Origin of the sequence: Streptosporangium sp. NBC_01639, from assembly GCF_045209755.1 — a bacterium.
GTDB lineage: Bacteria > Actinomycetota > Actinomycetes > Streptosporangiales > Streptosporangiaceae > Streptosporangium.
This window is the reverse complement of record NZ_CP109272.1, coordinates 8,251,276-8,308,946: the sequence shown is the minus strand read 5'-3', so window position 1 is coordinate 8,308,946 and position 57,671 is coordinate 8,251,276. Positions and strand designations below refer to the sequence as shown.

At 70.2% G+C, this 57,671-nt stretch carries 49 protein-coding genes (2 of these 49 only partly in view); 16 read left to right on the top strand and 33 right to left on the bottom strand.

Annotated elements, in window-relative coordinates; translation table 11 throughout:
• The 3 genes in view from OHA77_RS37770 to OHA77_RS37760 are tightly spaced (each overlapping or abutting the next) and all read left to right on the top strand, a layout consistent with a single transcriptional unit that may run on beyond the window.
• Positions 1–673: the 3' portion of a CehA/McbA family metallohydrolase gene (locus OHA77_RS37770; protein WP_326823415.1), read on the top strand. It extends 533 nt beyond the left edge of the window; only the last 673 of its 1,206 coding nucleotides appear in the window; the start codon falls outside the window, past its left edge; its stop codon occupies positions 671–673.
• Positions 670–1,731, top strand: a complete 1,062-nt coding sequence (locus OHA77_RS37765; RefSeq protein ID WP_406313953.1) for a Gfo/Idh/MocA family protein — start codon at positions 670–672, stop codon at positions 1,729–1,731. Before OHA77_RS37770 ends, OHA77_RS37765 begins: the two co-directional genes overlap by 4 nt.
• Positions 1,721–4,507 (top strand): alpha-mannosidase, encoded by a 2,787-nt coding sequence (locus OHA77_RS37760; protein WP_406313952.1) that lies wholly within the window; start codon positions 1,721–1,723, stop codon positions 4,505–4,507. The genes OHA77_RS37765 and OHA77_RS37760 overlap by 11 nt, the downstream gene beginning before the upstream one ends.
• A 90-nt stretch (positions 4,508–4,597) precedes the next feature.
• Here OHA77_RS37760 and OHA77_RS37755 read toward each other — a convergent pair whose 3' ends face one another.
• Complete coding sequence (locus tag OHA77_RS37755; protein WP_184758106.1) at positions 4,598–4,807, bottom strand: ubiquitin-like protein Pup; 210 nt, start codon at positions 4,805–4,807, stop codon at positions 4,598–4,600.
• Between the two features lie 229 nt (positions 4,808–5,036).
• On the opposite strand from OHA77_RS37755, the gene OHA77_RS37750 reads away from it, so the two are divergent.
• Together OHA77_RS37750 and OHA77_RS37745 are read left to right on the top strand one after the other, a co-directional pair.
• Positions 5,037–5,441, top strand: a complete 405-nt coding sequence (locus OHA77_RS37750; protein ID WP_326823418.1) for a hypothetical protein — start codon at positions 5,037–5,039, stop codon at positions 5,439–5,441.
• 101 nt (positions 5,442–5,542) lie between these two features.
• Positions 5,543–6,337, top strand: coding sequence for a serine/threonine-protein kinase (locus OHA77_RS37745; protein WP_326823419.1), 795 nt, complete (start codon positions 5,543–5,545; stop codon positions 6,335–6,337).
• Positions 6,338–6,610: 273 nt separating this feature from the next.
• Here the strand turns inward: OHA77_RS37745 and OHA77_RS37740 are convergent, their stop codons facing one another.
• Positions 6,611–7,045, bottom strand: coding sequence for an organic hydroperoxide resistance protein (locus OHA77_RS37740; RefSeq protein WP_406313951.1), 435 nt, complete (start codon positions 7,043–7,045; stop codon positions 6,611–6,613).
• Positions 7,046–7,147: 102 nt separating this feature from the next.
• Between OHA77_RS37740 and OHA77_RS37735 the strand changes: the two genes are divergently transcribed.
• From OHA77_RS37735 to OHA77_RS37725, 3 genes are read left to right on the top strand one after another with little or no spacing between them, the layout of a single operon-like run.
• Positions 7,148–8,092, top strand: a complete 945-nt coding sequence (locus OHA77_RS37735) for an LLM class flavin-dependent oxidoreductase (RefSeq protein WP_406313950.1) — start codon at positions 7,148–7,150, stop codon at positions 8,090–8,092.
• Positions 8,089–8,811, top strand: coding sequence for an alpha/beta fold hydrolase (locus tag OHA77_RS37730; protein ID WP_406313949.1), 723 nt, complete (start codon positions 8,089–8,091; stop codon positions 8,809–8,811). Before OHA77_RS37735 ends, OHA77_RS37730 begins: the two co-directional genes overlap by 4 nt.
• A gap of 9 nt (positions 8,812–8,820) precedes the next feature.
• Positions 8,821–9,498, top strand: coding sequence for a winged helix-turn-helix transcriptional regulator (locus OHA77_RS37725; RefSeq protein WP_406313948.1), 678 nt, complete (start codon positions 8,821–8,823; stop codon positions 9,496–9,498).
• Positions 9,499–9,601: 103 nt separating this feature from the next.
• Here the strand turns inward: OHA77_RS37725 and dop are convergent, their stop codons facing one another.
• The 4 genes from dop to OHA77_RS37705 all read right to left on the bottom strand — a co-directional run bounded on the left by dop (position 9,602) and on the right by OHA77_RS37705 (position 15,345).
• Positions 9,602–11,116: a depupylase/deamidase Dop gene (gene dop, locus OHA77_RS37720; protein ID WP_326823424.1), complete on the bottom strand. Its 1,515-nt coding sequence runs from the start codon at positions 11,114–11,116 to the stop codon at positions 9,602–9,604.
• Between the two features lie 85 nt (positions 11,117–11,201).
• Complete coding sequence (locus OHA77_RS37715) at positions 11,202–12,344, bottom strand: acyltransferase family protein (RefSeq protein ID WP_406313947.1); 1,143 nt, start codon at positions 12,342–12,344, stop codon at positions 11,202–11,204.
• 162 nt (positions 12,345–12,506) lie between these two features.
• Positions 12,507–14,270 (bottom strand): proteasome ATPase, encoded by a 1,764-nt coding sequence (gene arc / locus OHA77_RS37710; protein WP_326823426.1) that lies wholly within the window; start codon positions 14,268–14,270, stop codon positions 12,507–12,509.
• A gap of 205 nt (positions 14,271–14,475) precedes the next feature.
• On the bottom strand, positions 14,476–15,345 hold the full coding sequence (locus OHA77_RS37705) for a tRNA (adenine-N1)-methyltransferase (RefSeq protein WP_326823427.1): 870 nt from the start codon (positions 15,343–15,345) through the stop codon (positions 14,476–14,478).
• Between the two features lie 222 nt (positions 15,346–15,567).
• Between OHA77_RS37705 and OHA77_RS37700 the strand changes: the two genes are divergently transcribed.
• A complete protein-coding gene (locus OHA77_RS37700; RefSeq protein WP_406313946.1) occupies positions 15,568–16,671 on the top strand; it encodes a GNAT family N-acetyltransferase in 1,104 nt (367 codons plus the stop codon).
• Positions 16,672–16,704: 33 nt separating this feature from the next.
• Here OHA77_RS37700 and OHA77_RS37695 read toward each other — a convergent pair whose 3' ends face one another.
• Positions 16,705–17,928 carry an aminotransferase class III-fold pyridoxal phosphate-dependent enzyme gene (locus tag OHA77_RS37695; protein ID WP_406313945.1) on the bottom strand — a complete coding sequence of 408 codons (1,224 nt, stop codon included), beginning with the start codon at positions 17,926–17,928 and terminating at the stop codon, positions 16,705–16,707.
• Positions 17,929–18,106: 178 nt separating this feature from the next.
• On the bottom strand, positions 18,107–19,021 hold the full coding sequence (locus OHA77_RS37690; RefSeq protein ID WP_406313944.1) for a carbohydrate kinase family protein: 915 nt from the start codon (positions 19,019–19,021) through the stop codon (positions 18,107–18,109).
• Between the two features lie 80 nt (positions 19,022–19,101).
• Between OHA77_RS37690 and OHA77_RS37685 the strand changes: the two genes are divergently transcribed.
• A complete protein-coding gene (locus OHA77_RS37685) occupies positions 19,102–19,701 on the top strand; it encodes a TetR/AcrR family transcriptional regulator (RefSeq protein WP_406313943.1) in 600 nt (199 codons plus the stop codon).
• Here OHA77_RS37685 and OHA77_RS37680 read toward each other — a convergent pair.
• The 5 genes from OHA77_RS37680 to OHA77_RS37660 form a co-directional block, all read right to left on the bottom strand.
• Positions 19,683–19,838, bottom strand: a complete 156-nt coding sequence (locus OHA77_RS37680; protein WP_406313942.1) for a hypothetical protein — start codon at positions 19,836–19,838, stop codon at positions 19,683–19,685. The genes OHA77_RS37685 and OHA77_RS37680 overlap by 19 nt on opposite strands.
• A 49-nt stretch (positions 19,839–19,887) precedes the next feature.
• Positions 19,888–21,267 carry an FHA domain-containing protein gene (locus tag OHA77_RS37675; protein WP_406313941.1) on the bottom strand — a complete coding sequence of 460 codons (1,380 nt, stop codon included), beginning with the start codon at positions 21,265–21,267 and terminating at the stop codon, positions 19,888–19,890.
• 64 nt (positions 21,268–21,331) lie between these two features.
• A complete protein-coding gene (locus OHA77_RS37670) occupies positions 21,332–21,778 on the bottom strand; it encodes a hypothetical protein (protein ID WP_406313940.1) in 447 nt (148 codons plus the stop codon).
• Positions 21,779–21,790: 12 nt separating this feature from the next.
• Positions 21,791–23,326: a hypothetical protein gene (locus OHA77_RS37665; RefSeq protein WP_406313939.1), complete on the bottom strand. Its 1,536-nt coding sequence runs from the start codon at positions 23,324–23,326 to the stop codon at positions 21,791–21,793.
• Between the two features lie 164 nt (positions 23,327–23,490).
• Positions 23,491–24,579: a site-2 protease family protein gene (locus tag OHA77_RS37660; RefSeq protein WP_326827111.1), complete on the bottom strand. Its 1,089-nt coding sequence runs from the start codon at positions 24,577–24,579 to the stop codon at positions 23,491–23,493.
• Positions 24,580–24,747: 168 nt separating this feature from the next.
• Here OHA77_RS37660 and OHA77_RS37655 point away from each other — a divergent pair, with 168 nt between their 5' ends.
• The 3 genes from OHA77_RS37655 (at position 24,748) to OHA77_RS37645 (ending at position 27,774) form a co-directional block, all read left to right on the top strand.
• Entirely contained in the window at positions 24,748–25,617 is an 870-nt protein-coding gene (locus tag OHA77_RS37655) for a RecB family exonuclease (RefSeq protein ID WP_406313938.1), read from the top strand.
• Positions 25,618–25,879: 262 nt separating this feature from the next.
• Entirely contained in the window at positions 25,880–27,094 is a 1,215-nt protein-coding gene (locus tag OHA77_RS37650) for a sensor histidine kinase (RefSeq protein WP_406313937.1), read from the top strand.
• Positions 27,091–27,774, top strand: coding sequence for a response regulator (locus OHA77_RS37645; protein WP_406313936.1), 684 nt, complete (start codon positions 27,091–27,093; stop codon positions 27,772–27,774). Before OHA77_RS37650 ends, OHA77_RS37645 begins: the two co-directional genes overlap by 4 nt.
• A gap of 201 nt (positions 27,775–27,975) precedes the next feature.
• Here the strand turns inward: OHA77_RS37645 and OHA77_RS37640 are convergent, their stop codons facing one another.
• The 13 genes from OHA77_RS37640 to metH form a co-directional block, all read right to left on the bottom strand.
• Positions 27,976–29,043 carry an ABC transporter ATP-binding protein gene (locus OHA77_RS37640; RefSeq protein ID WP_406313935.1) on the bottom strand — a complete coding sequence of 356 codons (1,068 nt, stop codon included), beginning with the start codon at positions 29,041–29,043 and terminating at the stop codon, positions 27,976–27,978.
• A complete protein-coding gene (locus tag OHA77_RS37635; RefSeq protein WP_406313934.1) occupies positions 29,040–30,020 on the bottom strand; it encodes an ABC transporter ATP-binding protein in 981 nt (326 codons plus the stop codon). Before OHA77_RS37635 ends, OHA77_RS37640 begins: the two co-directional genes overlap by 4 nt.
• Before the next feature lie 3 nt (positions 30,021–30,023).
• Complete coding sequence (locus OHA77_RS37630) at positions 30,024–30,926, bottom strand: ABC transporter permease (RefSeq protein ID WP_406313933.1); 903 nt, start codon at positions 30,924–30,926, stop codon at positions 30,024–30,026.
• Positions 30,927–30,954: 28 nt separating this feature from the next.
• Positions 30,955–31,959, bottom strand: coding sequence for an ABC transporter permease (locus tag OHA77_RS37625; RefSeq protein WP_406313932.1), 1,005 nt, complete (start codon positions 31,957–31,959; stop codon positions 30,955–30,957).
• A gap of 3 nt (positions 31,960–31,962) precedes the next feature.
• Positions 31,963–33,621 (bottom strand): ABC transporter substrate-binding protein, encoded by a 1,659-nt coding sequence (locus OHA77_RS37620; protein WP_406313931.1) that lies wholly within the window; start codon positions 33,619–33,621, stop codon positions 31,963–31,965.
• A 236-nt stretch (positions 33,622–33,857) separates the two neighbouring features.
• Complete coding sequence (locus OHA77_RS37615; protein WP_406313930.1) at positions 33,858–34,913, bottom strand: ABC transporter ATP-binding protein; 1,056 nt, start codon at positions 34,911–34,913, stop codon at positions 33,858–33,860.
• Positions 34,910–35,950 (bottom strand): ABC transporter ATP-binding protein, encoded by a 1,041-nt coding sequence (locus OHA77_RS37610; protein ID WP_406313929.1) that lies wholly within the window; start codon positions 35,948–35,950, stop codon positions 34,910–34,912. The genes OHA77_RS37615 and OHA77_RS37610 overlap by 4 nt, the downstream gene beginning before the upstream one ends.
• Complete coding sequence (locus OHA77_RS37605) at positions 35,947–36,960, bottom strand: ABC transporter permease (protein ID WP_406313928.1); 1,014 nt, start codon at positions 36,958–36,960, stop codon at positions 35,947–35,949. Before OHA77_RS37605 ends, OHA77_RS37610 begins: the two co-directional genes overlap by 4 nt.
• Before the next feature lie 81 nt (positions 36,961–37,041).
• Positions 37,042–38,820, bottom strand: coding sequence for an ABC transporter substrate-binding protein (locus OHA77_RS37600; RefSeq protein ID WP_406313927.1), 1,779 nt, complete (start codon positions 38,818–38,820; stop codon positions 37,042–37,044).
• A gap of 57 nt (positions 38,821–38,877) precedes the next feature.
• Positions 38,878–39,888, bottom strand: coding sequence for an ABC transporter permease (locus tag OHA77_RS37595; RefSeq protein ID WP_326823448.1), 1,011 nt, complete (start codon positions 39,886–39,888; stop codon positions 38,878–38,880).
• Between the two features lie 263 nt (positions 39,889–40,151).
• Positions 40,152–40,697 carry a cellulose synthase gene (locus tag OHA77_RS37590; protein ID WP_406313926.1) on the bottom strand — a complete coding sequence of 182 codons (546 nt, stop codon included), beginning with the start codon at positions 40,695–40,697 and terminating at the stop codon, positions 40,152–40,154.
• Between the two features lie 143 nt (positions 40,698–40,840).
• Positions 40,841–41,491, bottom strand: a complete 651-nt coding sequence (locus tag OHA77_RS37585) for an HAD family hydrolase (protein ID WP_406313925.1) — start codon at positions 41,489–41,491, stop codon at positions 40,841–40,843.
• A 20-nt stretch (positions 41,492–41,511) separates the two neighbouring features.
• Positions 41,512–44,976 (bottom strand): methionine synthase, encoded by a 3,465-nt coding sequence (metH, locus tag OHA77_RS37580; RefSeq protein ID WP_406313924.1) that lies wholly within the window; start codon positions 44,974–44,976, stop codon positions 41,512–41,514.
• A 210-nt stretch (positions 44,977–45,186) separates the two neighbouring features.
• Between metH and OHA77_RS37575 the strand changes: the two genes are divergently transcribed.
• Positions 45,187–46,041, top strand: a complete 855-nt coding sequence (locus OHA77_RS37575; RefSeq protein ID WP_326823452.1) for a PAC2 family protein — start codon at positions 45,187–45,189, stop codon at positions 46,039–46,041.
• A gap of 86 nt (positions 46,042–46,127) precedes the next feature.
• Here OHA77_RS37575 and OHA77_RS37570 read toward each other — a convergent pair whose 3' ends face one another.
• The 6 genes from OHA77_RS37570 to OHA77_RS37545 all read right to left on the bottom strand — a co-directional run bounded on the left by OHA77_RS37570 (position 46,128) and on the right by OHA77_RS37545 (position 55,380).
• Positions 46,128–47,297 (bottom strand): uroporphyrinogen-III synthase, encoded by a 1,170-nt coding sequence (locus OHA77_RS37570; RefSeq protein ID WP_406313923.1) that lies wholly within the window; start codon positions 47,295–47,297, stop codon positions 46,128–46,130.
• Positions 47,298–47,343: 46 nt separating this feature from the next.
• On the bottom strand, positions 47,344–47,703 hold the full coding sequence (nirD, locus tag OHA77_RS37565) for a nitrite reductase small subunit NirD (RefSeq protein ID WP_406313922.1): 360 nt from the start codon (positions 47,701–47,703) through the stop codon (positions 47,344–47,346).
• Positions 47,704–47,760: 57 nt separating this feature from the next.
• A complete protein-coding gene (gene nirB / locus OHA77_RS37560) occupies positions 47,761–50,241 on the bottom strand; it encodes a nitrite reductase large subunit NirB (protein ID WP_406313921.1) in 2,481 nt (826 codons plus the stop codon).
• Positions 50,242–50,473: 232 nt separating this feature from the next.
• Positions 50,474–51,877, bottom strand: coding sequence for an FAD-dependent oxidoreductase (locus tag OHA77_RS37555; protein ID WP_326823456.1), 1,404 nt, complete (start codon positions 51,875–51,877; stop codon positions 50,474–50,476).
• Positions 51,874–53,949: a molybdopterin oxidoreductase family protein gene (locus OHA77_RS37550; protein ID WP_406313920.1), complete on the bottom strand. Its 2,076-nt coding sequence runs from the start codon at positions 53,947–53,949 to the stop codon at positions 51,874–51,876. Before OHA77_RS37550 ends, OHA77_RS37555 begins: the two co-directional genes overlap by 4 nt.
• A 108-nt stretch (positions 53,950–54,057) precedes the next feature.
• Positions 54,058–55,380, bottom strand: a complete 1,323-nt coding sequence (locus OHA77_RS37545) for an MFS transporter (RefSeq protein WP_406313919.1) — start codon at positions 55,378–55,380, stop codon at positions 54,058–54,060.
• 296 nt (positions 55,381–55,676) lie between these two features.
• Between OHA77_RS37545 and OHA77_RS37540 the strand changes: the two genes are divergently transcribed.
• Entirely contained in the window at positions 55,677–56,096 is a 420-nt protein-coding gene (locus OHA77_RS37540; protein ID WP_406313918.1) for a peptide deformylase, read from the top strand.
• Positions 56,097–56,495: 399 nt separating this feature from the next.
• Positions 56,496–56,699: a cold-shock protein gene (locus OHA77_RS37535; protein ID WP_326823460.1), complete on the top strand. Its 204-nt coding sequence runs from the start codon at positions 56,496–56,498 to the stop codon at positions 56,697–56,699.
• 302 nt (positions 56,700–57,001) lie between these two features.
• Here the strand turns inward: OHA77_RS37535 and mshC are convergent, their stop codons facing one another.
• Positions 57,002–57,671, bottom strand: the 3' portion of a protein-coding gene (gene mshC, locus OHA77_RS37530; RefSeq protein WP_326823461.1) for a cysteine--1-D-myo-inosityl 2-amino-2-deoxy-alpha-D-glucopyranoside ligase. Its footprint extends 557 nt past the window's final position; only the last 670 of its 1,227 coding nucleotides appear in the window; its start codon lies off the right edge, out of view; its stop codon occupies positions 57,002–57,004.

Genomic DNA, 57,671 nt, shown 5'->3' with positions numbered 1-57,671 from the left:
TCTGGACTTCCTGGCCGTCACCGACCACAACACCGTCAGCCACCACGCCGAACTGGCCGCCGCGGCCACCTTCGCCGCCATCACCCTGATCCCCGGCCAGGAGGTCACCACCGATCTCGGCCACGCCAACGCCTTCGGCGACATCGGCTGGATCGACTTCCGGCAGGGCCCCGACAGCTGGGCCCGCACCGTACGGGACAGGGGCGGGGTGCTGTCGATCAACCATCCCGTCGCCGGGGACTGCGCCTGGCGCCACCCCATGGCCGAGCGACCACCCGCGGTCGAGGTGTGGCACTGGAGCTGGTGGGACCGGACCTGGGGTGCGCCGCTGGCCTGGACGCAGACCTGGTCCGCCGGGGCGGCGATGATCGGCGGCAGCGACTACCACCGGCCCGAGGAGGGTCGTCCGCCCGGTGACCCCACCACCTGGGTGCTCGCCGCCGACCCCCTGGAAGGACTGCGCGCCGGCGCCACCGCCGTCTCCGCCACCCCCGACGGGCCGCTGCTGCTCCGCCATGGCGACGACTTCCTCATCGTCGGCGGTGACGGGCTGGTGCTGTGGGGGCCGGACACGAGGCGGGCCGTCGTCGGCGACAGGGTCACCGTCCCGGCCCGGCCGGGCCCCCACCGACTGGAAACGTACCGTAACGAGGTGATGGCGCTGTGCACGTGAAGATCGCTGTCGCGGGGCTGGGTGTCGCCGCACAGGTGATGTACCTGCCGTTGCTGGCCAGGCGGCCCGAGCTGTTCCGGGTGACCGCCGTCTGCGACCTCGACCCCGCCCAGGCCGAGGCGGTCGGGCGGCAGAGCGGGGCGCGCTGGTTCGCCGACCCCGCGGCGATGCTCGACCACGGGGGCTTCGACGCGCTCATCGTGCTCACCGCCGGAACCCACGGGGCCCTCGTCGCCGCCGCGCTGGAACGCGGCCACGCCGTCCTGTGCGAGAAACCCCTCGCCTACAGCCAGGCCGAGGTGCGCGCGCTGAAGAACGAGTCGCGGCTGATGGTGGGCTATATGAAGCAGTACGACCCGGCCGTGCGGCGGGCCGTCGCGCTCCTGGGCGGCCGTCCCGTCCGGCACCTGGACGTCACCGTGCTCCACCCCACGGGCGAGGCGCAGCTCGCCTTCGCCCGGGTCCGTCCCTCGCGGCCGTCCGCCGCCGCGCTCGAACCGTGGATCAGCGCCGACGAGGCGGCCCTGGAGACCGCGCTGGGCGCCGCGCCCCCGCCGATCAGGTCGCTCTACTCCGGGGTCGTGCTCGGCAGCCTCTGCCATGACCTGGCGCTGCTGCGCGCCTTCAGCGGCCCGCCCGCCACCGTCGAGCACACCGCCGTGTGGGACGGACCCTCCCTGGAGGTCAGCGGAGCCCTCGGCGCGGGCCGGTACGGCCTGCGCTGGCACTACCTGCCCGGCCACCCCGCCTACCGGGAGACCGTCGCCGTCCACCACGAGGAGGGCACGCTGGAGCTGGTCTTCCCCTCCCCCTACCTGCTGAACGCCCCCACGGTCCTGACCGCCACCTCCCTGGACGGGACCACGGAGGTCAGAGCCGTCCACCGGGACGTGTCCGAGGCCTTCGAGCGCCAACTGGAGGCGTTCCACGCCCTCGTCACCGAGGGCACCGCGCCGCTCACCGGACTCGCCGGCGGCCTGGCCGACATCGTGACAGCCCAGAAGATCATCAAATCGGTCGCCGGACCGTCCATCGGAGGCGAGGCACGTGACGCCTGACATAGTGATCGTCCCGCACACCCACTGGGACCGCGAGTGGTATCTGCCCTTCCAGCGGTTCCGGCTCGGCCTGGTCCGCATGCTCGACGAGGTCCTCGACACGATGGCCGCCGACCCCGGCTACCGGTTCACCATGGACGGCCAGCTCGCCGCCCTGGAGGACTATCTGGAGATCCGTCCCGAGCGGCTCGGCGAGGTGCGGGGGCTCGTCGCGGAGGGCCGCTTCGCCGCGGGGCCGTGGCTCATCCTGGCCGACGAGTTCCTCTGCGCCGGGGAGACCCTGATCCGCAACCTGGAGTACGGCATGCGCGGCGCCGCCGGACTCGGTGGCTTCATGCGGGTCGGCTACCTGCCCGACCAGTTCGGTCACTGCGCCCAGATGCCGCAGATCCTGCGCCAGGCCGGCCTCGAACACGCCTGCGTGTGGCGCGGCGTGCCCGCCTCCGTCGACCGGGACGCCTTCGCCTGGGTCGGCGCCGACGGCACCGCGATCCGCACCCAGTATCTCCCCGGCGGGTACGGCAACGCCGTCGCCCTGTTCAGCGGCCCCGCCGAAGCGCTCACCGACCGGCTGGCCGCCTTCACCGAGACGCTGCGCCCCTGGCACCCCACCGGCCCCCTGCTGGCCATGTACGGTGCCGACCACAGCGCCCCGGCCGCCGACATCACCACCGCCGGGCTGCGTGTCGCCACCCTCCACGACTACGTCACCGCCGCCGATCCCGCCGTCGCGGGGCTGCCCGCCGTCCACGGAGAGCTGCGCTCCCACGCCCGCGCGAACATCCTGCCCGGCGTGATCTCCGCCCGCATGCCCGCCAAGCAGGCCATGGCCCGCGCCGAACGGATCGTCACCCGTTACGCCGAACCCCTGTCGGCGCTCTGGACGCCCGGCAGCACCGCCGCCGCGAGGCTGCTCGACATGGCCTGGCGCCGCCTCATCGCCTGCAGCGGACACGACTCCATCACCGGCTGCGGCGCCGACGAGACCGCTCAGCAGGTCGCCGCCCGCATCGCCGAGGCCGAGCAGATCGGCCAGGCCGTCGTCGACATGGTCAGCGCCTCACTCGCCGGGCAGGCCGCCCGCGACGCCCTGGTGGTCGTCAACCCCTCGCCCTTCCCCCGCACCGCCCTGGTCCTGGCCGACCTGCCCGAGAGCCGCGCCGCCCTGCTCGCGCCGGACGGCGGGCAGGTGCCCGCACAACGGCTGGAGCTGGCCCCCACCCTGCTCGACGAGACCGTCATGGACGATCTCACCCAGCTGCTGGGGCGGATCCACGAACGCGAGCTCTTCGGCCAGGAGATCCTCTCCTGGTCCGCCGCCGAAGACGTCTTCACCGTCGTCGTCGGCCGCCACGCCACCACCGGCTACGACTACGCCGACCTCCGATCGGCGGTGCTGGGGCACGCCGCCGCCCGCCCCGGGCCGTGGCGGGTCCGCACCTGCGCCGAGCCTGTCGTCACCGTCGCCGCCCAGGTCACCGTCGCACCGCTCGGCCGGACCGTGCTGACCTCCGCGCCCGCGCCCGCCCCGGTACCGCCTTCCCCCGGCTGGGCACGGCCCGACGCCGGCACCCTCGACAACGGCCTGTTACGCGTCACCGTGGCCGCCGACGGCACCCTGTCGCTCTTCTCCGCCGGCGCCGAGGCCCACGGCGTGGGCCGCGTCGTCGACGGAGGCGACGCGGGCGACACCTACAACCACGCCCCGCCCCGCGACGACGTCCTGGTGGACGCCCCCGTCCGGGTCGAGGTCGACGGTGTCTGCACCGGGCCGCTGGTGTCGGTCCTGGAGATCCACCGCGAGTACGCCTGGCCGGTCTGCTCGACTCCGGACGCGCGTTCGGAGGCCACCGAGCGCGTCACCGTCACCACCAGGGCCGAGCTCCGGGCGGGCGAGCCCTACCTGCGGCTGGAGACGTCCTTCGACAACCACTGCCGCGACCACCGGGTCCGCTGGCACGCCCCGCTGCCCCGCCCCGCGGCGGAGTCCTTCTCCGAGGGGCAGCTGTCGGTCGTGCGGCGCGGGCTGACCGCAGAGGGCGGCTGCGGCGAACACCCGCTGCCCACCTTCCCCGCCGAGGGATTCGTCACCGCGGGGGGCCTGGCGGTCCTGCTGGACCAGGTGACCGAGTACGAGCTGACCGGCGGAGACCTGGCACTCACCCTGATCCGCTCGGTGGGACTGCTGTCCAGCAACCGCAACGCCTACCGCGACGAGCCCGCCGGACCCCAGCTCCCCACCCCCGCCGCCCAGTGCCCGGGGCCGGTCACGATGCGCTTCGCCGTACTGCCGCACCACGGCGCCTGGCATGAGGCGGCGCTGCCGCGTCTGGCCGAGGAGTATCGGCACGCGCTGCTGGCCGTACCGGGTTCGGGGCGCGGTCCTGCCGCTCCCGGCGCCGAAGGCTCTGGGGGGTCCTCCGCCGGCGCCGCGGGCCTTGGGGTGTCCTCAGCGGGCGCCGGAGGTCCTGGGGTGTCCTCGGCAGGCGCCACGGGCCCTGGGGCGTCCTCCGCGGGCGTCGGGGCGTCCGTCGAGGTCGAGGGCGCGGGCGTGGTGCTCGCCGCGCTGCGGGAACGGGACGGCGAGCTGGAGATCAGGCTCGTGGCCGAGCATCCGGCAGCCACCGAGGCCGTGATCCGCGGCCCGTTCGGTGCTGCCCGCCGCGCCGACCTGCGCGGCACGGCGGGCGAACGGCTGGAGGTCACCGGTGGAGCCGTGCGGCTACCGCTGCGTCCCTTCGAGATCGCGACCGTTCACCTGACGAGAGCGGGCTGATTGCGAGAAGGCCGTCTGCCCGCGGGACGACCGGGCCGGGGCTTCGGACCCGCGGGTGGACGGCCCCCGCCCCTGGCCCCGGGCACGGACCTACTGTCCGCCCTTTTGAATGTAGGACCTGACGAACTCCTCCGCGTTCTCCTCAAGGACCTCGTCGATCTCGTCGAGAATCGAGTCGACGTCATCCGAGAGCTTCTCGTTGCGCTCCTGGACGTCGGAGGAGTCGACCGTGGTGGTCTCCTCCGTCTCCCTGTCGGTCCGGCCGGTCTGCTTCTGCCCGCCGGTGTCCTTGCTCGCCATCTGTGGCACCTCCGCCTGGGGGACGCTTGTGATTCATATCTTCCCCGAACCGGCGGCCGTTGCGCGCGGATCGTCACGCGATCTTTGCGAGAGTACGCCGGGGCCGCTCCGGGTTGCCGTCCTGCCAGAGAACCTCCTTCTGCCTTCTTGAGGCAAATTCTTCCCACTTGACTGGATAGTAGTACTATCGAATAATTGGCCAGCATTGCTATCCAATGAAGGGCTCTCCATGTCACCGTCGTCGCTGAGCACCGCCGGGGTGCTCCTGATCACCGTCCCCGCCGTCGCCTTCGGCGGGATGTCCCTGCTGGCACACATCATGCGCACCATCCCCGGATATCTGGACAACCCGGTACGGCGGGGCCTCTGGCGGGCCGGCCACGCGCACGCGGGCATCCTGGTGCTCTTCGCCCTCGTCGCGATGCTCTACATCGACCAGGCCGACCTGTCCGAAGGGATGAGGACCCTGACCAGGGCCCTGATCGTGGCGGCGCCGATCCTGATGCCGATCGGCTTCTTCCTCTCGGTGGTGCGCCCCTCGGACACCCGGCCGAACAGGCTGATCTGGCTGGTCGCCGTGGGCGGCGTCTCCCTGGGGGCCGGGACGCTGCTGCTGGGCATCGGCCTCATCTGATCACTCCCAGCAGATAGATCCACATATTTACACGTTTCAAATGACACGCCCGGGAGCGTTCCAGTTGGCCCGCGGAGACGGAGAACTGCGATCATTGGCGGGTGAGCACCATCGTCGCCAGCCGGTACAAACTCGTCTCCCCTGTCGGCCGCGGAGCGACGGGCGTCGTCTGGCGTGCCTACGACCTGTTACTGGAGCGGGAGGTGGCGCTCAAGGAGATCGCCCTCCCACCCGGCCCGGAGGCGGCCAGACAGCGGCGACGGGTGGTCCGCGAGGCCCGGATGGCGGCACGGCTGAGCCACCGGGGCATCGTCACGGTGCACAACCTGACCGAAGAGGCCGAGCGGCTCTGGATCGTCATGGAGTTCCTGGAGGCGCTGACCCTGCACGACACGCTGATGCAGGCAGGACCGCTCCCCGCCGACCTGGTCGCCGGGATGGGCGGCCGGCTGCTGGAGGCACTGCGGCACGCACACGACGGTGGGGTGATCCACCGGGACATCAAGCCCGCCAACATCATGCTGACCGGCGACCGGGTGGTGCTGGCCGACTTCGGCTTCGCCGCGCCCGAGGGTACGGCGAGCACCTCGACGCGGGGCACACCGGCGTTCCTCGCGCCGGAGGCCCTGCACGGCCGGGGCGGCACCCGCGAGGCGGACATGTGGTCGTTCGGGGCGACGCTCTACATGGCGGTGGAGGGCAGGACCCCGTTCCGGACGGTGCATTCGATGGCCGCCCTGGTGGAGGCCCTGAGAGAGCCGGCGCGCGCTCCCCAGCGGGCGGGCGCCCTGGAGCCGGTGCTGCGCGGGCTGTTGCGCAAGGATCCGAGGGCGCGGCTGAGCGCCGAGCAGACCTCGGCCATGCTGGCCAAGGCGCGCTGCTCCAGCGCCGCCTGAGCAGGCCCGGCCGCCGCGGGGCCGCCGGCGGCAGGCCGCCACGAACCGGATGGCACCGACTCCGAGCATCGCGGCGATGGCCGCCCGCTCCCCCGGCAGCGGAAGTGGGCGGCCGTTCGAGTGAGTCAGCGCGCAGTACACCTGCGGGGGAAGGCGAACAGCCCGGACTTGCCGTTGACGTCGATCGGTCCCGGGCGATCCTTCTTGGAAGGACCTGGCGGCCGCGCGGTGGGTGCGCTTCTCGGTGAAGGCGCATCCACCGCGCGGCGGGTGTCACAGTCGCGTGCCGTTGACGACCAGCGCCACGTCGATGTTGCCGCGGGTGGCGTTGGAGTAGGGGCACACCTGATGCGCCACCCGGACCAGGTCACCGGCCTGGGTGGCGTCGGCGATCGACGGCAGCTCGATCTCGAGTTCGACGCCCAGCTTGAATCCGCCGTTGCCGGCGGGGATGAGCATGACCTTCGCGTCGATCGCCGCGTCATCCGCGTGCAACTGCTTGCGCTGCCCCACTATCGCCAGCGAGGCGGCGAAACAGGCGGCGTAGCCGATGGCGAACAGCTGCTCGGGGTTGGTCCCTTCGCCGTCCCCGCCCAACTCCTTGGGCTGTCGCAGGTCCACTTCCAGCCTGCCGTCGGCGGTGCGCCCGTGACCGTCCGCCCGGCCACCGGTCACGTGAGCCTGTGCGGTGTAAAGCGCGCTCGTCATAATGAGATCCTCTCGGTCAGTTCCTGAAAATGAATCTTAGACTTCAAAATCAGGAAGTCAACGCCTAGGATCGGGAACCTGACGACCTCGAGAGGCGACCACATGACTCCATCGAAAATCGGCTACCTGCTGCCGACCCGCGATCAGGCCGTCCGCGGCGACCACGATCCGGAGCAGCTGATCGACCTGGCACGCCGCGCCGAGGCACTGGGTTTCGACTCCGTCTGGGCCGGCGACAGCCCCGTGACCAGGCCACGTGCCGACCCGCTGCTGCTCCTGGCGGCCGTGGCCATCGCCACACGACACGTCACGCTCGGTACCGCGGTGTTGCTGCCCGCGCTGCGCCATCCGATCCTGCTGGCGCACCAGCTCGCCACCTTGGACCGGCTCGCCGACGGGCGGCTGATCGTCGGTATGGGCGGCGGATTCCCCAACGCCACCACCGAGGCCCAGTTCGCCGCGGTCGGTGTCGTCTTTTCTCGCCGTATCAGTCGCCTGGAGGAGTCGATCGAGGCGATGCGGCGGCTCTGGACCGCAGAAGAGGTCTCCTTCACCGGTCGGCACTTCGACTTCCACGACGTGCGGCTGGCTCCTGCGCCGACTCGGCCGACAGGCCCGCCGATCTGGCTGGCGGGAGGCGGCGAACCGGCGCTGCGGCGGGTGGCGCGCCTGGCCGACGGCTGGCTGCCCTATCCGCCCGCCGTACAGGACTATGCTCGCGACCTGGCTGTCATCCAGCAGTCGACGGCCCGCACGCTCACCCCCGCGCTGTACGCGACGCTGTGCCTGGACGATGACCCCGAGCGGGCGCGCAGGCGCCTGCGAACCAGCATCGAGCGCTACTACAACGCCCCGCTGGAGGCCGTCGAGACCATCCAGGCCATGTTCGCCGGTACGGCACACCAGGCCGCCGACTGGCTCAACGCCTACACCGGCGCCGGCGCGCACCACGTGGTGATCCGCCTGGCCGCCGACGACCACCCCGCGGCCCTGGAAGAGTTCGCCGGCCGCGTGCTGCCCCTGATCCGCACGAAAGGACACCCATGACCACCTTCGTCCTCGTACACGGCGCCTGGCACGGCCCCTGGGCCTGGGACCGCCTCATCCCGTTCCTTCACCAAGCGGGGGCGCGCACCATCACCCCCTCCCTCACCCTGGAGGGCGACATCGGCCTGCACACGCACGTCCAGGAGGTCCTCACCGCCCTCGACGCCGCGGCCGATGACACCCCGGCAGACGACCTGAGAGACGATCTGGTGCTGGTCGGGCACAGTTACGCGGGCCTGGTCGTCCGGCAGGCGGCCGATCTGCGACCCGGGTTGGTGGACCACGTCATCCTGGTGGACGGCTGGGCCGGCGACGACGGCGCCAGCATGTTCGGCCTGGCACCCGAGGCCTTCGTCCATGCGATCCAGGCCGCCGCCCGCACCGGCGCAGGCGACCGGGTCCCCGCCCCGGCTCCGGCGATGTTCGGCGTCACCGACCCCGACGACGCGGCCTGGCTCGCCCCGCGCCTGCGACCCCAGCCACTGCGCACCTTCACCGAGACGACCCGGCTGAGCGGAGCCGTCGACCGGATACCGGGCACCGGCATCCACTGCCGGCCGCAGACCTATGCCTTCGATCGGTTCGCCGCGGAGATCGGGTACCGGACCATTGCCCTGGACGGCCCACACGACGTGATGCTCACCCACCCGCAGGCTCTGGCCCGTCTCCTCGTGGAGGCCCACGCATTCCGATTCAATAACAAGAAGCTTCAGGATTAGAATGCTGAAGTGGAACAGCGAACCTACAACCAGTACTGCGCGACCGCGCGCACCCTCGACCTCGTCGGGGAACGCTGGACCCTGCTACTCATCCGTGAGCTGCTGACCGGCCCCAAACGCTTCGGCGACCTGCAACACGGCCTGCGCGGCCTGGGCACCGGCCTGCTGGCCGCACGGATGAAGCATCTGGAACGCGAAGGACTGGTCCACAAGATCATCCTCCCTCCACCGGCCCGCACCGCCGCCTACGCCCTCACCCAGGCCGGCGAGGAGCTCGGCCCCGCAGTGCTGGCCCTGGCCCGGTGGGGTCTGAAATGGGCGATGGACGAACCCCTCGAACAGGAGACCTTCCACCCCGGCTGGGCCGTGCTCGGCCTGAGGGCGTGCTTCGACGCCGAGGCGGCCACCGGCCTGCACGCACTGTATGAGTTCCGCGTCGAGGAGGAGGTCTTCCACGCCCGCATCGACGACGGCACCATCGAAACGGTGCACGGCCCGGCCCAGCACCCCGACGTGACCATCACGGTCGGCGGCGAGGTCTTCCGCGACCTCGCCGCCGGCCGGTCGACCCTCGCCGAAGCGATCAACAACGGCGCCGCCTCCGTCTCCGGCGACCGGCAAGCCCTGCGCCGACTGCACGGGCTGTTCCGGCTCCCACGCCCGCAAACCCGATCGGCGGCGCGGTGAGCGTAGCGCTGTCGCCACTCTTCGGCTCGGCCGTCTCGTGGGCGTGGGAGCGGCCGACCGGGGCGGCGGCCGGGCCGGCCGCCGCCCCGCGCGTGGGCCGTCGTTACTCGCCGGTGAGGGCGTTCACCAGTTCGGCGGCCGTGCGGCAGCGGTCGAACAGCTCGCCCACATGGGCCTTGGTGCCGCGCAGCGGCTCCATGGTCGGGACGCGCTGCAGGGACTCGCGGCCGGGGATGTCGAAGATGACCGAGTCCCAGGAGGCGGCGGCGACCGACTCGCTGAACTGGCTCAGGCAACGGCCCCGGAAGTAGGCCCGCGTGTCGCTGGGCGGGGCCTCGACGGCCCGCTGGACCTCTTCCTCGGTGACCAGGCGCTGCATCCGGCCCCGGGCGACCAACCGGTTGTACAGGCCCCGGTCGGGGCGGATGTCGGAGTACTGGAGGTCGACGAGCTGCAGGCGCGGGTGGGACCAGGGGAGGCCGTCGCGGGTGCGGTAGCCCTCCAGCAGTTCCAGTTTGGCGACCCAGTCCAGCTCCCTGGAGAGCTGCATCGGATCCTCGGCCAGCCGGGTCAGGACCGACTCCCAGCGGTCCAGGACGTCCTTGGTGAGCTCGTCCACCCCGTTGCCGCTGCGCTCCTCGGCATACTTGCGGGCCAGCTCCAGATACTCCATCTGAAGCTGGACGGCCGTGAGCTTACGGCCGTCGCGCATCGCGATCTCGTATCTGAGCGTCGGGTCGTGGGAGACCGCGCGCAGTGCCTGGACGGGGTTCTCCACGGCGAGGTCCCGGGTGAAGTAACCGTCTTCGATCATGGCCAGGACGAGCGCGGTGGAGCCCAGCTTCAGGTAGGTCGAGATCTCCGACATGTTGGCGTCACCGATGATGACGTGCAGCCGGCGGTATTTCTCCGGATCGGCGTGCGGCTCGTCCCGGGTGTTGATGATCGGCCGCTTGAGCGTGGTCTCCAGGCCCACCTCGACCTCGAAGAAGTCGGCCCGCTGGCTGATCTGGAAGCCCTCACCGCGCGAGTCCTGGCCGATGCCGACCTTGCCGGCGCCGGTGACGACCTGCCGGGAGACGAAGAACGGCGTCAGGTGCCTGACGATGTCGGCGAACGGCGTGGCCCGCCGCATCAGGTAGTTCTCGTGGCAGCCGTAGGAGGCGCCCTTGTTGTCGGTGTTGTTCTTGTAGAGCTGGATCGGGGCGTTGGTGGGAATGGCGGACGCGCGGACCGCGGCGTCGTGCATCACCCGCTCCCCCGCCTTGTCCCAGAGCACCGCGGCCCGCGGGTTGGTGCACTCGGGAGCGGAGTATTCAGGGTGGGCGTGGTCGACGTAGAGCCGCGCGCCGTTGGTGAGGATCACGTTGGCCAGGCCCAGGTCCTCGTCCGTGAGCTGGCTCTGGTCGGCCACCTCCCTGGACAGGTCGAAGCCCCGGGCGTCGCGCAGTGGGTTCTCCTCCTCGAAGTCCCACCGTGCCCGCCGTGCCCTGGCCGCCGAGGCGGCGAGGTAGGCGTTGACGACCTGGGACGAGGTCACCATCGCGTTGGCCCCCGGCTGTCCGGGCACGGAGATGCCGTACTCCGTCTCGATGCCCATCACCCGCCGTACCGTCATGCGCATCCTCTGTTCATCCGGGAGTGCCCCTTCGCCGTATATATCCCCGACCCTAGACCCTTCACTATGCCCGGTGGCTGAACAGTTATGGCACCGAGGCCTTTTCGCCCGCCGCGAAGGGCATCCGGGGCGGCGGAGAAGGCGGTGCGCCCGGCCGGCGGCGCCTGGACTTGACGAACTCCTGGACGGGCCGTTCGACGAGCCGGTACACCAGGTAGGAGAAGGCCATCGCGGCCAGCAGGGTGACCAGAGCGGTCAGCCAGGGCGGCAGCGCGTCCCGCAGGACGGGGACGATCAGGACCGCGGCCGTGGTGTGGAAGAGGTAGAGCGGGTAGGTCAGCGCGCCCAGTACGGCCAGGCCGCGCCAGCGCAGCCACTTCAGCCAGCCGAGCGCCACCATCGCCATGAGCACGTAGAAGCAGATCACCGTGGTGGCGACGGCCCACCCGGGCACCGGCATCGCGGCGTAGCCGACCAGCTCGACCCGGCCGCTGACCCGGTCGAGCGCCGCGTTGACCGCCAGTCCCGCGCTGATCCCCGCCATGCACCACAGGATCAGCTTGGGCCCGTGCTTGGTCATCAGGAAGAAGGCCATGCCCCCGATGAAGTACGCCGCGTACTTGGGCATCACCACCAGGTCGACCCAGGTGTTCTCGCTGCCCGCGAAGAACCCCGCGGCCAGCAGCCAGACCCCCATGAAGACCAGGCAGCGGTTGAACGTCACCCCGACGAGCACCAGGATCGAGATCAGCAGGTAGAAACGGAGCTCGGCCCAGAGCGACCAGTAGACGCCGTTGGCGTCGTAGACGCCGAAGGCCCGCTGGAGCATCGTGAGGTTGACCCCGTACTCCCCGGGGCTGAGCTTGGGGTTCAGGGCGGTGGCGGCGGTCAGGCCGTAGACCGCGGCGGTGGCCCCGACGCTGACCCAGTAAGCGGGGAAGAGCCGCACCAGCCGGGACAGGGCGAACGCGCCCAGCCCCCGGCCCCAGATGCTCATCAGGATGACGAATCCGCTGATCATGAAGAACAGCTCGACGCCCAGGATGCCGAGGCCGGACAGTGTGGAGATCGCGGGGAACAGCTCGGACGGGCGGTCCCCCCACACCGAGGCGAAGGCGATGAAGTAGTGGAAGGCGAGCACCGCCAGGGCGGCGACGAAACGGAGCAGGTCGAGTTCGGTGAGACGGCCCCTGCTCCGAGCCGTCCCCTGAGAGCCCGCGCCGGTCACCTGATGACCGGGCTGAAATGTTCACGCACGCCACTTGGACGGCTTTTTGATCAGTTGGGTTCCATGTGACGCGAGTTCACTTCGGTGACGGATGGGGACCGCGACGACGGACGCCGGCGGCGCGACCCCCGATGGGGGGCCGTGCCGCCGGCGTCCGTGCTGCTAGAGGTATTGGCCGGTGTTGGCCACCGTGTCGATGGAACGGCCGGCCTCGGTGCCCTGCTTGCCCGTCACGAGCGTGCGGATGTAGACGATCCGCTCGCCCTTCTTGCCGGAGATGCGGGCCCAGTCGTCGGGGTTGGTGGTGTTGGGCAGATCCTCGTTCTCGGAGAACTCGTCCACGCAGGCCGCCAGCAGATGCTGGATCCGCAGGCCCTTCTGCCCGGACTCGAGGAACTGCTTGATCGCCATCTTCTTGCTGCGGTCGACGATGTTCTGGATCATGGCGCCGGAGTTGAAGTCCTTGAAGTACAGGACCTCCTTGTCACCGTTCGCGTAGGTCACCTCGAGGAAGCGGTTCTCCTCGCTCTCGGTGTACATCCGCTCGACCACCCGCTGGATCATGCCCGAGATCGTGCCCGCACGACTGCCACTGTGCTCGGCGAGGTCCTCGGGATGGAGGGGGAGGTCTTCGATGAGGTACTTCGAGAAGATGTCCCTGGCCGCCTCGGCGTCCGGCCGCTCAATCTTGATCTTGACGTCCAGGCGGCCGGGCCGCAGGATCGCCGGGTCGATCATGTCTTCGCGGTTGGAGGCGCCGATCACGATCACGTTCTCCAGGCCCTCGACGCCGTCGATCTCCGACAGGAGCTGGGGAACGATGGTGTTCTCGACGTCGGAGGAGACGCCCGAGCCTCGGGTCCGGAAGATCGAGTCCATCTCGTCGAAGAACACGATCACCGGGGTGCCCTCGGAGGCCTTCTCCCGGGCACGCTGGAAGACCAGGCGGATGTGCCGCTCGGTCTCACCGACGTACTTGTTGAGAAGCTCGGGACCCTTGATGTTGAGGAAGAAGCTCTTACCGGACTGACCGGTCTTCTCCGCGACCTGCTTGGCCAGGGAGTTGGCGACGGCCTTGGCGATGAGCGTCTTACCGCAGCCGGGCGGGCCGTACAGCAGCACACCCTTCGGGGGACGCAGCTTGTGCTCGCGGAAGAGGTCGGCGTGCAGGTAGGGAAGCTCGATCGCGTCCCTGATCTGCTCGATCTGCCGCATGAGCCCGCCGATCTCCTCGTAGGAGATGTCGGGCACCTCCTCCAGGACGAGCTCTTCGACCTCGGACTTGGGAATGCGCTCGTAGACGTAGCCCGAACGCGGCTCCAGCAGCAGCGAGTCGCCCGCCCGGATCGGCTGGTCGAGCAACGACTCCGCCAGCTTCACCACCCGCTCCTCGTCGGCGTGCGAGATCACCAGCGCGCGCTGGCCGTCCTCAAGGAGCTCCTTGAGCATCACGATCTCGCCGAGCTCCTCGAATCCGAGGGCCTCGACCACGTTGAGCGCCTCGTTGAGCATGACCTCCTGGCCACGCCTCAGCGAGTCGACCTCCACCGCTGGACTGACATTCACCCGAAGTTTGCGGCCACCGGTGAAGACCTCCACCGTGCCGTCTTCTCTGCTTTCGAGGAAGACACCGAAACCGGATGGCGGCTGCGCCAGCCGGTCGACCTCCTCCTTCAGGGCGACAATCTGGTCTCTGGCCTCCTTGAGGGTGGATACCAGACGTTCGTTCTGGCCGGTGACGGCCGCGAGGTTCGCCTGTACTTCATGAAGACGCTCTTCGAGGACCCTGGCCTGCCGGGGAGACTCCGTCAACTTCCGACGTAGCGCGGTGATCTCCTCCTGCAGGAAGGAGACCTGTGTTGTGAGGTCAGCGACCTCCCGTTCGCGCTGCGCGGCTCGAGCCTCAGCGTCGTCGCGAGCTGCCACGGCGTCACCTCCTTCCCAGTCGAGACCGACTACTTAAAACCCTACCCATCCGGGGGCTGTCCCTTACCTGGCCGAGCAGTGTTCGTATGGCTACATTAAGTCGGCACTGATTAATCCCTTATGGTGCGTTTAGTCCTGTGAGCAGGAGAACACGTCGGTCTGTTCCCTTGTCACTAGCAAACGTATCCTTGTAGCCGAATCGTCATCATCCGATAGAAGAACTGACCTCTTCGCCTTGTGCCCCCTTTGCCGGACGCCTGCGACGGGGCGGTGGCGTCACCCCGTCCGCCATGCGGCGGGCAGTGACGAGGAACCCGGTGTGCCCCACCATCCGGTGATCGGGTCGTACGGCCAGCCCCTCGACATGCCAGTCACGGACCAGGGTCTCCCACGCATGGGGCTCGGTGAAACTCCCGTGTTCGCGGAGAGTTTCCACCGTGCGGGACAACTGTGTCGTTGTCGCCACATAGCAGCAGATGACGCCGCCCGGAGTGAGCGCCTTGGACGCCGCGTCGACACACTCCCATGGGGCAAGCATGTCCAAAATGATCCGGTCGACGTCACTCTCGTCGAGCGCCTCCACGAAGTCGCCCACGACCAGGCGCCACTGGTCCATCGGGCCGCCGTAAAACTTCTCCACGTTCTTGGTGGCGACCTCGGCGAAGTCCGCACGCCGCTCGTAGGAGGTGAGGCTGCCCTCGGCACCCACGGCACGCAGCAGGAAACAGGTGAGCGCGCCGGAACCGACTCCCGCCTCGACGACGCGCGCGCCGGGGAAGATGTCGGCCATGGCGACGATCTGCGCCGAGTCCTTGGGGTAGATGACCGCCGCGCCGCGCGGCATCGACAGCGTGTAGTCCTGGAGCAGGTGCCTGAACGCGAGATACTGGGTGCCGCCGGACGAGCGCACCACCGAGCCCTCGGGCTGACCGATCAGCTCGCTGTGCGGGATTCCCCCCTTGTGTGTGTGGAAGACCCCGTCCTCCTTCAGTGTCACGGTGTGGCGCTTGTTCTTGGGGTCGGTGAGCTGAACCTGATCCCCGGCCTGAAACGGCCCATGCCTGCGAAAACCCATGCGCGCAAGGTTATCCGCGTACGGCCGCCGCCGATTCCAGTCCGGGCACGGATTCCGGTCCGGACGCATCCGTCCCGGCGGCCACCGTGGGACCGGTCGTGGCCGCGGCACCCGGATCCCGTGGCGCGGACCGCCTCCGCGTGCTCCCGCGCCGTACCGGCCGGAAACATCGCCATCCGAAATGATTCGCCCCTCACGGAGGGAACTGATAGCACTGAGAGCGTGTTCCCTCAAGACGTGATTCCCGCCGGCCCCGTGGTGCTGCGCCTCCTCACCGACGACGACGTGGAGTCGATCGTCCGTGGCTGCGGCGACCCGGAGATCGTTCGCTTCATCCCGACCGTGCCCGTGCCGTACACCCGCGACGACGCGCTCTCCTACCTGAAGGTGGCCGAGCGGCTCTGGGAGAGCGGGGGCGCCTCGTTCGCCGTGGCGGACGCCGGAACGGACGAGTGGCTGGGCAACATCGGGCTCAAGGCGCTGGATCCGCGGGGCAACGGCGAGGTGGGCTACCTGATCGCGCCGTGGGCGCGGGGTCGCGGGGTCGCCACGGCCGCCACCAGGGCGCTGACCGAGTGGGCCTTCAGCCATGGGGTGCAGCGCATGGAACTGCTGGCCGACGTGGAGAACCTGGCCAGCCAGCGGGTGGCGCTGGCCTCGGGGTTCCACCGTGAGGGCGTGCAGCGCGCGGCCGAGGCGCGGCGCGACGGCACCCGCAGCGACCTGGTGGCCTTCGCCAGGCTGTCCGACGACTCCGGTGACCGGGTACGGCCGTACCTGCCGGACTTCCCGGGCGGCTCGCTGTCCGACGGCGTGGTACGGCTGACGCCGCTGACCGTCGAGGACGCCGACGACTACCACGCGCTGATGAGCTTGCCGGAGGTTGTGGCGACCTGGGTGCCTCCGCAGGCTCCCGACCCGGCCGACAGTGAGGAGTTCTGCCGGCTGGCGGGCACCCGCCGGCTGGCCGGCGAGCGGGTCGAGGCCGCCGTCCGGGACGCCGTGACCGGCGCCTTCGCCGGCCACATCCAGCTCGGCTCGGTCGTGCCGCCGCTGGGCCAGGCGATGACGGGCTACAGCACGCTGCCGGAGTTCCGCGGCAGGCGTTTCACCACCCGGGCGGTGACCCTGCTGGTGGAGTGGGCCTTCGAGCACACTCCCCTGAGCCGGATCGTCGCGGGCACCTCCCCGGGCAACCTCGCCTCACAGCGGGTGCTGGAGAACGCGGGTTTCACCCGGGAGGCGCTCCTGCACGGGCTGCTGCCGGGCCCCGACGGCACGCGGCTGGACGATCTGCAGTGGTACCGCCTGCGCCCTCCGAGGTAGGCCGCGCGGCTTCCCGGGCCGGATCGCGGCGTCTCAGTCGGCGCCGAACTCCGTCCTGAGCCTGGCGAAGGCCGCGTCGGTGCCCTGCAGGGCACGGTCGATGTCGGCGTCGGTGTGGGCGGCCGACAGGAACCAGTTGTGCCAGGGATGGAGGTAGACGCCCTCGCGCAGGCAGGACGAGGCCCAGGAGATCCCCTTCTCCAGGGTGACGTCGCCCTCGAAGGAGAGCCACGGGATCTGCACCGGGCCGGTCTGGTTGACCACGAAGCCGTGGGCGGCCGCCTGCGCGGCGAGTCCCTCGCGGAGGCGGGTCCCCGCCCGCTCGATCAGCGCGATGCCGCCGCTGTCGCGCAGGGTCTCGATGGTGGCCTTGGCCGCGGCCATCGGGGCGGCGTTGAACCAGAACGAACCGGTGGAGTAGATCGTCTGAGCCGGGCCTCGCAGCGAGTCCACCCCGGTGACGGCGGCGATCGGGTGGCCGTTGGCCATGGCCTTGCTGAAGGCGTACAGATCGGGGCGGACGCCCAGCGTCTCCCAGGAGCCACCGAGGTCGAGGCGCCAGCCGCCGCGCACGTCGTCGATGACCAGAGCGGCGCCGATCCGGTCCGCCAGCGCCCGCAGTCCCCGGGCGAACTCCACGGCGGCGAGCTCCTGGTCCTCGAAGGAGTCGTGCTTGAACGGCGTCACGATGATCGCGGCGACGTCGCCCTCGGCCCGGGCCGCGGCCTCCTCGGCGCCGGCCAGGTCGTTGTAGGGGTATTCGATCAGGTCGGCGCGCTCGTTGGGGGTGGTGCCCGACAGGCTGGGCGTGCACCACGGGTCGGCCCCGTGGTAGGACCCGTGGGCCATGAGCACCTTGGTCCGGCCGGTCGCGGCACGGGCGATCATCAGGGCCTGGGTGGTGGCGTCGGTGCCGTTCTTGGAGAACATCACCCAGTCGGCCTGCGGGATGGTCTCCACCATCAGCTCGGCGAGTTCCACGTAGACCGGGCCCGGGCCGTTGAGGCAGTCGCCCTGGGCGAGCTGGGCGGTGACGGCGGCCTCCACGGCGGGGTGGCGGTGGCCGAGCACGACGGGACCCCAGGAGCACATGAGGTCGATGTATTCGCGGCCGTCGGCGTCGCGCTGGCGGCAGCCCTCGCCGCCGACGAAGAACTGCGGGTAGCCGGGGCCGTGCAGGGCCGCGTTGAGATGACCGTACATGCCGCCGGGGACGACCCTGGCGGCCCGCTCCCGGAGGTTGGCGTCGATGGACATGTGTCGCCCTTTCACGGTTGGGACGGGTTCACGGTTGGGACGGGTTCACGGGTGGCACGGGCCGGTCCGGCGCACGGGGTGGCCGCCCGTCGGTCACGCGCTCGCTTGCAGTCCGGACAGGCCGGTACGGCTGTAGTCGGAACAGGTCGGTACGGCGCACCAGGTGGCCGCCCGTCGGTCACGCGCTCGCTCGTAGCTCCCGCGCTCCGGCCAGACCGGCGTCGGAACCGAGGCCGCCGGCCACCCGGGCGGCCAGCGCGGTGCCGAGTCCGGCCGCGTCGACGACCTCGCGGCCGTCGACCAGACCGGTGATGAAGCCCGCGCAGTAGGCGTCTCCGCAACCGGTGGTGTCCACCACGGGGACGTCGAGGGCGGGGACGCGGGTGAGACCGGACGCGGTGGCGACCAGGCTGCCCTCGGCGCCCAGGGTGACCAGCACGGCTCCGGGCCCCTCGGCCAGCAGCGCGAGCGCGGCCTGTTCCACGTCGGTCGTGCCGCTCATCATGAGCGCCTGCTCCTCGTTGGGCAGGAGGTAGTCCACGTACGGCAGAAAAATCCGCGCCCCCTGCATCAGGTCGGGGATATTGGACAGTAGGTCCATCGTGACGATCGTGCCCGCCTCCCGTGTCTCGGCCAGGAGCGCCAGGAAGCCGGGGTCGTGCAGGCCCCAGGTCACGTCCATACCGCCCAGGTGCACGACCCGCGCCCCGGTGACGCGGTCGCGGTCCAGGTCGGTGGTGGCCAGGGTGAGGTTGGCGCCGGGGACATGGAACGACGGACGCCCGCCGTCCGGCCGGATGGGCAGGATCGAGGCGGCGGTCTGCTCGCTCCCCTTGCGGACGATCCCGGTGACGTCCACCCCGTGCCGTGCCATGACCATGATGAGGAAGTCACCGAGTTCGTCGGCGCCGACCGCCCCCATCGAGGCGACCGGGACACCGAGCCCGGCCAGGCCGACGGCGGTCCCGGCGGCCGCGCCCGCCGCGGTGATGCGGATCTGCTCCAGCAGGTGGGTGTCCTGCCCTTCCGGGATCGACTCCACGGGCCGGGCGAGCACGTCCACGATGTGCACCCCGAGGGTGACGACGGTCATAGTGAGTCCTCCTCATGTCTTCAGCGGATAATAGACGGGCGCCCGAATACCATGTCAATGAGGAAACAGGAGGGATCCGGTTGCCGAAGAGCGTCGATCATGGAGAGCGGCGGAAGGAGGTCGTCGAGGCCACCCGCCGCATCATCCTGCGTGAGGGCATCGAGGCCGCCACGACCAGGGCCATCGCCAGGGAGGCGGGTTACTCCAACGGCGTGCTCACCCATTACTTCGCCGACAAGGACGACATCATGCTGTCGGCGCTGCGCTCCTCGCACCGGCGCATCGCAGCGCGGCTGCGCGGCAGACTGGCCGGCCACACAGGCCTGTCCGCGCTGCGCGAACTCCTGCTCGACAACCTGCCGCTGGACGACGAACGCACCCGGGAGAGCGGACTGGAGATCGGGTTCTGGAGCCGGAGCCTGACCAGCCCAGCCCTGCTTGAGGCGCAACGCGCCGAGGCCGAGGAGCTGCGCTACCTGGTGCGCAGCCTGCTCGGCGCGGCGGCCGACGCCGGGGAGATCGCCACCGAGGAGGACCTCGGTGACGTCGCCGAGCGGCTGCTCGCCCTGGTCGACGGGCTGAGCGTGCGCCGCCTGCTCTACCCCGACCGGCTCGGCGCCGAACGGCTGGAGAGACTTCTCCATACCGAGTTGGACCGGCTTCAGCCCACCAGCGCGTAGATGCGGTCGGCCCGTCCCCCGGCGGTGGGCCGCCCGGCCACGTCACCGACGCAGGCGTGGACGAGCCCCGACAGCTCGGGCTCCAGATCGGCGTGGACCGACGGCGGCGTGCTGTAGATCTTGCGCAGGGCCAGCAAGGGAGCCGGGCGGCACGGCGCCGGCCGTACCGCCCGGCAAGGCGGACTCTCAGCGGTTACGGTGCGACTCGTAACGCATGGTGCGGGAGACGCCGATCCGCACGGTCGTACCGGGCAGGATCGCCACCGCCTCGTTCGGCGGGATGTCGTAGAAGTTGGGGTCGCCCGGCGGCTGGATCTGGGTGCCGTTGACCGACCCCAGGTCAACCAGGTTGACGTCCCAGCCGTCCAGCGCCACCCGAAGGTGACGGCGGGACACCGAGCCGTCGGGGCTGGTGACCTTGGCGGGACGCACCGAGCCGTCGGCGACCTCCGGGGCCCGCTCGGGGTCACGGCCGACCAGATAGTCGGTGTCGAGCCGGAGCGTCATGCCGTCGTCCAGGAGCAGCACGCCCAGCGGCGGGCGCGGCCCCTTGTAGGGGACGAGCGTGCGCTGTACCAGCGCGATGCCGCAGACCGCGCAGTACGGCACACGCGGGTCGTTGAAATGGTCGTTCTTGCAGTCGACCCCGTAGACCAGCGGGCGCGACTCCGGCTCCGGTCCGGACGGCGAGGACTCGGGCGCGGCCTGCGGACCGTCCGGGACCAGCAGTTCGTACTCGAACGGCTGGTCCCGGGCATCGACGGGGTCGCCGCCGATACCGCTCGCCATGGCCGTATCCACGTCCGCGTGGGAGACGACGGCCGGGACGGGCCCGGGCTCCGGTCCCTGCGGCGCGACCGGCACGGGCTCGGACTGCCATGCCTGAGGCACGGGGATCTGCGGCTCCGGAGAACCCATCGGGTAGGGCGCGGGCGGCACGCTCTCCACCGGGGCCGGCCGGTCGGGATGCGCGGGAGCCGGCGGAGGGGACGCCTCGGGCTGGGGAGCCGCGGCCTGCACGGGCGCGGCCGGCGGCCGGGCGGACTGCGGAGCGGCCTCCACCCGGGGCGCGGGCCGATGGGCGGCCGGCGCCCCGGCCTCGGTCAGATCACACCGAACGCCACCACCGACGATCACGCCACTGTCCAGCCGGGCGAGCGGATGGGCGGTGCCGGCATCGGGCAGGCGCAGCTCGACCTCGGTGACCGGGCCGGGCACGAGGCGATCGGACCAGGTGAGCGCGTCACGCCCGGCCAGCCGGATCTCACCCTGCGAACCGGTGACCGATGCCAGGGCCGGGCCGCTGACCAGTACGGCCACTCCCCCGGCGACGGGACCGGCGACGGCGCACGCCACGGGTTCGCCCATCATGACGGCCAGCACCTGGGCGACCCGGCGGGCCAGCGCGCGGCCGTCCCCGCCGGAGGCCGCGGTCTCCCGCAGCGCCCTCAGCAGGTCCTCCACAACGGCCTCGGCCGCGTCACACACCAGTAGCAGGCCACCGACATGGGCGACCAGCCCGTCACCCGGAAGCGGACGTACCGCTCCGAAGCCCTCGTCGGTCATGAAACCTCTCCTGTCGGCTTCATGACCAAGGTGCTGTGCTTATGTGTTCCCTCGCTCCGCTCGGTCATAGAACTCTCCCTCCCCGAAAACGCCATCGGATGAACGGCACGCGCATCGGACCGTTCGCCACCAGCCACACACAGACCCAGACGACGGTGAAATGTGTCCAGAAGGCGGCCGACGGAACCGGATCAATGAAATCAACTGCACCGGACCGTAGCAAAAAGTACAGCAGAAGGCCTTCGGGCAGGACCGTCAGCAAGCCGAACAGGGTCGGCCAGTCTTTCTCCCACCGGAACTGCATGAGGAAGTGGTAGACCAGCTCCCAGCCGACCCCCAGCACGGCCACCGCCGTCAGGACCAGGAACCCGGTGACGTAGCGGTCGCCGAGCGGCCCCGAGGACCCCGGCAGCACCGGCAGCACCGGCACGATCAGCAACGTGATGATCGCGCCCACGGTGGCGAGCAGGAAGAGCCGCGTCTGGATGCGCCCCGCCAGAGTCGGAACCATGGAGAACACTCCTTACACCGGTGAGTTGAGTGCCCATTTGAACCACTGCGAGGTTGACCGTAACGGCCCCATCCTGCGGACGAACCCCCGCCGCGCCAGGTCGTCGGCGATCTCCTGAGCCGCGATCTGCAGTCCCAGAAAGGTGTCGACACCGGGGAAGTAACCGCCGAGTGTCGCGGAGCCGGAGGCGTAGAGGGCGCCGTCCCCGCTCGCCGTCCCCTTCACCTCGAAGTGACGCTCCACCTCCAGCCTGCCGACCGGGTTGCGGTACGCCCCTCCGTGCCGGAGCAGGTCATCGTAGATCCGGTGCTCGGCGATGTCGGCCTCAAGGCCGGTGCAGTCGATGATGTAGTCGGCCACCGGCTCGCGGACGAGACCGTCGCCGCTGCGCACGTAACTGACCAGCCGCCCGTCGGGGGCGTGCTCCACCCGGTCCACGGTGCCCTGCACCGGGTGGTAGTAGCCGCCGCTGCGCCCCGCCCGCAACTGCTCCTGCCAGCGCCGGCGGTAGGGGGTGTTGGTGCCGCCCATCTCCTTGTACTTGGCGGCGCGCTCGGCACCCTCCAGTTTGCGCATCTGCGCCTTGAGCTGGCCGCCCCACACCGACTTGGGGTAGTTGAAGCCCTGGTAGGCCCAGCCGTCGCCGCCTTTGCGGCGCGCCCAGGCGTGCGGGCCGTGGGACCCGGTGACGAAGGTCCGGAAGATGTGCACGATCTGGGTCTGCAGCCCGAACCTCTCCCGGTCGTCGAACAGGCGCTGCAGCACACGGGAGGCCACGATGCCGCCGCCCCGGATGACCACCGTGCCGGGGCGGGTCTTGAGGAACTCGTAGACCTGCTCGTGCGGCTCGTAGGCGTTGACCACATGCTGGTAGTCACCGTGCTTGGTGCGGAACTCCTGCAGGTCGGGCAGGAACTTCAGCCCCGGATAGCCGATCGCGACGTGCACGAAGCGTGAGCGGAAGACGATCCGCTTGGTCGGCGCCGTACCCTCCGGGGGGGTGACCACGGTGAAGTAGCCGCCGCCCACCCGGCGGCGCACCATCCGGACCTGTCCCTTGACCAGCATGTCCCAGTAGTCGATGCGCCTGGCCTCGCGTTCGAGGCTCTCGAAGACCGTGCCCGCGCGCGGCGTCCAGTAGTCGTTCAGGAGCGGCTCGGTCAGCAGTTGCCACAGGTAGGCCGGCGTCTTGTCCGTCCAGGTCTCCTGCAGGGCGTAGGAGGGGAATCCCCAGATGTTGTCGGGCCGCGAGGAGGAGTCGGAACGGATCCGCTCCGACCGGGGGATCTGCGAGCACCTGGTCAGGAACTCGTAGGTCTGCCAGGGGGTGTCGATGTTGGACACCACCCGCATCCGGGAGGTGGGGACCCCGTAGATCCGCAGATAGTCCAGCGTCACGAAGGAACCCATGCCTCCGCCGACGGTCAGGAACGGAATGTCGTACACGGGGATTCCAGCGGCGGCGACCAGGCGATCATCCCAGCCGGGCGTGCCGATCAGCTCCGGGGTGAGATCACCGGCCGAGGTCGGCGTGTCGGGGGGTGCCAATTGTGCGTCCCTTAAGCTCCATGGCCAACCGGTTCAGTTGCCCAGAACACTAGCCGTGGCACGTACCGAAAACGAGTAGGACAAAAGCGGGCGATCTTCCCGCACGTCACCGCATCGTCCCGGGCACACACCCAGTGAGACGCCCGAAGACCCCCGGCGGTTCGCTAAACCCCGCTGAACACCCGGTTCACATCCGACGTGGCCAGCACCCCGAAGATCTCGCCGCCGCGCTCCACGAGGAGGTATTCCCCCGCCGGGGTCTCGCGCATCGCGTCGATCAGGGACTCTCCCGACAGGTCGGCGGCCAGCACCAGCGACGGTTCGAGACTGCGCGCCAGCGAGCCGGTCGTCACCCAGGGACGGCGGCCCTCCGGGGTGGCCTCGACCGCGACCTCGTTCACGATCCCCGTCGGGTGACCCTCGTGGTCGACCACCACCATCGCCCCCGCCTGGGCTTCGGCGGCCCGGCGCAGAGCCTCGGCCAGCGGCAGGTCTCCGGTCACCGCGATGGCCCGCCTGGCCAGGGCCCGGGCGTTCACCTGCGGGATCCGGGCACGCACCCGGGCACTGCGCAGCGACTGGGTGGCGCCGAGCCAGATGAAGGAGGCGAGCAGCACCGACCAGATGACCTCCCAACCCGGAGACTGCCCGCTCATCAGCGCCAGCCCGACGGGCACCGCGACCAGGACGACGGCCAGCGCGCGGCCGGTCCAGGCCGCCACGATCGTGCCCGAGGTCGGATTGCGGGTGAGCTTCCAGACCCCGGCGCGCAGCATGCGGCCGCCGTCGAGCGGCAGCCCCGGCAGGACGTTGAAGACCCCGACGATCAGGTTGGCCCCCCAGAGCTGGAAGGTCAGCACGCCGAGGATGGTCGCCGGATCGATGACCTGGTAGGCGGCGAAACCGATCGCGGCCAGCCCGAACGAGAGCAGCGGCCCCACGAAGGCCACCATGAACTCCCGGCCGGGGGTCTCCGGCTCGCGCTCGATCTCCGAGACGCCACCGAGCAGGTAGAGCGTGATGCGGCGGACCGGCAGGCCGTACAGCTTGGCGACCACGGAGTGTGCCAGCTCGTGCAGGAGCACCGACACGTACAGCAGCACCGCGAAGACGAACGAGACCACATAGGACAGTGGGACGCTCAGGTCGGGAAGCTGGGCGATCACCACCTTCTGGTAGATGTAGGTGATGAACGCCGCCACAATGAGCCAGGTGGGCGAGACGTACACCGGGATGCCGAACGGCCGTCCCATCCGCAGTCCCGGATTGTCCTGACGCGGACTCTCGCTGCTCACCGCTGGCTCACCACTCCTCGTCCACTTCACCTTCAGGCCTTGATGCTACGCGCCATCACGCCACCCGCAGACGTCTCGCGGCCACCCAGAGCACAAACTGTCGTCACTGTGACCTACAGTGCGGGCATGTCACTGACCGAGCCCACGATCATCGGAGCGCTGTCGCCGTCCCGCGCCGGTGACTTCATGACGTGCCCGCTGCTCTACCGGTTCCGGGTGATCGACCGGCTTCCGGAGCCGCCGTCTCCCGCCGCGGTGCGGGGCACCATGGTCCACTCAGTGCTGGAACGCCTCTACGACCTCCCCGCTCCCGGACGCACCGTCGCCGCCGCCCTGGAGTTGCTGGAGCCGGAGTGGCGCAGGCTGCTGGCCGAGGATCCCGCCTACGGCGGCATGTTCACCGACGACCGGGAGCAGGCCCAGTGGCTGGCCCAGGCCCGTGCCATGCTGGAGCGCTACTTCACCCTTGAGGACCCCACCTGCCTGGAGCCCGCCGACCGGGAGCTGTATGTGGAGGCGGTGCTCGACAGCGGCCTGATGCTGCGCGGTTACATCGACCGGCTGGACGTCGCACCCACCGGCGAGGTCCGCGTGGTCGACTACAAGACCGGCAGCGCGCCGGGGCCGGCCTTCGAGGCCAAGGCGCTGTTCCAGATGAAGTTCTACGCCCTGACCCTGTGGCGGCTGCACGGCTCGGTGCCCCGGCTGCTCCAGCTGATGTATCTGGGGGGCGGCGGCGAGGTGCTGCGCTACTCCCCCGACGAGGCCGATCTGCGCGCCACCGAGCGCAAGGTGCAGGCGCTGTGGACGGCCATCGAGCGGGCGATGGAGACCGGCGAGTGGCCCCCCAGGCCCAGCCGCCTGTGCGACTGGTGCTCCTACCAGGAGCTGTGCCCCCAGTTCGGCGGCACTCCCCCGCCGCTGCCCGAACGGCAGCCGGGTGACACCGTGCGCAGCACCCGCCGCACCTCCAGAGCGGCCACCGACGAGCTCTGAAGAACCGTCCCGGAGCGGCCCGGAGAGACGCTCCGGGGGGGGGATCGGGCCCCGGAAGCGACGCCCCGGATCATCCGGGGAAGGGCCGGAGCGGCGCTCCGGCCCTTCTTTCCACGCCGGGGGTCCCCCGGTTCCGGGAGACCGTGCGCGACGCCCCGCAGGCCCGCCCCGCGGTACGGGCCGCCGGGGTCATCCGCGGGGATGAGGGGGATATCCCCCTCCGGCAGGGTGGCCGCCGGAATGTGACGCCTAAATTGATTGTGTGCGCAACACCCCCGGCGGCCTGCGGGCCTGGCTCTCCGGACACCCGCTGATCCCCGACGCCGCCTTGGCGGTGGCGCTGGCGGTCGCCGCGGTGCCCTACGCCCACGCCGGTCTCCTCCTTGGCGCCCCAGCCGGGCTCATGGAGCCCGACGTGCTGGGCCTTGCTCTGGTCGTGGCCGGCTGCTTGTCTCCGGCGCTCCGCCGCCACCTGCCGTTCACGATGCTCATCCTGGTCGGCCTCATCGAGATGACTCTGGCGTCGTTGCACCAGAGCGGCTCCCTGCTCTGGGTCGCCGCGCTGATGCTGGTCTACACGATCGCCGCCCAGCGAGGTCTGGCCCTCAGTCTGTGCGCGCTGCTGGTCAGCCTGATCTGCCGGGTCCTGCTGGTGGCGGCCTCCGGCGGGCTCGGCGACCGGACGGCCCACCTGCTCGTGGCCGTCCTGGCCACGACCATGTGGATCACCGGCCGGAGCGTCCGGCTACGCCGTGCCTACCTCGCCGAGCTCCGCGACCGAGCCGAGCGGACCGAACAGGTCCGGGAGTCCGACACCCGCGCGGCGAGGGCCGAGGAACGCTCCCGCATCGCCCGGGAGCTGCACGACGTGGTGGCCCACCACGTGAGCGTGATGACCGTCCAGGCCTCCGCGGCACGCCGGGTGCTGGCCACCAACCCCGACGGTGCCCGCGAGGCGCTCTCGGCGATCGAGGAGACGGGCCGGGCCGCGATGGCCGAGATGCGCAACCTCGTGGGTGTGCTCAGGACCGACGCGGCGCCGGCCGAGCGCAACCCCCAGCCGGGGGTGCGGGAGATCCCCGCACTGGTCGACCAGATGCGGGAGGCGGGCCTGCCGACGCAGCTGGACATGGGTGGCGAGGGAGAACGGCTGCCCCCCGGTGTCGACCTGGCCGTCTACCGGCTGGTTCAGGAGGCGCTGACCAACTGCCTGCGGCACGCCGGTCCGCAGGCCCGCGCCTGGGTCACCGTACGGCAGGGGCCGGGTGAGCTGGCCGTCCAGGTCGAGGACGACGGCCACGGCCCGGAGGCCCCCGGCCTCTCCGGCGCCCCCGGTTCCTCCGGCGATCGGACCGGACACGGTCTGGTCGGCATCCGCGAACGTGTCGCCCTCTATGGTGGAGTCCTGAGAATCGGCCCGCGGCCGGAGGGCGGATTCGAGGTCGACGCCCGGTTTCCCCTCAAGGACGTGCCATGACGATCAGAGTGCTACTGGTGGACGACCAGCCACTGCTGCGCACCGGGTTCCGTCTCATCCTGGAGGCCGAACCCGACATCACCGTGGTCGGCCAGGCCGGGGACGGCAAGGCCGCTCAGGAGCAGTCGCGCGCGCTGATGCCCGACGTGGTGCTGATGGACATCCGGATGCCCGGCGTGGACGGCATAGAGGCGACCCGCCGGATCGTGCGCGAGGCCTCCGGCGGCGCCCATGTGCCCAAAGTCCTCGTGCTGACGACCTTCGACCTGGACGAATACATCGTGGAGGCGCTGCGCGCCGGAGCCAGCGGCTTCCTGCTCAAGGACGTCCCACCGGACGAGCTGGTGCAGGCCATCCGGGTGGTCGCGGCGGGAGACGCCATCGTCGCCCCGAGCGTCACCCGGCGGCTGCTGGACAGGTTCGGGGCGCACCTGCCCTCGGCCCACCAGCAGTCCGCCCCGGCCCGCCTGGACCGGCTCACCGAACGCGAGATGGAGGTGCTGCGGCTGATCGCCCGCGGCATGTCGAACGCGGAGATCGCCGCCGAGCTGGTGGTGAGCGAGACGACGGTCAAGACCCACGTCGGCAACGTGCTCACCAAGCTCGGCCTGCGCGACCGCGTCCAGGCCGTGGTCCTGGCCTACGAGACCGGCCTGATCACACCCGGCGCCATCCCCTAGCGGCCCCTGGGCGCCGGCCTCCGGGGCTCCGACGGCGACCGGGCATCCGGTTGAAGCCGTCACCCGGCACACTGGAATGCCGACCGCCCGCGGTACGCCGGCGCCCCGGAGGCGGCGGCGGAGCCCTTGTGACCGTTGGAGACCTTTGAATGATCATTTGTGAGCTGACCACCGATGACCTCCGCCGGTACTTCGCCCCGGTCATGTCGGCGCTGGGGTGACCGGGGCGCCGGCCTCGGTGGCAGCGGGGTCGTGGGCGCCGGCGGCGGCCCGGATCCGGCCCGCCGCGATCTCCTCCGCCCAGTGGCAGGCGACACTGCGGCCGGGGCGCGCCTCCCGGAGCGCGGGCGGCTCGTCGGCGCAGCGCGTCGGCTGCCGGAACGGGCAGCGGGTGTGGAACCGGCAACCGGACGGGACGTCCACCGGGGACGGCAGGTCCCCGGTGAGCAGGATCCGCCGCCTGCGCTCCTCCACTTCGGGATCGGGGATCGGGATCGCCGACATCAGCGCGATCGTGTAGGGGTGGAGCGGCTCGGCGTACAGTTCGTCGGAGGGGGACTCCTCCACCAGCGCGCCGAGATACATCACCCCGATGACGTCGCTGACGTGCCGCACCACCGCCAGGTCGTGGGCGACCACGACGTAGGTGAGCCCCAGCTGCTCCTGCAGGTCCTCCAGCAGGTTGACGATCTGCGCCTGGATGGAGACGTCCAGCGCGGAGACCGGCTCGTCGGCGATGATCAGCCGGGGGTTCAGGGCGATCGCCCTGGCGATGCCGATCCGCTGCCGCTGGCCACCGGAGAACTCGTGGGGGTACCGGCCCGCGGACCCGGCGGGCAGTCCCACGATGTCGAGCAGTTCCCGCACCCGCCGGCGGCGGTCTCCGGTGAAGCCGTGGGTCCGGAGCGGTTCGGTGAGCACCGACTCCACGCTCTGCCGGGGGTCCAGGCTGGCGAGCGGGTCCTGGAAGACCATCTGCATGTGCCGCCGGAGCAGGCGGAGCCGTTCCGGGCCCTGCGCTCCGACGTCGACGCCGTCGAACAGGACGGTTCCGGCCGTGGGCTCGACCAGCCTCAGTACGGCCTTGCCGAGCGTGCTCTTGCCACAGCCCGACTCCCCGACCAGGCCGTAGGTCATGCCGCTCGGCACGTCGAGGTCGACTCCGTCGACGGCTCTGACCTGGCCGACGACCCGCCCCAGCAGCACACCCTTCTTGATCGGGAAGTGCACCTTCAGCCCGCGGATCGACAGCAGCGGCTCGGAGCTCATCGGTCGACCACCTCGGCCTCGATCGGGTTGAAGCAGCGCAGGCTGTGGGTGCCACCGCGTAGTTCCGGCGCCGACCCGGTGCATCGGTCGACGCGGTTGCGGCAGCGCGGTGCAAACGCGCAGCCCCGCGACCAGGGGATGGTGTCGCGCGGGGAGCCCTGGATGGGTTCCAGGCGCTCGCCGCGCGGCCGGTCGAGCCGCGGCACGGAGGCGAGCAGGCCCGCGGTGTAGGGGTGGCGGGGACCGGCGAAGAGATCGTGCCGGGACGCCCGTTCGACGATCCGGCCGGAGTACATCACATGGACGGTGTCGCACATCCCGGCGACCACTCCCAGATCGTGTGTGATCAGGACCAGGGCGGTCCCGGTGTCGGCGACCAGCGCCTTGAGCAGGTCGAGGATCTGCGCCTGGATGGTGACGTCCAGCGCGGTGGTGGGTTCGTCGGCGATGAGGAGCCTGGGGCGGCAGGCCAGCGCCGTCGCGATCAGCGCGCGCTGGCGCATCCCTCCCGAGAGCTGGTGGGGATACTCCTTCAGCCGTCTGGCGGGATCGTGGATGCCCACCCGGCGCAGCAGGTCGGCCGCCTCGGCCCGCGCCTCTCCCGAGGCCATGCCGCGGTGCCGGACGAGCACCTCGGTCACCTGGACCCCGATGGGGACGACCGGGTTGAGCGAGGTCATCGGATCCTGGAAGACGACGGCCATGTCCCGGCCGCGCAGTGCGCGCAGCTTGTCGGCGGGCAGGGCGAGCAGTTCGGTCCCGTCGAAGGCGACGCTCCCCTGCACCAGGGTGCCGCGTCTGGGCAGCAGTCCCATGACGGCGAGCGAAGTGACGGACTTGCCGCAGCCCGACTCCCCCACCAGTCCGACGGTCTCGCCCGGCGCCACCGAGAAGCTGACGCCGTCCACGGCGCGCACGTCTTCGCGGCCTCTCCGGCGGAAGACCACATTGAGCTCTTCGACTCTGAGCAGACTCACGCGTCACCGCCGGTATTTGGGGTCGAGGGCCTCGCGCAGCGACTCCCCCAGCAGGGTGAAGCCGAGCGCGGCGAAGACGATGGCCAGGCCGGGGAAGACGGCGAGCAGCGGCGCGCTGGACAGGTAGCGCTGAGTGTCGGCCAGCATCCGGCCCCATTCGGGGATGCTGGGGTCGTTGCTGGACAGGCCCAGGAAGGCCAGGCCGGCCGCGTCCACGATGGCGGTGGCGAGGGTGAGGGTGCCCTGCACGATGACCGGGGTCAGTGAGTTGGGCAGGACGTGGCCGAGCACGATCCGCCACCGTCGCACGCCGACCGCCCGGGCCGCCAGCACGTAGTCGGACTGGCGCTGGGCCAGCATCTGGCCGCGCAGCAGCCGGGCGAAGACCGGCACGTTCACCACCGCGATGGCGATCATCACGGCGTCCAGCCCCGCTCCCAGCATGGCGGCGACGCCGATGGCGAACAGCAGGCCGGGGATCGACAGCACCATGTCGACGAAACGCATCACGACGGTGTCGACCAGGCCGCCGAAGGCCCCGGCGAGCAGGCCGAGCAGCAGGCCGCCCGCCATGCCGAGCAGCAGTGAGACCACGCCGATGACCAGGGACCAGCGGGCACCCCACAGGACGCGGGTGAACTCGTCACGGCCCAGGTCGTCGAGGCCGAACCAGTGCTCGGCGGACGGACCGGGGATGGAGGTGGGGGTGACCTGGCCGACCGGCTTGTCCGGTGGGAAGGGGGCCAGCCACGGGGCGAGCAGGGCCACCGCGACGAACAGGAGCACTAGGATCGCGCCCGTGATCGCGACCGGGTTGCGCCGCAATCGGCGCCAGGCGTCCCTGCCGAGGCCGCCACCCGCCTCGTCCGGGGTGACGGCTGCGGCCTCGGCCTGGGAGAGGCTCACGCGCGCCACCTCGTCACGGCGTATCCGTTCACGCGACCCTCACTCTCGGATCGATGAGCCCGTAGGCGATGTCGACCAGCAGGTTCACCAGGACGAAGACCACGGCGGTGAACAGGATGAAGCCCTGCAGCACCGCGTAGTCCCTGGCCATGATCGAGTCGGCGATGAACTTGCCGAACCCCGGGAACGCGAAGACGGTCTCGGTCAGTACGGCGCCGCCGAGCAGCAGCCCGACCTGCAGGCCGATGATCGTGGTGACCGGGAGCATGGCGTTGCGCAGTACGTGCCGTCCCCGGATCGTGGCCGGCCGCAGTCCCTTGGCCTCGGCGGTGCGCACGTAGTCCTCGTGCAGCACGTCCAGCACCGAGGCACGGGTGATGCGCACCACGATCGCCAGCGGGATGGTCCCCAGGGCGACGCCGGGCAGGACCAGGTGCGCCAGAGCGTCCCAGAACGCCCCGGGGTTCCCGGCGACCAGGCCGTCCAGCACATAGAACCCGGTGGGGTGCACGGCGTCGATCAGCGGGTCCTGACGGCCGTCGGTGGGCAGGATCCCGAGCTTCTCGGCGAAGGCGAACTTGAGCATGTAGCCCAGGAAGAAGACCGGGACCGTGATGCCGAACAGCGACCCGGCGACCGAGACGTGGTCGAGCCAGGTGCCGTGCCGGCGGGCGGCGAAGTAGCCGAGGGGGACGCCCACCCCCACCGCGAAGATCATCGCGGTGAGGGCGAGCTCCACCGTGGCCGGAAAGGTCCGCAGCAGCTCTTCGAGGACCGGGTGCTGGGTCCGGCTGGACACGCCGAGGTCTCCGTGCAAGAGGTTGCCGGCCCAGGTGAGGTACTGCTCGTACCAGGGCCGGTCCAGGCCGTAGAGCCTTTTCACCCGCTCGATGGCCTGCGGGGTGGCCCGCTCCCCGAGGAGGGCCTCGGCGGGCCCTCCCGGCAGTGCCCGGACCCACAGGAACAGCAGGATCGACAGTCCCAGCAGGATCGGGACGAGCAGCGCCAGCCGTCTGACGACGAACCTCAGCATCCGTCAGGACAGCGAGATCGTGGCGAGGACGTCGTTGAGCACCGGGCTCGGCACCCAACCCCGGACGTTCTTGGCGGCGGCCGAGAAGGAGGGGCTCTGGGCGTACGGCACGCCCGGCACGAAGTCGGCGATCAGCGCGTTCGCCTGCTTGTACAGCTCCTCGCGTTTGGCCTGGTCGGGCTCGCGTTCGGCGTCGTTCAGCACCTTGAAGATCGGCTCGTTCCGGAACGACCACTGGTTGGAGAAGGATTGGAACAGGGTGCCGAGGAAGTTGTCGGGGTCGCCGAAGTCGCCGTTCCAGCCCAGCATGTAGAGCGGGCAGTCACCGGCCTGGGAGATGTTCAGATAGTCGGGGCTCCAGGGTGAGGTCTTCGGGGTGACCTTGAAGCCCGCGGCCTCCAGATCGGCCTTCATCAGCTGGAAGTTGCCGGCCGGGTCGACCATGTAGGCGCGGCTGACCCCGCTCGGGTAGCAGAACTCCAGCGTCGGGTCCGCCTCACCGGACTCGGCGATGAGCTGCTTGGCCTTGGCCACGTTGTAGTCGTACTTGGCGAAGTCCTCGGTGTAGCTCCACAGGCTGTCCGGCATGAACGCGTTGGCGACCTTGGCACCCGTGGCGTACTTGGTCTTCACCACGTTCTCCCGGTTGATCGCGTGGGCGATCGCCTGACGGATCTTCTGGTTCTGCATGATCTTGGTCTTCTGGCTGAAGCCGAGGTAGCCCATGTTGAACGGCGCCCGCTCGATGACCTGCGCCCCGGCGCTCTTGAGTGACTCCAGGTCGGCAGGGTCGGCATAGTCGAGAGCGTGCACCGAGCCCGCGCGCAACGCCTGCGCCCGGTCGGCGGCCTTCTCGATGGGCCGGAAAATGATCTTGTTGAGCTTGGCCTTCTCACCCCAGTAGTCGTCGTTGCGGACCAGCTCCAGCTTGTCGCCGCGCGTCCAGGACGCGAACTTGAACGGCCCGGTGCCGGTCGGGTGCTCGGTGCCGAAGGTCCCGGTGAACTGGGGTGACTCGGCGGTCCCGCTCACCTCGTCGGCCTTGTAGTCCTTCAGCGCCTTGGGGCTGGCGATGCCGAACGACGACAGCGTCAGCGCCGACAGCACCGCGGCGGACGGTTCGGTGAGCTTGATCTCCGCGGTGGCGTCGTCCTTGGCCGCGCACCCGCCGTACAGGCTCTTGCCGAGGCTGTCGGACTCGTTCTTGGCGAAGCCCCGGAACACCGTCACCCAGTAGTAGGAGACCGAGTCGGACTGCGCGAGTCCGGTGGAGTTGTACCAGCGTTCGAAGTTCGCGCACACGGCGGCGGCGTCGAAGGTCTCACCGTCGTGGAACTTCACCCCCCGGCGCAGTTTGAAGGTGTAGGTCTTGGCGTCCTTGCTCACCTCCCAGCTCTCCGCCAATCCCGGCACGACCGCGGTCCCGCCCACCTCGGTGGCCACCAGCGTCTCGAAGATCTGGTTGGTCACCCGGGAGGACTCACCGTCACTGTGATAGGCCGGATCAAGGATGCTGGGGTCCGCCGAGGAGGCGAAAATGAAGGTCGAGTCCTTCGGCGCGCCGGTCGCGGTGGCTCCCGGCCCGGATCCGCCTCCGCCTCCGCACGCCGCCACCGAGCTGATCAGGGCCGCGCCCACGACCACCACCGCTGTTCTCCGCAAGGGCATACCGTCTCGTCGCATGCTGCACCTCGTCGCCGTCTCGCGGCCAGGTCATGGCCGTCGTGCGGAATTCCGGTGATCGCAGGATCCACGGGGCGGGCATCGGCTGACCAGTCTCCGGGGGAGGCTGTGGCACAAATGTGACAGTCGGCGACAGAACCCGGCCCGGCGTGCTTCAGACGCGAGAACGCCTGTCCGGTACGGCATGCCGTACCGGACAGGCGTTCGCCGGGTGCTCAGGCGGAGGCGCTCCCCACGGCCGCGGACTCTCCGGAGGCGGGGGCGTTCTCCGGGAAGTGGCAGGCGACCTGGTGGCCGGTGGCGAGCTCCACCAGCGGCGGTTCCACCGTCTTGCAGACCGCCTGGGCCTTCCAGCAGCGGGTGTGGAACCGGCAGGCGGGCGGCGGGTTGAGCGGGCTCGGCACGTCGCCCTGGAGCCGGATGCGCTCGCGGTCCTTGCGCCGGGCCGGGTCGGGCACCGGGACCGCCGACATCAGGGCGGTGGTGTACGGGTGCATGGGCGACTCGTACAGGGCCTTGCGGTCGGCCAACTCCACGATCTTGCCGAGATACATGACCGCCACCCGGTCGCTGATGTGCCGGATGACCGACAGGTCGTGCGCGACGATGACGTAGGTCAGGTTGAGCTCTTTCTGCAGGTCCTCCAGGAGGTTGACCACCTGGGCCTGGATCGAGACGTCCAGGGCGGAGACCGGCTCGTCGGCGATGATGAGCTTGGGTTTGAGCGCGAGCGTGCGGGCGATGCCGATGCGCTGACGCTGGCCGCCGGAGAACTCGTGCGGGTAGCGGTTGTAGTGCTCGGGGTTGAGCCCGACCAGCTCCAGGATCTCCTGGACCGCCTTCTTGGTGCCCTGCTCGGTCTGGACCCCCTGGATACGGTACGGCGCACCGACGATGGTGCCCACCGTGTGGCGGGGGTTGAGCGACGAGTAGGGGTCCTGGAAGATCATCTGTATGTCGCGGCGGAGCGGCCGGATCTTGGCCTGCGACATGTGGGTGATGTCGTGGCCCTCGAAGACGACCTTTCCGGCGGTGGGCTCCAGCAGCCGGGTGACCAGGCGGCCGGTGGTGCTCTTGCCGCAGCCGGACTCGCCGACCAGGCCGAGCGTCTCACCCTTGTGGACGTCGAAGCTGACGCCGTCGACCGCCTTGACCGCGCCGACCTGGCGCTTGAGCAGGCCCCTGGTCACCGGGAAGTGCTTCTGCAGGCCCTGGACGGACAGCAGCGCCTCGGGATCGGTCACAGCCGCGCCCTTGTCATCAACCGTCACGTGCTCTCCATCATCGGCTTGATCTCGTTTTCCCAGATGGCCCGTCGTTCCGCAGGCGGCAGGTGGCATCGGACCAGATGGCCGCCCTCGGTCTCCAGGAGCTCGGGCACCTCGGTGGTGGCCTTGCCTCCCGTGCGGTCCTCGAAGGTGCAGCGGGGGTTGAAGGCGCAACCGGCCGGCACATTGATCAGGGAGGGCGGAGTGCCCTTGATCGGCAGCAGCCGCTCGGTGGGCTCGCGGTCCAGACGGGGCATCGATCCCAGCAGACCCCAGGTGTAGGGGTGCTCGGGCCTGTAGAAGATGTCCTCGGCGGAGCCGTACTCGATGCACTTGCCGCCGTACATCACCAGGATGTCGTCCGACAGCTCCGCGACCACGCCCAGGTCGTGGGTGATGACGATCAACGCGGAGTTGAACTCGCGCTGCAGGTCCAGCATCAGGTCCAGGATCTGCGCCTGGACCGTCACGTCGAGGGCGGTGGTCGGCTCGTCGGCGATCAGCAGTTCGGGGTCGCACGACAGGGACATGGCGATCATGGCGCGCTGGCGCATGCCGCCGGAGAACTCGTGGGGGTAGCTGTCCACGCGCTTGTCGGGCTGCGGGATGCCCACCCGGCCGAGCAGGTCGATCGCGTGCTTCCGGGCGACCGCCTTGCTGACATCGTGGTGGATCCGGTAGGCCTCGACGATCTGGGCACCGATCGTGTAGAAGGGGTGCATCGCCGACAGCGGGTCCTGGAAGATCATCGCCATCTTCTTGCCGCGCAGCGTCCGCACGTGGTCGGCGCTCGCGCTGACGAGCTCCTCGCCGTCCAGCCAGATCTCGCCGGAGATCCTGGCCCGGCCGCCCTTGTGCAGGCCGAGGATGCCGAGGCTGGTGACGCTCTTGCCTGACCCCGACTCGCCCACGATGCCCAGGGTCTTGCCCCGGTCGAGTTTGAAGGACAGGCCGTCGACGGACTTGACCAGGCCGTCCTCGGTCGGGAAGTGGATGCGCAGGTCGCGCAGTTCCAGGAAGGAGTCGGGCGCAGTCGTCATGACAGCCTCACCCTCGGGTCGACCACCGCGTACAGGACGTCCACGATGAGGTTGGCCAGGACGATGAAGAAGGCCGCGAACAGGGTCACGCCCAGAACCACCGGAAGGTCGTTGCCCCGGATCGCGTCGATGACCAGCTTGCCGATGCCGGGGATGGAGAAGGTGCTCTCGGTGAGCACCGCGCCGCCCAGCAGCAGGCCGAGGTCGAGGCCGAAGATGGTGAGGATCGGGGTCAGCGTGGCGCGCAGGGCGTGCTTGGTGACGACCGTGCGCTCCTTGAGACCCTTGGCGCGGGCGGTGCGGATGTAGTCCTCGCCCATGGTCTCCAGCATGCCCGCCCGGGTGAGCCGGGCGTAGAGGGCGGCGTAGAGGAACGCCAGGGTGATCCAGGGCAGCACGAGCGACTGGAACCACATGAGCGGATTCTCGGTGATCCCGATGTAGCTGCCTCCGCCGGGGAAGATCCCGAGAGTGTAGGCGAACACCGACAGCGACACCAGGCCGGTGAAGTAGATCGGCAGCGACACGCCGGCGAGTGCCACGGTCATGGCGGCGCGGTCGAGCACGCTGCCGCGTCTCAGCGCGGAGACGACGCCGATGCCGACCCCGACGACGAGCCAGGTGATCGCCGCGCCCGCGGCGAGCGACAGCGTCGCGGGGAGCCGGTCGAGCAGCGTCGGCCAGACCGGCTGGTTGTTGTTGAAGGAGTACCCGAAGCACGGCGCCGGGCACTCGGCCTTCTTCGGGCCGAGCGAGTAGTCCTGGCCGACGGCGATGCCCTGGGCGAACCGGCCGTACTGCACGATGAGCGGGTCGTCGAGGTGGAGCCGCTTGACAGCGCCCTGGATCGACTCGGGCGTGGCATCCCGTCCGACGTAGCGCGACGCCATGCCCTCAGGGGTCTGTCCCAGGGCGCGCGGGATGAGGAAGAAGATCGCGAAGGTGGCCACGCTGACGATGACGAGCATCAGCACGGCGGCGATCACGCGGCGGACGATGAAAGCGACCACGATCGTTCGGCCGGGGTGCCCGGGAGGACCGCTCCCGGGCACCGTCAGGCCTTCACCTGCCTTTGGCTAGCTAGAGAAGGACTACTGCTTGACGCCGAGCCACGTGTAGTCGTACATGCCGTACGCCGGGTGCACGTACACGTTGGTCAGGCTGGCGGGGCGGAAGATGAGGGTCTTCTCGTAGACGAACGGCAGGAACGCCGCCGACTCCATGACCTTCTTGTCCACCTCGGACCAGATCTCGTTGCGAGCGGCGGTGTCCGTGGTCTGGATGCCCTTGTCGAGCAGCTCGTTCACCGACTTGTCGTTGAGCTCCATCATGTTGTAGTTGCCGGAGGCCTTGATGAAGCGGCCGTCGACGATCTGCGACAGGAAGCCGAACCCGGACGGCCAGTCGGAACCCCAGCCGGCGATCATGATGCCCAGGCCGTTCTTGTGCACGAAGTCCGGCTTGCCGGCGTACTGCGAGCTCCAGTCGCCCGAGGGGTACTTCTTGATGGTGGCCTTGATGCCGACCTTGTCGAGCGAGGCCTGCAGCGCCTCGGCGACCTGGACCTCCTTGGTCCGGTCACCGCGGACCGCGATGTTGGTCTCGAAGCCGTTGGGCTGACCGCAGGCCGCCAGGGCCTCCTTGGCCTTGGCCGGGTCGCCCTTGTGGTCGGCACCGTTCGGGAACAGGTCGAACGGCTTGTAGCCGACCGTGGTCGGGGTCATCGCGGTGGTGCCGATCTCGCCACCGAGCGGGCCACCCCACGGTGCCTGGGTGGCAACCTTGTCGGTGACGTACTGGACGGCCTTGCGGCAGTCGATGTTGTCGAACGGCTTGACGGCCGTCGAGATCATCGCGTAGCGGTTGAACGGCGTGAAGGGGTTGTCCGTCGAGTCCTTCAGCTTGGGGTCGGCGACGATCTTGGCGCGGGCCGCGGTCTGGACGCCGGTGCCGGCGAGGTCGACCTGGATCTGCCCGGCGAGCAGGCGCTGGTCGATGTCCTCGGCGTTCTGCTTGAACTGCAGCTCGATGCGGTCCGGCAGCTGCTTGCGGGTGGGGTCGGTGGCCGGGTCCCAGTTCTCGTTCTTCACGAGGTTGAACTGCTTGCCGACCTCGTGGCTCTCGATCTTGTAGGGGCCGGTCGAGGCGACGGTCTTCTCGTAGTCGAGGCCGGTGTCCTTGGCCTGCGGCACCGGCGCGGACTGCGGGTTGGCGACCAGGAAGTCGAACTCCGCGAACGGGTCCTTGAGCTTGAAGACGACGGTGTAGTCGTCCGGGGTCTCGACGCCCTTGAAGTCGTCGAGGTTCTTGTTCTTGTACGGGCCCTTGTAGTCGCCGGCGTCGAGGTACTGCGCGAAGTACTTCGGACCGTCGGTGAGCTCGGAGGTGAAGTTGCTGCGGGCGATGGCGTACTTGACGTCCGCGGCCTTGACCTCCGTGCCGTCGTCGTACTTGATGCCCTTCTTGAGCTTGTAGGTCCAGGTCTTGCCGTCGGCGCTGGCCTCACCGGGGCCCTCGGCCAGGTCCGGGACGAGCTTCAGACCGCCTTCACCCGGCGAGGGGTTGTAGGTCATCAGCGGGCGCGAGTACAGACGCGAGAAGTTCCAGTTCCACGCGTAGTAGGTGTTGCCCGGGTCCATCGAGTCCGGCTCGTCCGACAGCGCGAACTTGAGCGTGCCGCCCTTGGCGTCCGAGGCGTTGACGACCTTGGTGTAGCCGTCGTTGTGCTTGGCGGTGGAGGCCGCGGCACCGGCGCCGTTGTTCCCGGAACCCGTGTTGCCGCCTCCACCGGCCGTGCCGCCACAGGCAGCGAGACCCATGGTCAGCGCGGTACCCAGCGCGGCGAGCGCCAGAGCGTTGGTCTTCCTCATCGTGGTTGTCCACCCCTTGTCATGAGTGACGGTGATCTAGAGGACCGGAAGCGGTCGCTACCGGGCTCGGGGGTCGAGGGCGTCCCGGAGCCCGTCGCCCAGCAGGTTGAAGGCCATGACGGTGACGAAGATCGCAAGGCCCGGGACGATCATGAAGTGCGGGGCTATCTGGTAGTAGTCGACCGCACGGGTGAGCATGCCGCCCCAGGACGCCTGAGGCTCGTTCACACCCACCCCGAGGAACGACAGCGCGGCCTCGAACAGGATGTTGGTGGGAATGAGCAGCGTCGAGTAGACGAGGACCGGCGCCACGAGGTTGGGGAGCATCTCGCGGAAGATGATGTAGGCGTTCCCCGCACCCAGCGACCGCGCCGCGTCCACGAACTCCCGCTCGCGCAGCGACAGGGTCTGACCGCGCACGATGCGCGCGATGTAGGGCCAGCTGAAGAAGCCGATGATGAACACGATCACCGCGATCCGCAGCCCGTTGCCGGAGAGGCCGAGCGCGCGATCGGGCAGCGCGCCCACGATGGCGATCGCGAACAGCAGCAGCGGGAAGGCCAGGAAGACGTCCATCAGCCGGCTGATGACCGTGTCGATCCAGCCGCCGAAGTAGCCCGCGACGACGCCCAGCAGCGAGCCGAGCACCACGGAGACCAGCGTGGCGAGGAAGGCCACCAGCAGCGAGATCTGCGCGCCGGACAGGATCCGGGCGAAGAGGTCACGGCCGTTGACCGGCTCGAGGCCGAAGGGGTGCTCCAGGCTGATGCCGCCCCAGGCCCCGATCGGAGCACTGGTCATCGGATCGACGAGGTCGTTGTTGGGCAGGTTCGGCAGGTCGCCGAACAGCGCGATCAGACCGCCGAAGGGACGCTCGGCGAAGATCGCGACCAGCGTCAGGAAGACCACGACGAAAGCGCCGATGATCGCCGCTTTATCGCGCTTGAGGCGTATCCAGGCGATCTGGCCGAGCGAACGGCCTTCGATGGCCTTTCCGCCCGCCCCTTGAAGCACGGCCTCCGGCTGGGCCTCCATGGCCTGCCCGGAGACATCGAGCGGTGCGGTCATACAGTGGCCCCCTGGATCCCAGACGACATTGTCCGATGGACGCGTCCCCCGGGTCGGGGCCGCGCCCTGTGCCTACGGGCCCGTTTCCCGGTCCCGTGACGCAGAATCTATGGGCCGATCTGGGCTGACTAGTCCCCTGGCGCGCTATGTGGCCCAACTGTGATTCATGCGAAATTCATTCGTTCTTATCGCGAGGCGAATGTCCGGAACCCGTCCCATTTCCGTCTCGGATTCGTGACATTGCACTGATGGGTAACTCAGCGTCACCCGATCCCACGACGCTTGAGAATGTCCTCGATATCGGAGAAATCGTCGTCCGCAGCGGGCTTCGCAGCGGGCTTCGCAGCAGGCTTCGCAGCAGGCTTCGCGGTGGGCGCGCCGGGCTTCGCGGCGGGTGCCGCCTTGCGCCGCGGCAGCGGCTGGGTGACGGCGCCTCCGGAGGCCACCGGCCTGCCCGGCGCCGCGGACGCCCCCACCGCGGGGGTCTCGGGCGCCACGGACCTCGCCCTACGGCGGCCGCGCAGCACCCCGGTGACCAGGAACAGCACCACGGAGAGCCCGGTCACGGCCACTCCGGCCCACACCATGGGGTTGAACACCATCCCGGTGAGGAACCCGCCGATCGCCGTGCCGATCTGCCACAGGGTGGACAGCGCACCGGTCAGGTAGGCCGCCAGCGGCAGCAGCGACCAGGCGACGCCGCGCAGCCCGGCCACCGCCCCTCTGCGGCGCATCGCCAGGAAACTGAGCACCAGCCCCACACCGGTCACCCCGGCGCAGAGCGGCAGCCATGCGATCTGGTCGAACATGGTGGACCGCCCCTCGTATCGGCTTACCCGATCCATCCTGGCACGCCGGGTCGGACGAATCCCTCCTCCCTGGGGAGGGATCATCCCCTAGGGGGCAGGCGGCGGTGACTAAGGGGTCCGGAGCGCCTCACGGGGACGGACGGTCAGGAGTGGCGGGCCGCCAGCGTCCGCAGCGCCTCGACGTCGACCTTGCGCAGGGACTCCACGACCAGGCGGCCCGGCGCGGCGGGGATCGGCACCACACTCGGCACCGCCACCACCCGGCAGCCCGCCGCGGTGGCCGAGGCCACCCCGTTCGGGGAGTCCTCCAGCGCGACGCAGCGGGCCGCGGCCACCCCCAGCAGCCGGGCGGCCGTGAGGTAGGGCTCCGGATGGGGCTTGGTCCTCGTCACGTCGTCGCCGGTCACCACGTGGTCGAAGTTGCCCTCGCCGATGCCCTTCAGGCACGCCCGGGCGATCGGCCGCGCCGAGGAGGTGACCAGGGCGGTGGGCACGCCCGCCCGCCGTACCAACGCCAGCAGCTCGGCGGCGCCGGGCATCATCTCCACGCCGTCGGCGAGCCTGCCCGTCATGCCCGCCAGCATCCAGGCCGCCACGTCGTCGGGGTGGGCGTCGGCCCCCGAGACCTTGAGCATGTACGCGACGGTGCTCGTCATGGAGCCCCCCACCAGCCGCTCCTGGTCGGCGACGCCCCAGGGGCTGCCGAGCCGTTCCATCACCTCGGACTCGACCTGGAACCAGATCTTCTCGCTGTCCACGAGAAGGCCGTCCATGTCGAAGAGAACCGCGTCCATTCCCGGAAAACCCCTTACGGTCAAACGTTGAAGTAGCTGGCCTCGGGATGGTGGACGACCAACGCGGAGGTGGACTGCTCGGGGTGGAGCTGGAACTCCTCCGACAGGCTCACCCCGATCCGGGAGGGGTCGATCAGTTCCATCAGCTGGACCTGGTCCTCCAGGTTGGGGCAGGCGGGATAGCCGAAGGAGTAACGGCAGCCGGTGACGTTGACCTTCAGCATGTCCTCCAGCGACTCGTCACCGCCGATCCCGAGCTCGCTGCGGACCCGTGCGTGCCAGTATTCCGCGAGCGCCTCGGTCAGCTGCACCGAGAGGCCGTGCAGCTCCAGATAGTCGCGGTAGGCGTCCTTGGCGAACAGTTCGGCGGCGGCCTCGGAGACCCGGTTGCCCATCGTGGCGACCTGGAAGGCGACCACGTCGACCTCGCCGGAGTCCTTGGACCGGAAGAAGTCGGACAGGCACAGGTGCCGGTCGCGGCGCTGGCGGGGGAAGGTGAACCGGGTCCGCTCGTTGCCCGCCTCGTCAAGGATGATCAGCGAGTCGCCGTCGCTGACGCACGGGAAGTAGCCGTAGGAGACGGCCGCCTCCAGCAGCCCCTCGGTCTGCATCCGCTCCAGCCACATCCGCAGGCGCGGCCGGCCCTCGGTCTCGACGAGCTCCTCGTAGGAGGGGCCGCTGCCGCCCCGCGCGGCCTTGAGACCCCACTGGCCCATGAACGTCGCCCGCTCGTCCAGGAACGCGGCGTAGTCGGCGAGCGGGATGCCCTTGACGATCCGGTCGCCGAGGAAGGGGGCCGTGGGGACGGGGTTGCCGGCGGCCACGTCGGACCGGGCCGGCATCTCGGCCTCCGGGGTCCGCACCAGCGTCGCACCGGCCCGGACCCGCCGCTCGCGCAGCGGCGGCAGGCTCGCGCCGCTCTCGCCGCGCTTGACCGCCATGAAGGCGTCCATCAGGCGCAGGCCCTCGAAGGCGTCCCGGGCGTAGCGGACATCGCCCTGGAACAGCTCGGCGAGATCCTGCTCCACATAGGCGCGGGTCAGGGCGGCGCCGCCGAGCAGGACGGGGAACCGCTGGGAGATCCCCCGGGAGTTCATCTCCTCGAGGTTCTCCTTCATGATGACCGTGGACTTCACCAGCAGGCCGGACATGCCGATGACGTCGGCGTTCTTCTCCTCGGCCGCCTCCAGGATCGTCGACACCGGCTGCTTGATGCCGAGGTTGACGACCTCGTAGCCGTTGTTGGACAAGATGATGTCGACCAGGTTCTTGCCGATGTCGTGCACGTCGCCCTTGACGGTGGCCAGCACGATGCGGCCCTTGTTCTCGCCCTCGACCCGCTCCATGTGCGGTTCCAGGTAGGCCACGGAGGTCTTCATGACCTCGGCCGACTGGAGCACGAACGGCAGCTGCATCTGGCCGGAGCCGAACAGCTCGCCGACGGTCTTCATGCCGTCGAGCAGCACCTCGTTGACGATCTCCAGAGCCGGGCGCTGCGCCAGCGCCTCGTCGAGGTCGGCCTCCAGTCCCTTGCGCTCGCCGTCGACGATGCGGCGCTTGAGCCGCTCCCACAGCGGCAGGCCGAGCAGCTCCGCCGCCCGGTCGGCCTTGACCGAGGCGGCGTCGACGCCGTCGAACAGCTCCATGAACCGCTGCAGCGGGTCGTAGCCCTCCCTGCGGCGGTCGTAGACCATGTCCAGGGCGACCTGGCGCTGCTCGTCGGGGATGCGGGCCATCGGCAGGATCTTGGAGGCGTGCACGATGGCCGAGTCGAGCCCGGCGTTGACGCACTCGTTGAGGAAGACGCTGTTGAGGACGATGCGCGCGGCCGGGTTGAGCCCGAAGGAGATGTTGGACAGACCGAGCACGGTCTGCACCCCCGGATAGCGCCGCTTGAGCTCCGCGATGGCCTCGATGGTCTCGACGCCGTCGCGGCGGGTCTCCTCCTGGCCGGTGGCGATCGGGAAGGTGAGGGTGTCGATGAGGATGTCCTCGACCTTCATCCCCCAGTTGGTGGTCAGGTCCTCGATGAGGCGGGTGGCGATCCGGAGCTTCCACTCGGCGGTGCGGGCCTGGCCCTCCTCGTCGATGGTCAGTGCCATCACGGCCGCGCCGTGGGACCGGACCAGCTTCATGATCTTGGTGAAACGCGAGTCGGGGCCGTCGCCGTCCTCGTAGTTGACCGAGTTGATGATCGCCCGGCCGCCGACCATCTCCAGGCCGGCCTCCAGCACGGCGGGCTCCGTGGAGTCGAGCACGATCGGCAGTGTGGAGGCGGTGGCGAAGCGGAACGCCAGCTCCTTCATGTCCCTGACGCCGTCGCGGCCCACGTAGTCGATGCACAGGTCCAGCATGTGCGCGCCGTCGCGGGCCTGGGCCCGGGCGATCTCGACGCACTCCTCCCAGTTCTCGGCGAGCATCGCCTCGCGGAAGGCCTTCGAGCCGTTGGCGTTGGTCCGCTCGCCGATCGCCAGGTAGGAGGTGTCCTGACGGAACGGGACGTGCTGGTACAGGGAGGCCGCCCCGGCTTCGGGGCGCGGACGGCGCGCGGTGCGCTCGTTGCCGCGCACCCGCTCCACCACCTTGCGCAGATGCTCGGGGGTGGTGCCGCAGCAGCCGCCGACGAGGGAGAGGCCGAAGGAACGGGTGAAGTTCTCGTGGGCGTCGGCGAGCTCGTCCGGGGTGAGCGGGTAGTAGGCGCCGTCGGAGGTCAGCTGCGGCAGGCCCGCGTTGGGCATGCACGACAGCTGCACCCGGGCGTGGCGCGCCAGGTAACGCAGGTGCTCGCTCATCTCGGTGGGGCCGGTGGCGCAGTTGAGGCCGATGACGTCGATGCCGAGCGGCTCGATGGCGGTGAGCGCGGCACCGATCTCCGAGCCGAGCAGCATCGCGCCGTTGGTCTCCACGGTGACCTGGGCGATCACCGGCACGTCGCGCCCGGAGTCGGCGATGGCCCGTCTGGCCCCGACGACGGCGGCCTTGACCTGGAGCAGGTCCTGGCAGGTCTCGATGATCAGGGCGTCGGCGCCGCCGGCGACGAGCCCGGCCGCGTTGTCGTAGTAGGCGTCACGCAACACGCCGTACGGCTTGTGCCCGAGGGTGGGGAGCTTGGTGCCGGGACCGATCGAGCCGAGCACGTAACGGGGGTGCTCGGGGGTGGACCAGTGGTCGGCCGCCTCGCGGGCGACCCGGGCACCGGACTCCGACAGCTCGTAGGTCCGCTCGGAGATGTCGTATTCGCCGAGGGCGGCGAGGTTGGCCCCGAAGGTGTTGGTCTCGACGCAGTCGACGTCGACCTCGAAGTAGGCGTCGTGCACGGCCCGCACGATGTCGGGGCGGGTGGCGTTGAGCACCTCGTTGCAGCCCTCGTGCCCCTCGAAGTCGTCCATGGTGACGTCGTGTGCCTGCAGCATCGTCCCCATGGCCCCGTCGGCGACCATGACGCGCTCGGCCAGGACTTCACGGAAAGACGGTCTGCTAGTCATGGGGGAAAGCTTACTGGGAACCCTCGGAGGATCATTATTTATGGCCTCAACTGGACTTATATCCCAATCAACCGACAGAACGGCCAGGATTACGCCGGAGATCGGCCGCAGCGTCCTCGTCAACCGGAGAGCTCCGGGAAGGTGACGTAAAGGCCCCCTCACCGCATAGGCTTAGGCGGATAGTACGGCGAGGCCAGAAGGAGGCGGCGCGTGATCGAACTCGAAGGTCTACCCGAGCTCGTCGACCCGGTGCTGATCGCCGCGTTCGAGGGGTGGAACGACGCGGGTGAGGCCTCGAGCGGAGTGATCGCACACCTTGAGGACGAATGGAAGGCCACCCCGCTGGTCTCCATCGACCCGGAGGAGTATTACGACTTCCAGGTCACCCGCCCCATCGTCGAGATGGGCGAGGGACTGACCCGCTCCATCACCTGGCCGACCACCAAGCTTTCGGTGGCCCGGCCGCCGGGCGTGGACCGCGACGTGGTGCTGCTGCGCGGCATCGAGCCCAACATGCGCTGGCGTGCCTTCTGCGAGGAGATCATCGTGGTCTGCCGCGAGCTGGGGGTGGAGCTGGCGGTGCTGCTCGGCGCCCTCCTCAACGACTCCCCGCACACCCGCCCGGTGCCGATCGTCGGCTCGGCGACCGACGAGGGCCTGGCCCGGGCGATCAACCTGGAGCTGAGCCGCTACGAGGGGGCCACCGGCATCGTCGGCGTCCTCCAGCACGCGCTGGGCACCGCCGGGATCCACGCCGTCTCCCTGTGGGCGTCGGTGCCGCACTACGTCGCCCAGCCGCCCAACCCCAAGGCCACCCTGGCCCTGCTCAGCCGGGTGGAGGACCTCCTCGACATCCCGATGCCGCTCGGCGCCCTGGCCGAGGAGTCACGGGCCTGGGAGCACGGCGTGGACGAGCTGGCCTCGCAGGACAGCGAGGTGGCCGAATACGTCAAGGAGCTGGAGGAGCGCAAGGACGCCGCCGAGCTGCCCGAGGCGAGCGGAGACGCCATCGCCGCGGAGTTCGAGCGCTACCTGCGCCGCCGCGACCGCGACGGCGACGGCTGAGACACCCGGCTCCCGTCGCCCCCGCTCCGTCTCCGTCCCTCAGCCGACGCGGGAGGACGCGCGACCCGGTGGGCCGGGACGTCCCCTCACAGGCTCTCGTGCCGGTCGCAGGCCAGCCGGTAACCGCGCTTGACGACCGTCTCGACGATGCCGGACGGGCCCAGGGCACGGCGCAGGCGCGTGATGGCCATCTCGACGGCGTGCTCCGCCGAGTCGCGGGACGGCCCGCCGGGGAGCACGGTCCGCAGCTCGGAGCGGGCCACCACGTGGCCGGGCTTGTCGGCCAGGCGCTTGAGCACCGCCATCGGCGCGGGCGGCAGCGGCTTGAGCTCACCGTCCACGGCCACGGCGTGCCCGCGGATCTCCAGCCGGTGACCACCCGCGACCAGTCGGGTGACGCTGTGCTCGGGCAGGTGCCGGGCGAGGGTGCGGGCCAGCGCGCCCAGGCGGGCCCGCTCGGGCTGTACGGCCGGCACCCCGCGCGCCAGCAGCGGTCCCGCCGTGACCGGCCCCACGCAGGCCGCGACGACCGGTCCGGCGAAGGCCGCGACCAGCGCGTCCTCCAGGCCCTCGGCACGGGCCGCGCCCAGCATGGCCAGCACCGCCGGGGCGCTGGTGAAGGCCACCGCGTCCACCCCGCCGGAGATCGCCTGGCTGATCAGGCGGCGCAGCGGCGAGGTGTCTCGATAGGGCAGCCACCGGTAGACCGGCACCTCGATGACCTCGGCTCCCGCCTCGCGCAGCGCGGCCACGAACCCCGTCAGCGGCTCCCCGTGCAACTGCACGGCGATGCGGCGGCCGCGCAGGTCCTGGGCGAGAAGATACTGCTTGACCTCCTCGCACGACTCGGTGGACGGCGTCCAGTGGTCGTTCAGCCCCGCGGCCCGGACCGCGCCGCGCGCCTTGGGCCCGCGGGTCAGCAACCGCGCGGAGGTCAGATGCTCCGCCAGGTCTCCCGACAGCCCCCAGCCCTCGGCCGCGGCGATCCAACCGCGGAAACCGACCCCGGTGGTGACCACCACGTCGTCGATCGGGCCCGCCAGGCTGGCCCGGGTCGCGGCCAGCAGGTCGGCGTCCTCGGCCAGCGGCACCAGCCGGATCGCCGGGGCGCGCACCACTCTGGCGCCGCGCCGTTCCAGCAGCGCGCAGAACTCCTCACGCCGCCGGGTCGCGGTCACCCCGATCGTGAACCCGGCCAATGCGTCAGGAGCGGTCTCAGGGGACTCCGCGGAGCCGTCCAGTAGGGCGATGCTCATCTGTCGTTCACCGTTTCTCGTTCGCCGTGGCGGGCTCCGTGCTCGCTCACCTCGCGCTCACTTCCACTGTGCCGTCGGTGACCCGGATGGGATAGGTCGGTACGGCCACCGCAGGGTCGTCCATGCACCTGCCCGTGACCAGTGAGAACACCTGTTTGTGCATGGGTGAGGCGACACTGGGCTCGCCTGCCCTGGTGCCCACGATCCCCCGGGAGAGGACCTGGGCGCCACTGAACGGGTCCTGGTTGCCGATGGCGAACAGCTCGCCGTCGAAGGTCCGGAACAACGCGATCTGGTGCGGGCCGACGAGCGCGCACGCACCGCGCTCGGACAGCAGGTCGGTGTAGGCGCAGACCGGGGTCCATTCGGTCGTCGCCGTGGTCGTGTACTCGCTGAGAACGGTCATCGTGGGAGTTCCCTTCTGTGAGGTTGTCGTCGATGGCATCGGCCGCGGGTGCCGGTTTCAGGAACGGACCACCTCCAGCGGGATGAGAACGGGCTTGATCTGCTCGCGTTCGGCCGTGAAGGAGATCGACGGATCCGGGGTGCCCGGGGCGTTGACGAAGGAGACGAAGCGCCGCAGTTTGTCGGGGTCCTCGATGGCCGCCCGCCACTCGTCGGCGTAGGTGGAGACGTGCCGTTCCATCTGGGCGTCCAGGTCGGCGCAGATCCCCAGCGAGTCCTCCAGGATCACCTGCCTGACGTAGTCCAGGCCCTGGCTCTCCAGCCAGACCGAGGTCCGCTGCAGGCGGTCCGCGGTGCGGACGTAGAACATCAGGAACCGGTCGATGACGCGGACCAGCTCCTCGGTGCTCAGATCACCGGCGAACAGGTCGGCGTGCCGCGGGGTGAATCCGCCGTTGCCGCCGACATAGAGGTTCCAGCCCTGCTCGGTGGCGATGACGCCGAAGTCCTTGCTCCGGGCCTCGGCGCACTCGCGCGCGCAGCCGGAGACGGCCGACTTCAGCTTGTGCGGCGAGCGCAGCCCCCGGTAGCGCAGTTCCAGGGAGATGGCCAGCCCGACGGCGTCCTGCACGCCGTACCTGCACCAGGTGGAGCCCACACAGGACTTCACCGTGCGCAGCGCCTTGCCGTAGGCGTGGCCCGACTCGAACCCGGCGTCCACCAGCCGCCGCCAGATCAGCGGAAGCTGCTCCACCCGCGCCCCGAACAGGTCGATCCGCTGACCTCCGGTGATCTTGGTGTAGAGGCCGAAGTCACGGGCCACCTCGCCGATCACGATCAGCTTGTCAGGAGTGATCTCCCCCCCGGGGATGCGCGGCACCACCGAGTAGGTGCCGTTGCGCTGGATGTTGGCCAGGAAGTGGTCGTTGGTGTCCTGCAGGGCGGCCTGCTCGCCGTCGAGGATGTGCCCGTTGCCGAGCGAGGCCAGGATCGAGGCGACGACGGGCTTGCACACGTCGCAGCCGCGGCCGGTGCCGTGCTCGGCGATGAGCCGGGAGAACGTCGTGATGCCCCGCACCCGGATGATGTCGAACAGCTCGGCCCTGCTGTGCGTGAAGTGCTCGCACAGCGCCGAGGAGACCTCGACCCCGGACTTGACCAGGATCTGCTTGAGCATCGGGACGCAGCTGCCGCAGGTGGTGCCGGCGCGTGTGCAGGCCTTGATCCCGGCCACGTCGGTGAGGCCCTGGTCCGCGATGGCCGCGCACACCTGTCCCTTGGTGACGTTGTTGCAGGAGCAGACCTGCGCGTCGTCGGGGAGGTCGGTGCTCGTCAGGCCGCCGGTGAACAGCAGCTCGCTCGGCGCGCCCGGCAGGTCCCGGCCGACGAAGGGTTTGAGGGTGGCGTACGGCGTGGCGTCACCGACGCAGATCCCGCCCAGCAGGGTGCGGGCGTCGTCGCTGACGAAGAGCTTCTGGTAGACCCCGCTCACCGGGTCCATGAAGGTCACGTCCAGCGCGCCGTCCATGGCGCCGAACTGGGCGACCTCCACGCCGAGCAGCTTGAGCTTGGTGGACAGGTCCGCACGGGCGAAGGCCGCCTCGCCGCCGAGGATCCGGTCCGCGGCGACCTCGGCCATCGTGAAGCAGGGTCCGACCAGCCCGTAGACCATGCCGTCGTGCAGTGCGCACTCCCCGACCGCGTAGATCGCCGGGTCGCTGGTGCGCATCCCGTCGTCCACGACGATCCCGCCGCGCTCCCCGACCGCCAGCTCCGCCTGGCGGGCCAGCTCGTCACGTGGCCTGACACCCGCGGAGAAGACCACGATCTGCGCCTCGATCGTCTCCCCGTCCGGCTTGACCAGGCCGGCGACCCGCCCGTCCGGCCCCGCGACGATCTCCTTCGCCCCCGCCTCGGTGTGCACGCCCAGTCCGAGGGCCTCGATGTGGCGCCGGAGGACGGCGCCACCGCCCTCGTCGACCTGCCGGGGCATGAGCCAGCCGCCCATCTCCACCACATGGGTGGAGAGGCCGAGCCCGCGCAGCGCGTCGGCGGCCTCCAGCCCCAGCAGGCCGCCGCCGATGACGACACCGCTCACGGCGTCCGCGGAGGCCTCCCGGATCGCGTCCAGGTCGTCGATCGTCCGGTAGACGAAGCAGCCGGCCAGCTCCCTGCCGGGCACCGGCGGCACGAACGGGCTGGATCCGGTGGCCAGCACCAGCACGTCGTACGGCTCCACGTGGCCGTCGGCGGTGGTCACGCTCCGGCTGTCCCGGTCGATGCCGGTGACCCGGGAGGCCAGCCGCAGCACGACCCCCTCCGGCACCGGGTAGGTGAGGTCCTCGGCGCTCCTGCTGGTGAGATAGGAGGTCAGCGCCACCCGGTCGTAGGCGGCCCTGGGCTCCTCCCCCAGCACCGTGATCCGCCCGGCGAACCCCTTGGCGACCAGCGCCTCGACCAGCCTGCTGGAGGTAGGCCCGTGCCCCACCACGACAAGCCTCGTTGAAGTTTCGGAGCACAGGCCCCTGACGTCGGTCATGGAAGTCTCCTCTGTCTGCCTGGTCCGTTACGGTGCGTGGTGGTGGCGATGACCGAGCCCCTGCGATGCGCGTGCCGGTGCTTCCTCACCGCGGCACTTGCGGAGCGGCGGAACACCTGCGGAGCCGGGGTGAGACCGGTCCGGTTGCCGCTCCGGACCGGCAACCGGTCGAGAAGCGGGAATTCCGGTCTGTGACGGCCGGAGCTCCCCGGCTCCGGTCGTGGGAACGATGTCAAACGGGGATCCCCTCCTGCTCGCACAGCCAGCCGACGATGCCCTCGACCGTGTCCCGGCAGCCGCCGCAGCCGGTCGTGGCACGGGTGGCGGCGGCCACCGCCTCGACGTCCCGGGCACCGGACTCCCAGCAGGCCCGGATCTGTCCCTTGGTCACGTTGTTGCACTGGCAGATCTTCGCCGCGTCCGGTATCCGGACCGGGCTCTCGGCGACCGCGCCACCGGAAAGGCCGGGGAACAGCAGTCCGGCCGGGTCCCCGGGGACCGGGGCCCCGCGGTCGAAGAGCTGGATGAGCGTGCCCACCGCGGCCGTCTCGCCGAGGAGGATCGCGCCGACCAGCCGGCCGTCGCGGATGACGAGCTTGCGATAGGTGCCCCGGGCCCGATGGCTGAAGCGCACGACCTCGGCGTCGGCCTCGGTCAGATGGGTGTCGCCCATCGCCGCCAGTTCCACGCTTCTGGCCTTCAACCTGGTCACCAGCCGCGAGCCCCGGTACCGGGACGACTTGTCGGCTCCGGTCACGAGGTCGGCGACCACGGCGGCCTGCTCCCACGCGGGGGCGACCAGGCCGTAGACTCTGCCGCCGTGCTCGGCGCACTCGCCGATGGCGAAGATCGACGGGTCGTCGGTGCGCATCTCGTCGTCGACGACGATTCCGCGCCGCACCTCCAGTCCCGCGTCCCCGGCCAGATCCGTCACCGGCCGGACCCCGCAGGCGAGCACCACCAGGTCCGCCTCGACCGTCTCGCCTCCGCGGAGCCGTACGCCGTCGCCGAGGATCTCCTCCACGGCCACGCCGGTCCGGATCTCCACGCCCAGCTCCGCGAGGGTCTCCCCCAGCACCAACCCGGCCTCGGCGTCGAGCTGCCGCTCCATCAGGTGCCCGGCCAGGTGGAGCAGCGTCACCGGCAGCCCGCGCCCGGCCAGGCCGCGGGCCGCCTCGATGCCCAGCAGGCCGCCGCCGACCACCACGGCGCGCCGCGCCGTACCGGCCGCGGCGAGGATCGTCTGGCAGTCGTCCAGCGTCCGGAACACGGCGGCCCCGGCCGCTCCGGGCACCGGCGGCACGAACGGGCTGGACCCGGTGGCCAGCACCAGCACGTCGTAGGGCTCGCGCCTGCCGTCGGCGGTGAGCACGGCCTGGGTCTCCCGGTCGATCGAGACCACCTCGACGCCGAGCAGGGCCGTCACCCCGTGGTCGGCGTACCAGGCCGGGTCCAGCAGCCGCACCTGGTCGGGCAGCATCGTGCCGGCCACCACGTTGGACAGCAGCACCCGGTTGTAGGGCTGCCAGGTCTCGGCACCGATCACGGTCACCTTGGTGTGCCGGTCCCGGGCCCGGACCTCACTCACGAGGCGGGCCCCCGCCATGCCGTTCCCCACGATCACCAGCCGGGTCATCGCACACGCTCCAGTTTCACTGCGCAGACCTTGAACTCCGGCATCCGGGAAACCGGGTCGAGCGCGGGGTTGGTGAGCAGGTTCGCTCCGGCCCAGTGGAAGGGCATGAACACGGTGTCCGGCCGGATCGCCGTGCTGACCCTCGCGATGCCCTCGGCGCTGCCACGGCGGCCGACCACCCGTAGCCGCTCACCCGGCGTCACCTCCAGCCGTTCGGCGAGATCGGGGTGAAGCTCCACGAAAACCTCCGGGGCCGCCGCGTTCAGGGCGGGGATCCGCCTGGTCTGCGCGCCGCTCTGATAGTGGGCGAGCACCCGGCCGGTCGTCAGGTACAGGGGATAGTCCGAGTCGATGTCCTCCTCGGGCGGACGGTGCTCGACGACCACGAACCTGGCGCGGCCGTCGGGGGTGGCGAAGCGGTCCAGGAACGGCCGGGGGGTGCCGGGGTGGTCGACGTCCGGGCAGGGCCAGAACACGCCGGTCTCGGCGGCGATCCGCTCATAGGTGATGCCCGCGTAGTCGGCGATCCCTCCGGCCGAGGCCCGCCGCAGCTCGTCGAACACCTCCCGCGGGTCGGTCGGGAACCCCTCCGCGCCGCGCAGCCGTACGGCCAGCCCCCGGAGGATCTCCAGATCGCTCCGCACTCCCGGCGGCGGGGCGGCGGCCTGGCGGCGCAGCAGCACCCGGCCTTCCAGGTTGGTCATCGTGCCGCTCTCCTCGGCCCACTGGGTGGTGGGCAGCACGACGTCGGCCAGCGCGGCCGTCTCGGACATGACCAGGTCGGAGACGACGAGGAGGTCCAGGGAGCGCAGCCGCTCGGTGATGTGCCCGGAGCGGGGCGCGGAGATCACCGGGTTGGAGCCGAACAGCAGCAACGCCCGTGAGCCGGCCGGGGTGCCGAGCGCCTCCAGCAGTTCGTAGGCGGACCTGCCGGGCCCCGGCAGGTCCGCGGGGTCGATCCCCCACACCGCGGCCACGTGGGCGCGGGCGGCCGGATCGTCGATCCTGCGGTATCCCGGGAGCTGGTCGGCCTTCTGCCCGTGCTCGCGGCCGCCCTGCCCGTTGCCCTGCCCGGTGACGCAGCCGTAGCCGGAGCCCTCCCGGCCCGGCAGCCCGAGCGAGAGGGCGAGGTTGATGAACGCGCTGACGGTGTCGGTGCCCTTGGCGTGCTGCTCGGCGCCGCGCCCGGTGAGGATCACCGCGCGGTCCGCGGCGGAGAGGATGTCCACGGCGAGACGCATCTGGGCGACCGGCACCCCGGTGATCCGCTCCACCCGCTCGGGCCACCAGGCCGCGGCGGAGGTCCGGATCCCGTCGAACCCGGAGGTACGGCCGGCCACGTAGGCCTCGTCCACGTGTCCTTCGGTGATCACGATGTGCAGCAGGCCCAGGGCGAGCGCCAGGTCGGTGCCGGGGGCGGGCTGAAGGTGGAGGTCGGCCTGCCGGGCGGTCGCGGTGGCCCTCGGGTCGACGATTATCAGCCGGCCGCCCCGCTCGCGCATCCGGGTGAGGTGACGGACGAACGGCGGCATGGTCTCGGCGACGTTGCCGCCCGCGATCAGGACCGCGCCGGCCTCGGCGAGGTCGGTGATCGGGAAGGGCAGGCCGCGGTCCATGCCGAAGGCGCGGCCCGCGGCCGCGGCGGCCGAGGACATGCAGAACCGGCCGTTGTAGTCGATCTGGCTGGTCCGCAGCACCATCCGGGCGAACTTGCCGAGCTGGTAGGCCTTCTCGTTGGTGAGCCCGCCGCCGCCGAACACGGCCACGCCGTCGGGGCCGTGTTCGTCCTGGACCGCGCGGATCCGGGCGGCGACGAAGTCGAGTGCCTCGTCCCAGCCGACCTCCTCGCCGTGCAGGAGCGGGGTGGTGAGCCGGCCCCCGCCGGTCAGCAGCTCACCGGCGGTCCAACCCTTCTGGCAGAGACCACCCGCGTTGGCCGGGATATCGCTCCTCGGGGTTATCGTCACCGTCTCGTGCACGGCGACGTTCATGCCGCACTGCAGCGCGCAGTAGGGGCAGTGCGTCGCCGTTCCCGCCTTCACAGGCGCTCTGGTGGGAAGTGAGATCGGCATAGGTCCGATGGTGCTTTCAGGCGGTTTCACCGCTGGGTCCCCCCTGTTACCGATGTGCTACAAGCCGCTAACCACGTTCACATTGGCGATGGGCCGGGTGTGAGCCGTTCACACCCGGGCGGCCGCGAGGCTCGGCACCGAACCTGCGGTCCGCAGGTAGCAGGCCCAGGTCAGGAGCGCGCACATCACGTAGAAACCGGCGAAGGCGGCCAGCGCCGCCCCCGCCCCCCCGGTCGCGGCGATGGAGCTGCCGAACCCCCGGTTGATGAAGAAACCGCCGAACGCGCCGATCGCGGAGATGATCCCGACGGCGGCGGAGGAGTCGCGCCTGCCGGCGGCGAGGGCGGTGTCGTAGGCCGGCGTGCCGAGGGCGATGCCCGCGACGGCCCTGGCCCGGAAGATCGCGGGGATCATCCGGTAGGTGGAGCCGTTGCCGATGCCCGTGGTGGCGACCAGGAGCATGTAGGCGACGAAGAAGAGCGCGAAGCCGTGCTGGGCCAGACCCTGCCAGACCAGGGCGGCCGCGCCCGCCATCGCGGCGAAGTTGACGAGCGTCACCCGTGCCCCGCCGAGCCTGTCCGACAGCCAGCCGCCGACCGGGCGGATCAGCGAGCCGAGGAGCGGGCCGAGGAAGGCCAGCCAGACCAGGGACGTCTGCTCGGGGAACTGGCTCTTGATGAGGAGCGGCAACGCGGTGGAGTAGCCGATGAAGGAGCCGAAGGTGCCGATGTAGAGGACCGCCATGATCCAGGTCTGGGCCCGTCCGGCGACTCTCAGCTGATCGGCGGGATTGGCCTTGGCGGAGGTCAGGTTGTTCATGAAGAAGAAGGCTCCGGCCGCGGCGGCCACGATGAACGGGATCCAGAAGAGCCCCGCGGCGGCCAGCCCGAAGGTGCCGATCACCAGCGGCATGACGAGCTGGACGGAGCTGACGCCGATGTTGCCTCCGGCCGCGTTCAGGCCCAGCGCCGTCCCCTGCCTGGACTGGGGATAGAAGTGGGTGATGTTGGCCATGCTGGAGGCGAAGTTGCCGCCGCCCAGTCCTGCGGTCGCCGCGATCAGCAGGAACATCCAGTAGGGGGTGTCCGGATCTCCGACCGCGACGGCCAGCAGCACCGCGGGGATGATCAGCATCAGGGCGCTGAACACGGTGAAGTTGCGACCGCCGAACCTGGCCGGACCGAAGGTGTAGGGGATGCGCAGCGCCGAGCCGACGAGGTTGGGCAGCGAGACGATCCAGAAGAGCTGGTCAGTGGAGAACTCGTAGGTGCCGAGTTGCACGGCCACGATGCTCCACACCGTCCAGAGGGTGAAACCGAGATGCTCGGCGAAGATGGAGAAGATCAGGTTCCGGCGGGCGACCTGCCGCCCGCCCGCCTCCCAGAAGTCCGGGTCGTCGGGCCGCCACTCGCTGATCCAGCGCTTCGCCATCGCTCCTCCTGGCTTCGGAAAAGGGTGCTTATCGCGAAAACCCTAGAAGCGCAGGATTACGCACATTAACGCTCCGTGATGGTGCGCGGGTTACACGTAACTAACCTCCGAAATATGCAATGCACAGGCCGCACATATGTAACAGCCCGGAAACATGACAATCCCGCCGGTCACGGTTGAGGCAACAGGGTGCGGGGAATCGTTGTGCGTGTCAGTCCGTCGCCTCGGGAGTGCGTGTGGCCGTCCAGCCGATCAGACCGTTCGCCGACCCAGCGCTACGCACCGTAGCCGAACATGTGACCACCTTCGACCGCGGTTTGCGCGATCTGGTCCGGTCGCTCCAGGCCACCATGCGCGCCGGTGCCCACCGCGCGGGCCTGGCCGCCCCCCAGCTCGGCGTCCCGCTCCGGGTCTTCGTCTACGAACTGGACGGCAGGTCCGGCCATCTGGTCAATCCTCGCCTGGAACGCTCCGAGCGGAAGATCGTCGCCGATGAGGCCTGCCTGTCCGCCCCGGGGCTCTGGTGGCCGCTGGAACGCTCCTACATGGTCACCGCCCGCGGCCGCGACATGTTCGGCAAGCCCGTCACCGTCCGCGGTCTGGGCACGTTCGCGCGGGTCCTGCAGCATGAGGCCGATCATCTCGACGGCCTCCTGTTCATCGACCGCCTCCCGGAGGACGAACGCGAACGTTTCCTCCAGATCGCCCCCTCCTGACCGTCCGACGAGACACCGAAACACCGAACGCGTCTCCACGGATGCGAACGGCCGCCGAACCACGGCCGCCGCCACGGGAAACGCGCGCACGGCCGCGTCCGGACGTGGCCTGGCCCGGGTCCGAGGTCAAGGCCGGGCGGTGCCCGCCCGGACGGTCCCGGGAGCCCCCCGGCCACCCAGGAGGGTTGCTTGCTCGCCTCGCCTGCGACCTGTAGACTGTAATGGTTGCAGTCGTAGTTCTCGAAGGCGCTTGCCATCTCAAGTGCCTGTAGGAAAACCGCCGACAGCGGGCGTTACAGTTTCTCCGGATGGTTTCCGCGGATGCATGGTAGGGTCCGCAACGCAGCCCCAAGCCGTCGACCTGACGGTCTGGTGAGGCTCCCAATGAGGAGAAGTAGTTTGTCTGAGGGCACTGTTAAGTGGTTCAACGCCGAAAAGGGCTTCGGATTCATCGCGCCGGATGACGGCACCGCCGATGTCTTCGTGCACTACTCGGCGATCAACTCCGGTGGGTACCGCACCCTGGAGGAGAACCAGCGTGTCAGTTTCACCACCACGCAGGGCCAGAAGGGCCCGCAGGCCGACCAGGTTCAGGTCCTCTGATCTGATCTAAAGGCTTCCGTCTGAGCCCGTACCACCTCGGTGGTGCGGGCTCAGACTTTTTCATCGGAGATCCTTCCGGGCGGCCGGCGGTGCAGGCAGGAGGCCTCACGGGTGACCGTGGGAATCCCCCTCGGGGAGGGAGGATGTCAAGCCTTCGTGGTGTGTCCTGTTCCCGGCCGCCGGCAGCCGCAGGACCCCCACCGCATCGGCACGTCACCGCGCCCGGCGCCCGGCCTCGAAGCGGGAGCCATGCTCTCCGCCCCGGGCGTCCTGCTGGAACCCGGGGCGGAGAGGCCCGCTCTTCAGAGTTCGACGCCGAGGAGCGCGTCCACCGTCTCCCTGACGAGTGCGGGTGCCCCGGCGACGGTCCCGCCCTCCCCCGCCAGTGCCCGCCCGGCCCAGGCGTCCACGGCTGCGAGCGCTCCGGGGGCGTCCAGATCGTCGGTCATGCGGGCGCGGAGTTCCGCGAGGACACTCTCCGCCTCGGGGCCGGCCGGCAGGCCGACGGCCGAACGCCAGCGTGCCAGCCGTACTTCGGCGGAGGTCAGCTGATCGGCGGTCCACTCCCAGTCGGTGCGGTAGTGGTGGGCCAGCAGGGCCAGCCGGACGGCCATGGGGTCGGTCTCCTGGCGGAGCCGGGAGACGAAGACCAGGTTGCCCTTGGACTTCGACATCTTCTCGCCGTCGAGGGCGACCATGCCCGCGTGCACGAAGGCCCTGGCGAAAGGCCACTCACCACCGGCGACGTGCCCCTCGTGGGCCCCGCACTCGTGATGCGGGAAGACGAGGTCGGAGCCGCCCCCCAGGACGTCGAACCCGCTGCCCAGGTTGGCCAGCGCGATCGCGGTGCACTCGATGTGCCAGCCGGGCCTGCCCTGACCGAACGGCGAGGGCCAGGACGGCTCACCGGGGCGCTCGGCCCGCCAGAGCAGCCAGTCGAGTGGATGCTTCTTCCCGGACCGTCCGGGGTCA

Bases quoted from the DNA above. Each gene is read 5' to 3' on its own strand.
- OHA77_RS37600 (WP_406313927.1), bottom strand. From the start codon at position 38,820: ATGAGGAAGACCAACGCTCTGGCGCTCGCCGCGCTGGGTACCGCGCTG.
- OHA77_RS37670 (WP_406313940.1), bottom strand. From the start codon at position 21,778: ATGGTTCCGACTCTGGCGGGGCGCATCCAGACGCGGCTCTTCCTGCTC.
- OHA77_RS37740 (WP_406313951.1), bottom strand. From the start codon at position 7,045: ATGACGAGCGCGCTTTACACCGCACAGGCTCACGTGACCGGTGGCCGG.
- OHA77_RS37660 (WP_326827111.1), bottom strand. From the start codon at position 24,579: ATGGGACGGCCGTTCGGCATCCCGGTGTACGTCTCGCCCACCTGGCTC.
- dop (WP_326823424.1), bottom strand. From the start codon at position 11,116: ATGACGGTACGGCGGGTGATGGGCATCGAGACGGAGTACGGCATCTCC.
- OHA77_RS37555 (WP_326823456.1), bottom strand. From the start codon at position 51,877: ATGACCCGGCTGGTGATCGTGGGGAACGGCATGGCGGGGGCCCGCCTC.
- OHA77_RS37705 (WP_326823427.1), bottom strand. From the start codon at position 15,345: ATGGGTTTTCGCAGGCATGGGCCGTTTCAGGCCGGGGATCAGGTTCAG.
- OHA77_RS37585 (WP_406313925.1), bottom strand. From the start codon at position 41,491: ATGGACGCGGTTCTCTTCGACATGGACGGCCTTCTCGTGGACAGCGAG.
- OHA77_RS37595 (WP_326823448.1), bottom strand. From the start codon at position 39,888: ATGACCGCACCGCTCGATGTCTCCGGGCAGGCCATGGAGGCCCAGCCG.
- OHA77_RS37640 (WP_406313935.1), bottom strand. From the start codon at position 29,043: ATGAGCTCCGAGCCGCTGCTGTCGATCCGCGGGCTGAAGGTGCACTTC.
- OHA77_RS37695 (WP_406313945.1), bottom strand. From the start codon at position 17,928: ATGTCCATCGACGCCAACCTCCGGGAGCGGGCCGCCAGGGTCGTCCCC.
- nirD (WP_406313922.1), bottom strand. From the start codon at position 47,703: ATGACCGTTCTCAGCGAGTACACGACCACGGCGACGACCGAATGGACC.
- OHA77_RS37730 (WP_406313949.1), top strand. From the start codon at position 8,089: ATGACCACCTTCGTCCTCGTACACGGCGCCTGGCACGGCCCCTGGGCC.
- OHA77_RS37545 (WP_406313919.1), bottom strand. From the start codon at position 55,380: ATGGCGAAGCGCTGGATCAGCGAGTGGCGGCCCGACGACCCGGACTTC.
- nirB (WP_406313921.1), bottom strand. From the start codon at position 50,241: ATGACCGACGTCAGGGGCCTGTGCTCCGAAACTTCAACGAGGCTTGTC.
- metH (WP_406313924.1), bottom strand. From the start codon at position 44,976: ATGACTAGCAGACCGTCTTTCCGTGAAGTCCTGGCCGAGCGCGTCATG.
- OHA77_RS37590 (WP_406313926.1), bottom strand. From the start codon at position 40,697: ATGTTCGACCAGATCGCATGGCTGCCGCTCTGCGCCGGGGTGACCGGT.
- OHA77_RS37645 (WP_406313936.1), top strand. From the start codon at position 27,091: ATGACGATCAGAGTGCTACTGGTGGACGACCAGCCACTGCTGCGCACC.
- OHA77_RS37690 (WP_406313944.1), bottom strand. From the start codon at position 19,021: ATGACCGTCGTCACCCTCGGGGTGCACATCGTGGACGTGCTCGCCCGG.
- OHA77_RS37610 (WP_406313929.1), bottom strand. From the start codon at position 35,950: ATGACGACTGCGCCCGACTCCTTCCTGGAACTGCGCGACCTGCGCATC.
- OHA77_RS37750 (WP_326823418.1), top strand. From the start codon at position 5,037: ATGTCACCGTCGTCGCTGAGCACCGCCGGGGTGCTCCTGATCACCGTC.
- OHA77_RS37735 (WP_406313950.1), top strand. From the start codon at position 7,148: ATGACTCCATCGAAAATCGGCTACCTGCTGCCGACCCGCGATCAGGCC.
- OHA77_RS37655 (WP_406313938.1), top strand. From the start codon at position 24,748: ATGTCACTGACCGAGCCCACGATCATCGGAGCGCTGTCGCCGTCCCGC.
- OHA77_RS37550 (WP_406313920.1), bottom strand. From the start codon at position 53,949: ATGCCGATCTCACTTCCCACCAGAGCGCCTGTGAAGGCGGGAACGGCG.
- OHA77_RS37675 (WP_406313941.1), bottom strand. From the start codon at position 21,267: ATGACCGACGAGGGCTTCGGAGCGGTACGTCCGCTTCCGGGTGACGGG.
- OHA77_RS37625 (WP_406313932.1), bottom strand. From the start codon at position 31,959: ATGCTGAGGTTCGTCGTCAGACGGCTGGCGCTGCTCGTCCCGATCCTG.
- OHA77_RS37570 (WP_406313923.1), bottom strand. From the start codon at position 47,297: ATGAGCATCGCCCTACTGGACGGCTCCGCGGAGTCCCCTGAGACCGCT.
- OHA77_RS37755 (WP_184758106.1), bottom strand. From the start codon at position 4,807: ATGGCGAGCAAGGACACCGGCGGGCAGAAGCAGACCGGCCGGACCGAC.